The sequence below is a fragment of the Enterobacter sp. Ag1 genome (assembly GCA_000277545.1).
Classification (GTDB): Bacteria; Pseudomonadota; Gammaproteobacteria; order Enterobacterales; family Enterobacteriaceae; genus Cedecea.
The window spans coordinates 57,672-113,962 of the sequence record AKXM01000026.1; the positions used below are offsets into that span (position 1 = coordinate 57,672).

At 55.7% G+C, this 56,291-nt stretch carries 57 protein-coding genes (2 of these 57 cut by a window edge); 17 read left to right on the forward strand and 40 right to left on the reverse strand.

The window, feature by feature from the left end:
• The 11 genes from fdhF to hycA all read right to left on the reverse strand — a co-directional run.
• Positions 1-477, reverse strand: partial view of a formate dehydrogenase subunit alpha gene (gene fdhF, locus A936_RS10880; protein ID WP_008457676.1) — the 5' portion only. Its footprint begins 1,674 nt before the window's first position; the window shows 477 of its 2,151 coding nt (coding positions 1-477); the start codon lies at positions 475-477; its stop codon lies off the left edge, out of view.
• 37 nt (positions 478-514) lie between these two features.
• Positions 515-1,060 carry an electron transport protein HydN gene (gene hydN, locus A936_RS10885; RefSeq protein WP_008457677.1) on the reverse strand — a complete coding sequence of 182 codons (546 nt, stop codon included), beginning with the start codon at positions 1,058-1,060 and terminating at the stop codon, positions 515-517.
• Positions 1,061-1,349: 289 nt separating this feature from the next.
• Positions 1,350-1,832, reverse strand: coding sequence for a hydrogenase maturation peptidase HycI (gene hycI, locus A936_RS10890; RefSeq protein ID WP_008457678.1), 483 nt, complete (start codon positions 1,830-1,832; stop codon positions 1,350-1,352).
• A complete protein-coding gene (locus tag A936_RS10895) occupies positions 1,825-2,235 on the reverse strand; it encodes a formate hydrogenlyase maturation HycH family protein (RefSeq protein ID WP_008457679.1) in 411 nt (136 codons plus the stop codon). Before A936_RS10895 ends, hycI begins: the two co-directional genes overlap by 8 nt.
• The gene (locus A936_RS10900) at positions 2,235-2,999 is read right to left on the reverse strand and encodes an NADH-quinone oxidoreductase subunit B family protein (protein ID WP_008457680.1); all 765 of its coding nucleotides are present in this window, start codon (positions 2,997-2,999) and stop codon (positions 2,235-2,237) included. Before A936_RS10900 ends, A936_RS10895 begins: the two co-directional genes overlap by 1 nt.
• Positions 2,999-3,541, reverse strand: a complete 543-nt coding sequence (locus tag A936_RS10905) for a formate hydrogenlyase complex iron-sulfur subunit (protein ID WP_008457681.1) — start codon at positions 3,539-3,541, stop codon at positions 2,999-3,001. The genes A936_RS10900 and A936_RS10905 overlap by 1 nt, the downstream gene beginning before the upstream one ends.
• 98 nt (positions 3,542-3,639) lie before the next feature.
• Positions 3,640-5,349, reverse strand: coding sequence for a hydrogenase large subunit (locus A936_RS10910; RefSeq protein ID WP_008457682.1), 1,710 nt, complete (start codon positions 5,347-5,349; stop codon positions 3,640-3,642).
• 17 nt (positions 5,350-5,366) lie between these two features.
• The gene (locus A936_RS10915) at positions 5,367-6,293 is read right to left on the reverse strand and encodes a respiratory chain complex I subunit 1 family protein (protein ID WP_008457683.1); all 927 of its coding nucleotides are present in this window, start codon (positions 6,291-6,293) and stop codon (positions 5,367-5,369) included.
• Positions 6,294-6,302: 9 nt separating this feature from the next.
• A complete protein-coding gene (gene hycC, locus A936_RS10920) occupies positions 6,303-8,111 on the reverse strand; it encodes a formate hydrogenlyase subunit 3 (protein WP_008457684.1) in 1,809 nt (602 codons plus the stop codon).
• Positions 8,108-8,713, reverse strand: coding sequence for a 4Fe-4S dicluster domain-containing protein (locus A936_RS10925; protein WP_008457685.1), 606 nt, complete (start codon positions 8,711-8,713; stop codon positions 8,108-8,110). Before A936_RS10925 ends, hycC begins: the two co-directional genes overlap by 4 nt.
• Positions 8,714-8,801: 88 nt before the next feature.
• Positions 8,802-9,257: a formate hydrogenlyase regulator HycA gene (gene hycA, locus A936_RS10930; protein WP_008457686.1), complete on the reverse strand. Its 456-nt coding sequence runs from the start codon at positions 9,255-9,257 to the stop codon at positions 8,802-8,804.
• 268 nt (positions 9,258-9,525) lie between these two features.
• Here hycA and hypA point away from each other — a divergent pair, with 268 nt between their 5' ends.
• The 8 genes from hypA to A936_RS10970 all read left to right on the forward strand — a co-directional run bounded on the left by hypA (position 9,526) and on the right by A936_RS10970 (position 16,828).
• A complete protein-coding gene (gene hypA / locus A936_RS10935) occupies positions 9,526-9,888 on the forward strand; it encodes a hydrogenase maturation nickel metallochaperone HypA (RefSeq protein ID WP_008457687.1) in 363 nt (120 codons plus the stop codon).
• Entirely contained in the window at positions 9,881-10,744 is an 864-nt protein-coding gene (gene hypB / locus A936_RS10940; protein WP_008457688.1) for a hydrogenase nickel incorporation protein HypB, read from the forward strand. Before hypA ends, hypB begins: the two co-directional genes overlap by 8 nt.
• Complete coding sequence (locus tag A936_RS10945; RefSeq protein ID WP_008457689.1) at positions 10,735-10,995, forward strand: HypC/HybG/HupF family hydrogenase formation chaperone; 261 nt, start codon at positions 10,735-10,737, stop codon at positions 10,993-10,995. The genes hypB and A936_RS10945 overlap by 10 nt, the downstream gene beginning before the upstream one ends.
• Positions 10,995-12,116, forward strand: a complete 1,122-nt coding sequence (gene hypD, locus A936_RS10950) for a hydrogenase formation protein HypD (protein WP_008457690.1) — start codon at positions 10,995-10,997, stop codon at positions 12,114-12,116. Before A936_RS10945 ends, hypD begins: the two co-directional genes overlap by 1 nt.
• Entirely contained in the window at positions 12,113-13,123 is a 1,011-nt protein-coding gene (gene hypE / locus A936_RS10955; RefSeq protein WP_008457691.1) for a hydrogenase expression/formation protein HypE, read from the forward strand. The genes hypD and hypE overlap by 4 nt, the downstream gene beginning before the upstream one ends.
• Positions 13,124-13,232: 109 nt before the next feature.
• A complete protein-coding gene (gene flhA / locus A936_RS10960) occupies positions 13,233-15,317 on the forward strand; it encodes a formate hydrogenlyase transcriptional activator FlhA (protein WP_008457692.1) in 2,085 nt (694 codons plus the stop codon).
• Between the two features lie 46 nt (positions 15,318-15,363).
• Positions 15,364-15,711 carry an HNH nuclease YajD gene (yajD, locus tag A936_RS10965; protein ID WP_008457693.1) on the forward strand — a complete coding sequence of 116 codons (348 nt, stop codon included), beginning with the start codon at positions 15,364-15,366 and terminating at the stop codon, positions 15,709-15,711.
• Positions 15,712-15,859: 148 nt separating this feature from the next.
• On the forward strand, positions 15,860-16,828 hold the full coding sequence (locus A936_RS10970) for a chemotaxis protein (RefSeq protein ID WP_008457694.1): 969 nt from the start codon (positions 15,860-15,862) through the stop codon (positions 16,826-16,828).
• 36 nt (positions 16,829-16,864) lie between these two features.
• On the opposite strand, the gene rhaM is transcribed toward A936_RS10970, so the two are convergent.
• The 5 genes from rhaM to rhaB form a co-directional block, all read right to left on the reverse strand.
• Positions 16,865-17,179 (reverse strand): L-rhamnose mutarotase, encoded by a 315-nt coding sequence (rhaM, locus tag A936_RS10975; protein ID WP_008457697.1) that lies wholly within the window; start codon positions 17,177-17,179, stop codon positions 16,865-16,867.
• On the reverse strand, positions 17,176-18,324 hold the full coding sequence (gene fucO / locus A936_RS10980) for a lactaldehyde reductase (RefSeq protein ID WP_008457699.1): 1,149 nt from the start codon (positions 18,322-18,324) through the stop codon (positions 17,176-17,178). Before fucO ends, rhaM begins: the two co-directional genes overlap by 4 nt.
• 10 nt (positions 18,325-18,334) lie before the next feature.
• Entirely contained in the window at positions 18,335-19,159 is an 825-nt protein-coding gene (rhaD, locus tag A936_RS10985; protein WP_008457701.1) for a rhamnulose-1-phosphate aldolase, read from the reverse strand.
• 108 nt (positions 19,160-19,267) lie between these two features.
• Entirely contained in the window at positions 19,268-20,530 is a 1,263-nt protein-coding gene (locus A936_RS10990; RefSeq protein WP_008457704.1) for an L-rhamnose isomerase, read from the reverse strand.
• Positions 20,527-21,999, reverse strand: coding sequence for a rhamnulokinase (gene rhaB / locus A936_RS10995; protein WP_008457705.1), 1,473 nt, complete (start codon positions 21,997-21,999; stop codon positions 20,527-20,529). Before rhaB ends, A936_RS10990 begins: the two co-directional genes overlap by 4 nt.
• Before the next feature lie 310 nt (positions 22,000-22,309).
• On the opposite strand from rhaB, the gene rhaS reads away from it, so the two are divergent.
• Together rhaS and rhaR are read left to right on the forward strand one after the other, a co-directional pair.
• On the forward strand, positions 22,310-23,146 hold the full coding sequence (rhaS, locus tag A936_RS11000) for an HTH-type transcriptional activator RhaS (protein WP_008457708.1): 837 nt from the start codon (positions 22,310-22,312) through the stop codon (positions 23,144-23,146).
• Positions 23,147-23,219: 73 nt separating this feature from the next.
• On the forward strand, positions 23,220-24,062 hold the full coding sequence (rhaR, locus tag A936_RS11005; RefSeq protein WP_008457710.1) for an HTH-type transcriptional activator RhaR: 843 nt from the start codon (positions 23,220-23,222) through the stop codon (positions 24,060-24,062).
• Between the two features lie 3 nt (positions 24,063-24,065).
• On the opposite strand, the gene rhaT is transcribed toward rhaR, so the two are convergent.
• Positions 24,066-25,103, reverse strand: coding sequence for an L-rhamnose/proton symporter RhaT (gene rhaT, locus A936_RS11010; RefSeq protein WP_008457712.1), 1,038 nt, complete (start codon positions 25,101-25,103; stop codon positions 24,066-24,068).
• 406 nt (positions 25,104-25,509) lie between these two features.
• Here rhaT and sodA point away from each other — a divergent pair, with 406 nt between their 5' ends.
• A complete protein-coding gene (gene sodA, locus A936_RS11015) occupies positions 25,510-26,130 on the forward strand; it encodes a superoxide dismutase [Mn] (RefSeq protein WP_008457716.1) in 621 nt (206 codons plus the stop codon).
• A 73-nt stretch (positions 26,131-26,203) separates the two neighbouring features.
• Positions 26,204-26,881 carry a 6-hydroxyaminopurine reductase gene (gene yiiM, locus A936_RS11020; protein WP_008457718.1) on the forward strand — a complete coding sequence of 226 codons (678 nt, stop codon included), beginning with the start codon at positions 26,204-26,206 and terminating at the stop codon, positions 26,879-26,881.
• Between the two features lie 87 nt (positions 26,882-26,968).
• Here yiiM and phoU read toward each other — a convergent pair whose 3' ends face one another.
• The 5 genes from phoU to pstS all read right to left on the reverse strand — a co-directional run bounded on the left by phoU (position 26,969) and on the right by pstS (position 31,483).
• Positions 26,969-27,694: a phosphate signaling complex protein PhoU gene (gene phoU / locus A936_RS11025; protein ID WP_008457720.1), complete on the reverse strand. Its 726-nt coding sequence runs from the start codon at positions 27,692-27,694 to the stop codon at positions 26,969-26,971.
• A 13-nt stretch (positions 27,695-27,707) separates the two neighbouring features.
• Positions 27,708-28,481: a phosphate ABC transporter ATP-binding protein PstB gene (pstB, locus tag A936_RS11030; protein WP_008457722.1), complete on the reverse strand. Its 774-nt coding sequence runs from the start codon at positions 28,479-28,481 to the stop codon at positions 27,708-27,710.
• A 47-nt stretch (positions 28,482-28,528) separates the two neighbouring features.
• On the reverse strand, positions 28,529-29,419 hold the full coding sequence (gene pstA / locus A936_RS11035) for a phosphate ABC transporter permease PstA (RefSeq protein WP_008457724.1): 891 nt from the start codon (positions 29,417-29,419) through the stop codon (positions 28,529-28,531).
• Positions 29,416-30,378: a phosphate ABC transporter permease PstC gene (gene pstC, locus A936_RS11040; protein WP_008457726.1), complete on the reverse strand. Its 963-nt coding sequence runs from the start codon at positions 30,376-30,378 to the stop codon at positions 29,416-29,418. The genes pstA and pstC overlap by 4 nt, the downstream gene beginning before the upstream one ends.
• A 64-nt stretch (positions 30,379-30,442) precedes the next feature.
• On the reverse strand, positions 30,443-31,483 hold the full coding sequence (pstS, locus tag A936_RS11045; RefSeq protein ID WP_008457728.1) for a phosphate ABC transporter substrate-binding protein PstS: 1,041 nt from the start codon (positions 31,481-31,483) through the stop codon (positions 30,443-30,445).
• A 192-nt stretch (positions 31,484-31,675) separates the two neighbouring features.
• Here pstS and A936_RS23475 point away from each other — a divergent pair, with 192 nt between their 5' ends.
• The gene (locus A936_RS23475) at positions 31,676-32,059 is read left to right on the forward strand and encodes a hypothetical protein (protein ID WP_157141406.1); all 384 of its coding nucleotides are present in this window, start codon (positions 31,676-31,678) and stop codon (positions 32,057-32,059) included.
• Between the two features lie 63 nt (positions 32,060-32,122).
• On the opposite strand, the gene A936_RS11055 is transcribed toward A936_RS23475, so the two are convergent.
• The 16 genes from A936_RS11055 to asnC form a co-directional block, all read right to left on the reverse strand.
• The gene (locus A936_RS11055; protein WP_008457733.1) at positions 32,123-32,530 is read right to left on the reverse strand and encodes a cupin domain-containing protein; all 408 of its coding nucleotides are present in this window, start codon (positions 32,528-32,530) and stop codon (positions 32,123-32,125) included.
• Positions 32,531-32,699: 169 nt separating this feature from the next.
• Positions 32,700-34,529: a glutamine--fructose-6-phosphate transaminase (isomerizing) gene (glmS, locus tag A936_RS11060; protein ID WP_008457735.1), complete on the reverse strand. Its 1,830-nt coding sequence runs from the start codon at positions 34,527-34,529 to the stop codon at positions 32,700-32,702.
• 279 nt (positions 34,530-34,808) lie between these two features.
• The gene (gene glmU / locus A936_RS11065) at positions 34,809-36,179 is read right to left on the reverse strand and encodes a bifunctional UDP-N-acetylglucosamine diphosphorylase/glucosamine-1-phosphate N-acetyltransferase GlmU (protein WP_008457737.1); all 1,371 of its coding nucleotides are present in this window, start codon (positions 36,177-36,179) and stop codon (positions 34,809-34,811) included.
• Between the two features lie 295 nt (positions 36,180-36,474).
• Positions 36,475-36,894 (reverse strand): F0F1 ATP synthase subunit epsilon, encoded by a 420-nt coding sequence (locus tag A936_RS11070; RefSeq protein ID WP_008457739.1) that lies wholly within the window; start codon positions 36,892-36,894, stop codon positions 36,475-36,477.
• Positions 36,895-36,913: 19 nt separating this feature from the next.
• Positions 36,914-38,296 (reverse strand): F0F1 ATP synthase subunit beta, encoded by a 1,383-nt coding sequence (gene atpD / locus A936_RS11075; RefSeq protein ID WP_008457741.1) that lies wholly within the window; start codon positions 38,294-38,296, stop codon positions 36,914-36,916.
• A 158-nt stretch (positions 38,297-38,454) separates the two neighbouring features.
• Positions 38,455-39,318, reverse strand: a complete 864-nt coding sequence (gene atpG, locus A936_RS11080; RefSeq protein ID WP_008457744.1) for a F0F1 ATP synthase subunit gamma — start codon at positions 39,316-39,318, stop codon at positions 38,455-38,457.
• A 50-nt stretch (positions 39,319-39,368) separates the two neighbouring features.
• Positions 39,369-40,910 (reverse strand): F0F1 ATP synthase subunit alpha, encoded by a 1,542-nt coding sequence (gene atpA, locus A936_RS11085; RefSeq protein WP_008457747.1) that lies wholly within the window; start codon positions 40,908-40,910, stop codon positions 39,369-39,371.
• 12 nt (positions 40,911-40,922) lie between these two features.
• Complete coding sequence (gene atpH / locus A936_RS11090; RefSeq protein WP_008457749.1) at positions 40,923-41,456, reverse strand: F0F1 ATP synthase subunit delta; 534 nt, start codon at positions 41,454-41,456, stop codon at positions 40,923-40,925.
• Between the two features lie 14 nt (positions 41,457-41,470).
• A complete protein-coding gene (gene atpF / locus A936_RS11095) occupies positions 41,471-41,941 on the reverse strand; it encodes a F0F1 ATP synthase subunit B (RefSeq protein ID WP_008457751.1) in 471 nt (156 codons plus the stop codon).
• Positions 41,942-42,002: 61 nt separating this feature from the next.
• Entirely contained in the window at positions 42,003-42,242 is a 240-nt protein-coding gene (gene atpE / locus A936_RS11100; RefSeq protein WP_000429386.1) for a F0F1 ATP synthase subunit C, read from the reverse strand.
• 47 nt (positions 42,243-42,289) lie between these two features.
• A complete protein-coding gene (gene atpB, locus A936_RS11105; protein ID WP_008457754.1) occupies positions 42,290-43,108 on the reverse strand; it encodes a F0F1 ATP synthase subunit A in 819 nt (272 codons plus the stop codon).
• A gap of 8 nt (positions 43,109-43,116) precedes the next feature.
• Entirely contained in the window at positions 43,117-43,497 is a 381-nt protein-coding gene (gene atpI / locus A936_RS11110) for a F0F1 ATP synthase subunit I (RefSeq protein ID WP_008457755.1), read from the reverse strand.
• A 619-nt stretch (positions 43,498-44,116) separates the two neighbouring features.
• A complete protein-coding gene (gene rsmG / locus A936_RS11115; RefSeq protein ID WP_008457757.1) occupies positions 44,117-44,740 on the reverse strand; it encodes a 16S rRNA (guanine(527)-N(7))-methyltransferase RsmG in 624 nt (207 codons plus the stop codon).
• A 56-nt stretch (positions 44,741-44,796) separates the two neighbouring features.
• The gene (mnmG, locus tag A936_RS11120) at positions 44,797-46,686 is read right to left on the reverse strand and encodes a tRNA uridine-5-carboxymethylaminomethyl(34) synthesis enzyme MnmG (protein ID WP_008457760.1); all 1,890 of its coding nucleotides are present in this window, start codon (positions 46,684-46,686) and stop codon (positions 44,797-44,799) included.
• A gap of 370 nt (positions 46,687-47,056) precedes the next feature.
• Entirely contained in the window at positions 47,057-47,506 is a 450-nt protein-coding gene (mioC, locus tag A936_RS11125; protein WP_008457762.1) for an FMN-binding protein MioC, read from the reverse strand.
• Between the two features lie 89 nt (positions 47,507-47,595).
• Positions 47,596-48,054, reverse strand: a complete 459-nt coding sequence (gene asnC / locus A936_RS11130; protein WP_008457765.1) for a transcriptional regulator AsnC — start codon at positions 48,052-48,054, stop codon at positions 47,596-47,598.
• Between the two features lie 155 nt (positions 48,055-48,209).
• On the opposite strand from asnC, the gene asnA reads away from it, so the two are divergent.
• Entirely contained in the window at positions 48,210-49,202 is a 993-nt protein-coding gene (asnA, locus tag A936_RS11135; RefSeq protein ID WP_008457767.1) for an aspartate--ammonia ligase, read from the forward strand.
• A gap of 3 nt (positions 49,203-49,205) precedes the next feature.
• On the opposite strand, the gene viaA is transcribed toward asnA, so the two are convergent.
• Together viaA and ravA are read right to left on the reverse strand one after the other, a co-directional pair.
• On the reverse strand, positions 49,206-50,657 hold the full coding sequence (gene viaA / locus A936_RS11140; RefSeq protein ID WP_008457768.1) for an ATPase RavA stimulator ViaA: 1,452 nt from the start codon (positions 50,655-50,657) through the stop codon (positions 49,206-49,208).
• Positions 50,654-52,147 carry an ATPase RavA gene (ravA, locus tag A936_RS11145; RefSeq protein WP_008457770.1) on the reverse strand — a complete coding sequence of 498 codons (1,494 nt, stop codon included), beginning with the start codon at positions 52,145-52,147 and terminating at the stop codon, positions 50,654-50,656. The genes viaA and ravA overlap by 4 nt, the downstream gene beginning before the upstream one ends.
• 224 nt (positions 52,148-52,371) lie before the next feature.
• On the opposite strand from ravA, the gene kup reads away from it, so the two are divergent.
• From kup to rbsA, 3 genes are all read left to right on the forward strand, one after another.
• Positions 52,372-54,240, forward strand: coding sequence for a low affinity potassium transporter Kup (gene kup / locus A936_RS11150; protein WP_008457772.1), 1,869 nt, complete (start codon positions 52,372-52,374; stop codon positions 54,238-54,240).
• A 215-nt stretch (positions 54,241-54,455) separates the two neighbouring features.
• Entirely contained in the window at positions 54,456-54,875 is a 420-nt protein-coding gene (gene rbsD, locus A936_RS11155; RefSeq protein WP_008457773.1) for a D-ribose pyranase, read from the forward strand.
• A gap of 10 nt (positions 54,876-54,885) precedes the next feature.
• Positions 54,886-56,291: the 5' portion of a ribose ABC transporter ATP-binding protein RbsA gene (gene rbsA, locus A936_RS11160; RefSeq protein ID WP_008457774.1), read on the forward strand. It continues 109 nt past the right edge of the window; only the first 1,406 of its 1,515 coding nucleotides appear in the window; its start codon is at positions 54,886-54,888; its stop codon lies beyond the right edge, outside the window.

Below are 56,291 nucleotides of genomic sequence, written 5' to 3' on the forward strand. Positions count from 1 at the left end.
GTTGCTCATCGCCCCGTTCCCCAGCGTTGCCTGCAGCCCGGCCACGCTTGGGCCGTGGCACACGCGGGCGCAGCAGTCGACGTTGTTGGTGTTCAGCACCGCGCGGGCGAATTTCTGCATCACAAAGTTGGTTTCGTTCCCCGTTCCGCGCGAAGAACCGGTGGTCATAATGGCGCGAGGGCCGAACTGCTCTTTGATCGCCTTCAGGCGCGCAGCGGTATAGCTAATCGCTTCTTCCCAGCTTACCGGCTGCAGTTTGCCGCCCTTCTCGTAGCGGATCATCGGCTGCGTCAGGCGTGGCGTCAGCAGTTTGGTGTCGTTAAGAAAATCCCAGCCGTAGTAGCCTTTCAGGCAGAGTTCGTTTTGGTTAGTCACGCCCCCGGCCGCTTCGGCGCGAATAATTTTGTTGTTCTCAACGACCAGTTTCAGTTTGCAGCCGGCCCCGCAGTAAGGGCAGACGCTGGTAATTTTTTTCATCAGTAACAGACCTGTTAAAAGTTGAAATGCAAAGGGATTAGAACGTCAGCGCCGCAGGGGCATCTAACGCGGCACGGCGACGTTTTTCCGCGCTCATTTGTTCCAGCCGGTTACGGTCCACGCACAGGATGGCGTTGGTCGGGCAGGCTTCCAGGCAGGCCGGGCCAGCCTCGCGGTGGTAGCAAAGGTCACATTTGTTGGCCTCAGCTTTTTCCGCCATCACGTTTAGCCCGGCACCGCTGTTGCGGATCACTGGCCGCACGACGACCTCCATCGCGCCATAAGGGCAGGCAACGACGCAGGTTTTGCAGCCGATGCAGCGTTCCTGCATGACGTGGACAAAGCCCTGGTCCCGGCTGATGGCGCCGTTAGGGCAGACGTTGGCACAGGGCGCGTCCTCGCACTGGCGACACATGGTGGCGGTAGACACATTCACGCCTTTGATGACGTGAATACGCGGTAAGAAGGTTTGGGGGGTCAGCGCCGAACAGTCCTGGTTCTCCTGGTGAGAGACCACGCACGCCACCTCACAAGTGCGGCAGCCGATGCATTTGCTCGAATCGGCAATGATGAAGCGGTTCATCATGAACTCCTGCAATAAGTGTGTTATTGCGTGGGGTTATTCATAAAGCGTGCCAGGTTTGCAGGCCGCGTGGTTAGCGGGTTTGACGAGAGGTAAGAGGGATATTCGACACTTTTGACGGTGTCATTTTGGTAACAGTAGTCATTAATGACCCTCACCCCGGCCCTCTCCCTGGAAGGGAGAGGGGGAAAAGAATCAGGCTCTTTCTCGCATGTAAGCAGGGGAAAAGAAGTACTGCCGTTCTGATCCCCTCTCCCCCATGGGGAGAGGGTTAGGGTGAGGGGAAAGACTAGAAAGGCGTTTCGCTCTCTGAAATAGTGAGGGGCTCATACCCGCCCAAACCCGTCCACGTCGCCAGACGCTGATAAACCTGCTCCACCGCCGCTTTCACCGCCTCCGTCATCGGATAGTAGAAGCCGACGATATCCGGCTGAATGCCGAGGAACACCACTTCCCCCACGTCCTCTTTCAGCTGATCGACCAGATAATTAAGCGGCATATTGTGGGTGGTCATCATAAACATCTCGGCAATGTCGTCCGGGTCAATGACGCGGATCTCGCCGGGGTTGAGCATCATGTCGGTGGCATCCACAATCAGCAGCAATTCCGGATGCAGTTCGCGGATGGCAACCACGTCGTTTTCAGGCGCACTGCCGCCGTCGATCACCACCCAGTCACCCTGCGGAGAAGCCTGACACTTCTCGGCCAGCAGCGGGCCAGCCCCGTCGTCGCCCATCATGCTGTTGCCTACGCAAAGCAGTACCTTAGTCATAGCGTCTCCTTACCATCAGGTAGATGGCGGGTTCTTGTTGAATGGCCTGCAGCATGTCGAGCAGCGCCTGACTCCAGGCCTGCTGTGCCGGGGTCTGCGTCGGCTTAGCGGCATCCAGCGCCCGGGCCAGCATCACCACGTGATTCTGGTCGATAACAATCTCGCCGTAGCGCGGCACGCCGTTCATTTTGCGCCGGGCTTCGCCGTCAGCTTCAAGCGTGGCAATCCACGCCTGATAGGCTTCCAGCGGGCAAACCAGGCTCTCTTTCAGGCAGTCGATTACCCCCAAATGGTGGCCAATCGCCAGGCTGTAGTAGACCACCTGCTGAGCGTCAGCCGGGGTGTTGTCGTTCTCATCGACAAACTTGCGGCTGAGCTGACAGAACACCACCGACTCGCTCATTACACGCGCTCCTGATGAACCAGTTGCTCAAGGTTAGTGACGATTTCCGTCAGGCGTGGGTCGTTTTCCGCGCTCAGCCACTGCTGAACGGCATCGCCCCCGGTTGTCAGGTTAGTCATGTAGCTGTCGGCAATCTGGCGGCCATAGCGGTAACCGGCCAGGCGACGAGCGGCGCGGTCAATGCGCACGCGCAGCGGCTGAACCATATCCGGGTGGAGGATTTTTGCCGGCTCAACGTCCAGCTCGCTTGCCGGGCGCGCATGGATTTTTTGTTCCAGCAGGCCAAGCGCCATCGCAAACCCGTACAGCGTAGCGGCGGGCGTTGGCGGGCAGCCGGGAATGTACACATCGACCGGCACGATTTTGTCGGTCCCACCCCAGACGCAGTAAAGGTCGTGGAAGATCCCGCCGCTGTTGCCGCAGGCGCCGTAGGAGATGCAAATTTTAGGATCGGGCGCCGACTCCCAGGCACGCAGCGCCGGGGAACGCATCGCGCGGGTTACCGCCCCGGTAAACAGCAGAATATCGGCATGGCGCGGGGAAGGAACCACTTTGATCCCAAAGCGTTCTGCATCGAAAAGTGGCGAAAGCGTAGCAAAAATCTCGATTTCGCAACCGTTACAGCCGCCACAGTCCACACGGTAAACGTAGGCTGAGCGTTTGATGTTTTTCAGCAGCGACGCCTTCATGCTGGCGATAGATTCGTCCACCGTCATCGGCACCGGAATGCCGTTGTGGTCGCGCGGCCCCAGTAGGTTACTCATTAGCTGGCCTCTCTCATCTGACGGCTAAAGTCGATCCGGTCGGACGACACCAGGCTTTGCTGGCGCTTGCAGTCCGGGCAGGTTTCAAATGCCCCACGGCGGCTTTCCGCACGGGAATCGCCGTTGTGCTCAAGCAGCGCAATGGCGTAGTCGATTTCTTTTTGCACGGCAAACGGGCGGCCACATTCGCGACAGTTACACAGCGGGAAGCAGGCCTGCTGCAGGAAGTCGGCTTTGTTCCACACCGCCAGCTCGTACTGCTGTGAGAGTTTGATGGCGGCCGTCGGGCAAACCTCTTCACAGCGCCCGCAGAAGATGCAGCGCCCGAGGTTAAAGCTCCACTGCAGTTGCCCGGCGGCAAGATCGGTCTCAACGCTCAGGGCGTTGGACGGGCAGGCGTTCACGCAGGCCGCACAGCCGATACATTGCTGCGGATTGTGCTCCGGTTTGCCGCGAAAATTCGGATCGACGGCAATGGGCTGGAGCGGGTAAGACTCGGTTGCCACGCCGCCCTTGATGGCTTTTTTGATGAAGTTAAACATGCGTTTTCCTTGTTTGCCTGGCCTGAATGATTGACCCTCACCCCGGCCCTCTCCCTGAAAGGGAGAGGGGGGTTTCCCTCAAAAGCCAGGCATCAAAATCATTTCAGCGGCGAATTAGTGCGCTCAATGCTGTAGCGCTCCAGCTCTTTGTACGGCACCACCTGGGTTTTCTTCTTGCGCACGTCCACCACCGTCATGCGGTCGGTGCAGGAGTAGCAAGGATCAAGGCTGCCGATAATCAGTGGGGCGTCGGACACCGTGTTGCCGCGCAGCATGTAGCGCAGGGTTGGCCAGTTGGCGTACGTCGCCGCACGGCAGCGCCAGCGGTACAGCTTCTGGTTGTCGCCGGTCATGCTCCAGTGAATGTCGTCCCCGCGCGGCGCTTCCGAGAAGCCAAGCGCAAAGCGGTTTGGAATGTAGGTAAAGCCTTCCACGGCGAGCGGGCCGCCCGGCAGGTTATCCAGACCGAAATCAATCATGTTCAGCGCGGTAAAGACTTCGTTGATCCGCACTTTCAGGCGGGAAAGCACGTCGCAGCCGTCGAGGCTGTGTACTTCCATCGGCAGCAGGCCGTAAGCGACAAATGGGTGATCGGCGCGGGTATCACGGGCGTGGCCACTGGCACGTACCATTGGGCCGACATTGCTGAAATCACGGGCGATTTGTGGGTCAAGGCGGCCAATGCCGACGGTGCGCTGCTCAATGTTCGGCGTGCTCAGCAGGATATCCACCAGATCTTGCACTTCCCGGCGCATCTGCTGGGCGAGCTGGCGGGTCTGGATCATGTCGTCTTTCAGCAGATCGCGGCGGATGCCGCCGATCAGGTTCAGGCCGTAGGTTTTCCGCGCCCCGGTCAGGATCTCCGCCATCTTCATCGACATTTCACGCACGCGGAAGAACTGCATAAAACCGGAGTCGAAGCCGACAAAGTGGCAGGCCAGGCCGAGATTCAGCAGGTGGCTGTGTAAACGCTCAACCTCCAGCAGAATGGCGCGAATCATCTGCGCGCGCTCCGGCACCACAATCCCCATCGCGTTTTCCACCGAGGTGGTATAGGCGGTGCTGTGGGCGAAGCCGCAGATGCCGCACACGCGATCGGACAGGAAGGTAACTTCGTTATAGCCCATGCGGGTTTCCGCCAGCTTTTCCATGCCGCGATGGACGTAGAACAGCCGGTAGTCGGCGTCGATAATGTTTTCACCATCAACGAACAGGCGGAAGTGGCCGGGTTCATCAGAAGTGACGTGCAGCGGGCCAATCGGCACCACGTTGTTCTTTTTCGTGCCCAGCTCGTTAATGAACTCGTAGGTCTCTTTGTCGGTGGTCGGCGCCGGGCGCTGGCGGTAATCCATGCTGTCTTTACGCAGCGGATAAAGATCGTCAGGCCAGTCGTCCGGCAGCACCAGGCGGCGCTCATCGGGCAGGCCAACCGGCTGCAGGCCGTACATATCGCGGACTTCACGCTCGCCCCAAACGGCGGCAGGAACGCGAGGCGTGACGGACGGGAACTCTGGTTTGTCGGCATCCACTTCCACACGCACGGTGATCCAGCACTTCACGCCGCTTTCCATCGACAGCACGTAATACACCGCGTAGCTGCCGCACAGCTGGCGCTCATCGTTGCCAAACAGCACCGAAAGCCAGCCGCCCTGCTGGTAGTAAAGCCACTCCACCACCTCCGGCAGCATGTTGAGCTTCACGGTGACGGTGATTTGGTCTTTGGTCTGCCAGGCTTCGTCGATCACCGCATGCGGGAATTGCTGATGCAGCGCGGCGAGATAGTGTTGACCAATTTTTTCTTCAGACATCGATAGGTTCTCTTAAATCACGCCGCCAGCAAGGAGACGAAGGCTAAAAAGGCAAAGCCAAAACCGGCCCAGGTAATGCGCGAGGTTTCAAGCATTCGCAGGCGCGCCATGCTGTTTTCGAACAGCGCGATAATCAGCACGCCCGCCACCAGCTTCACAACGGCCAGCACCAGGGCAAGGACAAGCCCGCCCCAGCTAAAGGCGCTCATTTGCCCCCAGGGCAGGAACACGCCGACAAACATTTGCAGCACAACCAGTTGCTTCAGCGAAATGCCCCACTTCAGCACCGCAAAGCCCGCGCCGCTGTATTCGGACAACGGCCCTTCCTGCAGCTCCTGCTCGGCTTCGGCGAGGTCAAACGGCAGCTTGCCCATTTCAATAAAGGTGGCGAAGGCGCAGGCCGCGAAGGCCAGAACCAGCGTCAGGCTTTGCGCCGTCGGCCAGGCGTGAATAGCCCCGGCGATATTGCTGATGTGCGTGCTGCCGGCAACCTGCGCGGCAACCCACAAACCAAGCAGCAGAATCGGCTCGACCAGCACACCAAGCATGGCTTCACGGCTGGCACCAATCCCGGTGAACGGGCTGCCGGTGTCCAGCCCGGCGATGGCGAAGAAGAAGCGGGCGATGGCGAACAGATAAATTAAGGTTATCAGGTCGCCTAATGACGGCAGCGGCGAGGCAATTGTCACCACCGGCAGCGCGGTGGCGATGGTGAGCATCACGCCCACCATAACGAACGGCATCAGGCGGAAAACCCAGCCAGAGGCGGCGGGGGCCACGCTCTGGCGGCCCAGCAGCTTGAACAGATCCCGGTATTCCTGCAGCACGCCGGGACCACGGCGATTATGCAGGCGGGCGCGCGTCACGCGGGTAATCCCTGCCAGCAGAGGCGCGGCAAAAAACAGCGCCAGCGCCTGGATAAGAGCGAATAAAAACGTAGTCATATCAGTTCCTCAGGCAACCATCGCCACCAGTAAGACCGCCAGCTCAACCATCGCCAGGCGGCGGAACGTGCCGGACAGGCGCTCGCACTGCCAGCCAGGGATCCACTTCACCGGGTTCAGGGTTTGGCGCAGCTTAAGCAAAGGCGCAAACGCCGCTTTTACCGGCTGGGCAAAGCCCGTCGCGGTGATCACCATCGCCTGTTCGTGGTCGTAGCCGCAGACCCACGCCGAGCCGCGAGAGCGGTTTGGCAAGCGGTCGCCGCGGAAAACGATCATCAAAATAAACGGCAGCAGCGGAGAGGCAATCAGCAACAGCGTTATCATCGGCTGAGACACGGCGGTATGCGCCGGTTGAAGCGGCAGCGGCACGGCGTGCTGAAGCAGAGGCAGCAGCCACGGGGCAGCAACCCCGGCAACTACGCAGCATGCGGCAAGCAGGGCGACTGAGACGTTCATTAGCCACGGCGCAGAGGTCGCGTTTTCCGCTTCTTTAGTACGCGGCGCACCCAGGAAGGTGACGCCATAGACTTTCGCCATGCACATGACCGCCAGTGCGCCGGTGATTGCCAGCCCCACGGCCAGCAGCGGCCCGATAAAACGGCCCACAAACAGCGGCAGGCTGCCAAGGCGGAAGAACGACTGATAGATAACCCACTCCCCGGCAAAGCCGTTCAGCGGCGGCAGCGCGGCCATCGCCATCAGCCCAACCAGCATCGCCAGCGAAATAACCGGCATGCGTTTGCCGATCCCGCCCAGCTTCTCGATGTCGCGGTGTCCGGTGCGGAACCAGACGGCACCTGCGCCGAGGAACAGCGTGGTTTTGAACAGGCTATGGTTGAACAAATGATAAAGGCCGCCGGTCATGCCCAGCGCCACCAGCACCGGCTCATGCAGTGCGATACCGATCAGGCCGCAGCCCAGGCCCAGCAAAATAATGCCGATGTTTTCAAGGGAGTGATAAGCCAGCAGGCGGTTGATGTTGTGCTCCATCAGCGCGTAAAGCCCGCCGATAAACGCGGTGATCATGCCGACCACCACGACCAGCACACCCCACCACAGCGGCAGCGTATTACCGATCAGCGAGAAGCTCATAATGCCGTAGAGGCCAATCTTCAACACCACGGCGGAGAACAGCGCGGCGGCAGGCGCGGAGGCATTCGCATGCGCCTGCGGCACCCAGCCGTGCAGCGGAATAATCCCGGCAAGCAGCCCAAAGCCGAGTAGCGCGAGGATCAGTACCGGGGCCGGCAGCGGCGCGCCGTCAAGGAGATGACGCAGATCGCCATAACCCAGCGTGCCGTAGCGCTGCCACAGCAGCCAGCAGGCCATTGCCAGCAGCACGGTACCCAGACGACCAAGGGCAAACCACAGCTGCCCGGACTGCTGGCAGCCGGTGAGGAAATAACCCGCCAGGGAGATGATTTCCGCCATCGCTACCAGCGTGACAAAGTTGTCGGCTACCAGCGCCGCAACGCTTGCCGCCAGGATTAAGTTAATCAGCAGGCCGTCGGCTTTTATCGCCGGATGGCGATGCCAGGCGCAGTTATAGACGGAAATAAACAGGCCGCTTAAGGCCACCGTTACCAGCCAGACGCCGTTGAAAGCGTTGAGCTGCAGGTGCCAGTGCCAGATTTGAGCATCGCCGCTGAAGCCCAGCAGCGCCTGAACGCCCGCGATCAGCAAAAGCACGGCGCTGATTGCGCCGCCAACGCCGCCGATAAAGCCGCTAACGGGCTTTGAAAATGCCAGAGCGCCGGCTAACACAGCGCTGGTGACAAACCCCAAAAGCGCCCAGTGAATCAGTAAAAAAGCATTCATTTTCTCGCCTCTGGCTGGGTAAACAGGGTCAGGTCGCCAAGCGTCGCGCCAAGCGTCAGTTCACGTTTGCGCTTGCTGGCCTGGGCGATGTCTTGGTTGTCGATCAGCCGCAGCGCCTTGGTCGGACAGGTGCGAACGCAGGCCGGGCCGCTTTCGTCGAAGCTGCACAGGTCGCATTTGACCGCGATAGCACGAACGCCGGGAACCCAGTCCAGCAGCGGGCTAACGCGAGCCGGGGCCGGAGGCGCAGGTGGCGCTTTCGGGCTGTTCACGTTGGCGGGAATATGCAGCGGGCGGCTGCCGGAAAATTCAATGGCGCCGAACGGGCAGGCGATGCCGCAAAGTTTGCAGCTTACGCACAGGCTTTCATTCAGCTGCACGGCGCCGTCCACGCGGGTTATCGCGTTGACCGGGCAAACCCCGGCGCAGGGGGCGTCTTCACAGTGGTGGCACATCTGCGGCGCAGATTCATTCAGGTTGCGCATGACTTTCAGGCGCGGCATGGACTGCAGGCCGTGCAGGCGGTGCGTCTCGGCGCAGGCCGCTTCACAGGTATGGCAGCCCATACACAATTTTGAGTCAGCGATTACAAAACGGTTCACCAGTTCTTCCTCAGGTGACAATCGTCATTTTTGACGAAAACATGCCGAAAAGCTGCCGGTTCGACAGTTCTCGACACCCCAGATATCTTCATGCCACGGCGGACTTTTGCAGCAGCGCCATGGATAACGGGGTGTTTTGCTGCACGGCCAGATAAAGGCTGTCGTACACCGGGCGGATCAGCTCGAGGTAGTGTTCCAGCACTTTCTCGCGATCGCGGTTGCTGACGGCGTTATCAATCAGTCCGTCATCGTCGATAGTCGCCTTGGCAATCAGCACGTTATCGCTGCCGTCGCGCAATTCGATGCTGTACTCGATGGTGTGGCTGTTAAAGCCTTCGGCGAGATTGATTTGAATGACGAAGTGGTCAAATAAGAAGAAGCGCAGGCTTTCGTCCGGGTTGCAGCCCACGGCGTGATGCAGCTTCGCTTTGGATAAGGTGATCCCCTGAATCAGGGTGTTGCCGTACAGATGCCACTGCGAAAGCAGCCGCTGGTGCTTGTCGGCGATGTACTCGGCTTTTTCGCTCAGTTCCCAAATGTTCATGTTTTGTTCGCTCTGTTAGTGCTTGTCCCTCCGTAAGGCACTTTTCGTGCCATGTTTTTAATTTATTGTTTTTAAATGGATTTAACCGATAAAAGTGTCTTTGGCGAGCAGAATGACATGTCATTTCGTCATCTTTGACTTTGGCTGACGGCACTTTTTTCCCCTCACCCCGGCCCTCGCCCCTTCGGGGAGAGGGCCGGGGTGAGGGGAAAAGAAAAAGCCTGGCACCGTCCTTGCATTACCTGCCCCAGTTACCCCCGGAGGCCCCATGCACGAAATCACCCTTTGCCAGCGCGCAGTCGAACTTATCGAAAACCACGCCCGCCAGAACAATGCCCGTCGCGTGACCGGCGTCTGGCTGGAGGTCGGCGCCTTCTCGTGCGTGGAAACCAGCGCCCTGGAGTTTTGCTTTGATCTGGTCTGCCGCGGCACCCTGGCGGAAGGCAGCGAGCTGCATATCCACCAGCAGGAAGCCGAATGCTGGTGCCATGACTGCCAGCAGTTCGTCACTCTGCTGACCCAGCGCGTGAAGTGCTGCCCCAACTGTAACGGCAGCAACCTGCGCATCGTGGCGGATGACGGCATGCAGATTAAGCGTCTGGAAATCGATCAGGAGATAGCTCATGTGTAGCACTTGCGGTTGCGGTGAAGGCAACCTGTACATTGAAGGGGACGAACGTAATCCCCACTCTGGCTTTCGCAGTGCCCCGTTTGCCCCGGCGGCACGCCCGCTGCAGCAGATCACCGGCGTCAAGTTTGCCCCTACGGCTGACGAACAGGGCGACCTGCATTACGGTCACGGCGCGGCAGGCACCCACGCGCCGGGGATGACTCAGCGTAAGATGCTGGAGATCGAGCTGGACGTGCTCGACAAAAATAACCAGCTCGCCGCCCATAACCGCGACCGCTTTGCCAGCCACAATCAGCTGGTGCTGAACCTGGTCTCAAGCCCCGGCTCCGGTAAAACCACCCTGCTCACCGAGACGCTGAAGCGCCTGAATGCCAAAGTGCCGTGCGCGGTTATCGAAGGCGATCAGCAAACGGTGAACGACGCCGCGCGCATCCGCGAAACCGGCACGCCAGCCATTCAGGTGAATACCGGGAAAGGTTGCCACCTTGATGCCCAGATGATTCGCGATGCCATGCTGCGCCTACCGCTAGAACGCGACGGCGTGCTGTTTATCGAAAACGTCGGCAACCTGGTTTGCCCGGCGAGCTTTGATTTAGGCGAGCGCCATAAGGTCGCGGTGCTGTCGGTGACGGAAGGCGAAGATAAGCCGCTGAAATACCCGCATATGTTCGCCGCGGCGTCACTGATGCTGCTGAACAAGATCGACCTGCTGCCCTACCTGCAGTTCGACGTCAGCAAGTGCTTAGCTTTTGCCCGCGAGGTCAACCCGGACATCAAAATTATTCTGGTTTCCGCGACCAGCGGCGAAGGGATGGACGAGTGGCTTAGCTGGCTGGAGGCGGAGCGATGTGCATAGGCATCCCGGGGCAAATTGTTGCGCGCCTGGCCGACGGCAGCGCGAAAGTGGACGTCTGCGGCGTGCAGCGCGACGTGAATTTAACGCTGGTGGGCGACGCCGCCGTGGGGCAATGGGTTTTGGTTCACGTCGGTTTCGCCATGAGCATGATTGATGAAGCCGAGGCGCGGGACACGCTGGATGCCCTGCAAAACATGTTCGAGGTTGAGCCGGACGTTGGCGCGCTGCTTTATGGCGAGGAGCGTCGCTGATGCGCTACGTCGATGAATACCGCGATCCAGATCGCGTGATGCAGCTGATTGAAACGCTGAAATCCCGCGCCACGCTGCTGAACTACACGGCGAGCCACCCGCTGCGCATCATGGAAGTTTGCGGCGGCCATACCCACGCTATTTTTAAATTCGGCCTCGATCAGCTGCTGCCGGAAAATATCGAGTTTATTCACGGACCCGGCTGCCCGGTTTGCGTGCTGCCGATGGGGCGAATCGACACCTGCATTGAGATAGCCAGCCACCCGGAAGTGATTTTCTGTACCTTTGGGGATGCGATGCGCGTGCCGGGTAAAAACGGCTCGCTGATGCAGGCGAAGGCGCGAGGCGCGGACGTCAGGGTGATTTACTCGCCCATGGACGCGCTGACGCTGGCTCGCCAGAACCCGGAGCGCAAAGTGGTGTTCTTTGGCCTCGGCTTTGAAACCACCATGCCCGCCACGGCAATCACGCTTCAACAGGCAAAGTCGCAGGGCATCGATAATTTCTATTTCTTCTGCCAGCACATCACGCTGATCCCGACGCTGCGCAGCCTGCTTTCCCAGCCCGACAACGGCATCGGCGCTTTCCTGGCGCCGGGGCATGTCAGCATGGTGATTGGCACCGAAGCCTATGACTTTATTGCCTCTGAGCACCAGCGCCCGCTGGTGGTGGCCGGCTTTGAGCCGCTCGATCTGCTGCAGGGCGTGCTGATGCTGGTCGAGCAAAAAATCAGGCAGCGCAGCCTGGTAGAAAACCAGTACCGCCGGGTCGTGCCGGAAGAAGGCAATTTGCTTGCGCAGAAGGCGATAAGCGACGTATTTACGGTGCGTGGCGAAGCGGAATGGCGCGGCCTTGGCGTAATCGGTGATTCCGGCGTGCAGCTCACCGAAGCCTACCGTCAGTTTGATGCCGAAGACCATTTCCAGCCCAAACCTCAGCGGGTTTACGACGACCCGAAAGCCCGCTGCGGCGACGTACTTACCGGGCGCTGCAAGCCGCAGCAATGCCCGCTGTTTGGCCGCGACTGTAATCCTCAAAACGCCTTCGGCGCCTTGATGGTCTCCTCCGAAGGAGCCTGCGCGGCGTGGTATCAGTACCGTTCTCAGGAGTGTGAAGTATGAAAACCGTTGAACTGGCCCACGGCAGCGGCGGCCAGGCGATGCAGCAGTTGATCGCCAGCCTGTTTATGCGGGCTTTTGATAATCCGTGGCTGGCCGAGCAGGAAGATCAGGCGAGGCTTTCGCTGGCAGAGCTGACCGCCTGCGGCGACCGGCTGGCGTTTTCTACCGACAGCTACGTTATCGATCCGCTGTTTTTCCCCGGCGGGGATATCGGCAAGCTGGCCGTGTGCGGCACGGCCAACGACGTCGCGGTGAGCGGGGCTACACCGCGCTGGCTGTCGTGCGGTTTTATCCTTGAAGAAGGCCTGCCGTTTGAAACGCTGGAGCGCGTGGTCACCAGTATGGCGAATGCCGCGCGCTCGGCAAATATCGCCATTGTCACCGGCGACACCAAAGTCGTACCGCGCGGCGCGGCGGACAAGCTGTTTATCAATACCGCCGGGATAGGCGCTATTCCTGCGGGCGTTAACTGGGGCGCGGCTCAGCTCAAAGCAGGGGATCGGCTGATTGTGAGCGGCACGCTCGGCGACCACGGCGCAACCATCCTCAACCTGCGCGAGAAGCTGGGGCTGGACGGCGACCTACAAAGCGATTGCGCGGTGCTGGCGCCGATGATCGCCCCGCTGCTGCAGATTCCCGGCGTAAAAGCGCTGCGGGACGCCACGCGCGGCGGGGTAAATGCCGTTCTGCACGAGTTTGCCGACACCAGCGGCTGCGGAATGGAAATCAGCGAAAACAAGCTGCCGCTGAACCCGGCGGTGCGCGGCGTCTGTGAACTGCTGGGGCTGGATGCGTTAAATTTTGCTAATGAAGGCAAGCTGGTTATCGCCGCGTCTCCCGAGTCTGCCCCGGCCGTTATTCAGGCGTTACAGCAGCACTCCTGCGGCAAACAGGCGGCTGTCGTGGGTGAGGTTGTAGAGCGAAAAGGCGTGCGCGTCGCGGGGCTTTATGGCGTAAAACGCACGCTCGATCTGCCGCATTTTGAACCCTTACCGCGCATTTGTTGACCTGCACCAGTATGCATTCACGCAACGCTGACTAAACTTAAACAATATTTATATTAATTATATTTTTTAGCCCTGCGCCCGCCGCAGGGCATTTCAATGGAAAGCAAAAATGTCATACACGCCGATGAGCGATCTCGGGCAGCAGGGGTTGTTTGATATCACCCGCATGCTGCTCCAGCAGCCCGATCTCAACGAACTCGCCAGCAGCCTGACGCAGCTGGTGAAACAGGGCGCGCTGGCCGATCGCGTTAACATTCTGCTTTACCATCCCCAGCATCAGCGGGTGAGTTTTTATGGCAAGGATAAACACGGCAAGGAACTGCACTACGAAGATGAAATGGCTCTGGCCAGCGGCCCGGTGCGCCGCATATTGTCGCGCCCGGAGGCGCTGATTTGCAGCCAGCAAGAGTTCGATGAAACCTGGCCGCAAATGGCAAGCCTGGATCTGTATGCTCCTTTTGGCCGCTACTGCCTTTTACCGCTGGCCTCCGAAGGCAAAATTTTCGGCGGCTGCGAATTTATCCGCAACCGGGCGGACGCCTGGACGGAAAAAGAGCTGAACCGGCTTTATACCCTGGCGCAAATTGTCGGCCTGGTGACCGAGCAAATTCAGACCCGGCTCAATTCGAGCCACGATCACCAGTTATTGTGCCGGGAGCGCGACGATTTTCGCATTCTGGTGGCCGTCACCAACGCGGTATTGTCGAAGCTGGACCTGGACGAACTGATCAGCGAGATTGCCCGGGAAATTCACTATCACTTCGCCATTGATTCCATCAGCATCGTGCTGAAAAGCAGCCGCAAGTCGCGACTCACGCTCTACTCCACTCACTTTGTGGATGAAGCTTCGCCGATTCACGATCAAAGCGACGTGCTTGAGGAAGGCACGCTGTCAGAACGCGTCTTTAAAAGTGGCGAAATGCTGCTGCTCAATCTTTGCCCTGGCGACAAACTGGCGCCGTATGAGCGGATGCTGCTGGAGATGTGGGACAACAAACCGCAGACGCTTTGCCTGCTGCCGCTGAAGTTCGGTCCCAATATGCTGGGCGTCCTGAAGCTCGCCAAATGCAGCGAGCAGGGCTTTACGCCAGCCAACCTCAAGCTGCTGCGCCAGATTGCGGAACGTATTGCCATCGCGGTGGATAACGCCCTCGCCTACCAGGAAATCAACCGCCTGAAAGAGAATCTGGTGGATGAAAACCTCTACCTCACCGAGCAAATTAATAACGTCGACAGCGATTTTGGCGAAATTATCGGGCGCGGCGAGGCGATGTCTATCGTGCTTAAGCAGGTGGAGATGGTGGCCAGCAGCGACAGCACCGTGCTGATCCTCGGCGAGACCGGCACCGGTAAAGAGCTGATTGCCCGGGCGATCCATAACCTGAGCGAGCGCAACAGCCGCCGGATGGTGAAGATCAACTGCGCCGCGATGCCCGCCGGGCTGCTGGAGAGCGACCTGTTCGGCCACGAGCGCGGGGCGTTTACCGGGGCGAACAATCAGCGCATTGGCCGCTTTGAGCTGGCGGATAAAAGCTCGCTGTTCCTCGACGAAGTGGGCGATATGCCGCTTGAGCTGCAGCCCAAGCTGCTGCGCGTGCTGCAGGAACAGGAGTTTGAGCGCCTCGGCAGCAATAAGGTTCAGGAAGTGGACGTGCGCCTGATCGCCGCTACTAACCGCAACCTGAAAGAGATGGTTGCCGACCGGGAGTTCCGCAGCGATCTTTATTACCGGCTGAACGTGTTTCCTATCACGCTGCCGCCGCTGCGCGAACGCCCGGAGGATATCCCGCTGCTGGTGAAATCCTTCACTTTCAAAATCGCCCGCCGCCTGAACCGCAACATCGACAGTATTCCGGCAGAAACGCTGCGCGCCCTGAGCCGCATGGAGTGGCCAGGCAACGTGCGGGAGCTGGAAAACGTGATTGAGCGGGCGGTGCTGTTAACCCGGGGCAGCGTGCTGCACCTTTCCCTGCCCGAAATGGATCACCGCCCTCCTCTGGAACGCCATCTTTCTCCGTGTGTGGAAGAAGAGAGGCGTGAAGATGAGGACGAGTGCGAGCGCATCCTGCGCGTGCTGAAAGAAGCTAACGGCGTGGTGGCCGGGCCTCGCGGCGCTGCCCAGCGATTAGGGCTGAAGCGCACCACGTTACTTTCCCGGATGAAGCGCCTGGGGATTGATAAAGACGCGCTTTAGCCGGAAACTGGGCATAACCCTACATTTTTTGTCTGGAACCTGAATCATGGCAATTATCCCCAAGAACTATACGCGGCTGGAAAGCGGCTACCGCGAAAAGGCGCTGAAGCTTTTCCCGTGGGTGTGCGGGCGCTGCTCCCGCGAGTTTGTCTATTCTAATCTGCGTGAACTGACCGTTCACCATATGGATCACGATCACACCAACAACCCGGAAGATGGCAGCAATTGGGAGCTTTTATGCCTGTATTGCCACGATCATGAACATTCTAAATACACCGAGGCCGACCAGTACGGCTCCACGGTGATTGCCGGAGAGGACGCGCAAAAGGATGTAGGCGAAGCAACCTATAATCCGTTTGCCGACCTCAAGGCGATGCTGAACAAGAAAAAGTAAGCGCCCTCCGCTTAGAGGGATATCACGCCCCTCTAAGCGAAATCATTTCGCCTTTTCCCTTCATTTTTTCCAGACGCTGCCGATAACTTAGACAAGCATTCACTCCGTACGGTTGGGTTCTGAGGCCGGGTTATCACTTGAGGTTAAAATGGATAGTTTTCAGAAAGATATTGATGAAAGGGCCAACCTGGCGTTATCCAACAAGTTCGAGCTGCTGCTGTTCCGCTTAGGCACCAGCCAGCACGACAGCAAGTCCGAGCTGTACGGCATCAACGTTTTTAAGCTGCGTGAAATTGTGCCGATGCCGAAGATTAACCGTGCCGCAGGCATGGAATCACCGCTGCTGGGCATGGCTAATATTCGCGACCAGATTATCCCGGTTATCGATCTGCCTGCGGTCACCGGCTGCACGCCGACCACCGGCCTGAATTTATTACTGATCACCGAATATGCCCGCAGCACCCAGGCGTTTGCCGTGGAGTCCGTGGAGAACATTATTCGCCTCGACTGGAGCCAGGTGCACGCCGCCGAGGCCGGGGTCAGCAGCCGCAATATCACCAGCATCGCCAATATTGACGACCCGCTAACCGGCAAAGACCTGGCGCTGGTGCTGGACGTGGAGCAGATCCTCTATGACATTATCCCATCCGGGAGAGATGTGAATATTGCCGCGATAGAAGAGAAAACTTATACCCTGAAGCCCGGCGCGGTGGCTATCGTTGCCGAAGATTCCAAAGTCGCGCGTTCGATGCTGGAGCAGGGCCTGAAGGGGATGGGCATTCCGGCCATCATGCACGCGACCGGCCTGGAAGCCTGGGAAAAAATCAAACTTATTGCTGCCGATGCCAAAGCATCCGGCACGCCTATTACCGACAAAATCGGCCTGGTGCTGACCGATATCGAGATGCCGGAGATGGACGGTTTTACCCTGACCCGCAACATTAAGACCGAACCTTCGCTGAAGCACATTCCGGTGGTGATCCACTCCTCACTTTCCGGCAGCGCCAACGAAGATCACGTCCGTAAAGTCGGCGCCAACGGCTATGTCGCCAAGTTTGACGTCGCCGAGCTGTCTTCCGTCATCCACAAAGCGTTGGAAGACGCCTCCACTCGCTAAGAGATAAGAAAAGGCCCGGAAACCGGGCCTTGTTTTTTATTCGAGCCAGAACACTTCTTTTAGCGCCTGGCTGACCGGGCTGCCGTCCGGGTTGCTGGGCATGATGTCGCGCATATGCTGCCACCAGCGCTGACAAACGTCGGTGTCGGCCACCGCATTCCAGCGCGCTTCGGACTCAATTTCTACCGTGGCAAACAGCAGATGGCGCTGTTCATCCAGATAGATCGCATAGCGATGAGCGCCGTGCTGTTTAAGCACCTCTTCCAGCTCGGGCCAAATCGGCGAATGGCGGCGCTGATACTCTTCGTGGGCGTCAGGATTAACCCGCATCACAAAAGCTTTCCTGATCACAGCGCCTCCAGATAAAGCTGGCGGATCTCTTCGCGCGAGGCGGGTCTTGGGTTACACGGCGCGCACGGGTCGGCCAGCGCTTTGTCCAGCCAGCCTTCAATATCGGCAGGCTGAACGCCAAGCTCACGAAAGCCGGACGGGATGCCAACCCTGGCGGATAACGCGCGAATCGCTTCGATGGCTTTATGGCTTGCCTGCTCGTCGGTCAGCCCCTGAGTATCGCTCCCCATCGCCTGCGCCAGGCGAGCAAAGCGAGGCACCGCGTTTGGCCGGTTAAAGGCTTCAACAACCGGCAGCAAAATCGCATTACATACGCCGTGCGGCAGGTTGTGCGTCGCGCCCGGCTGGTGCGCCATCGCATGTACCAGCCCCAACCCTGCGCTGTTAAACGCCATCCCCGCGAGGTATTGGCCGTAGGCCATCATTTCACGCGCTTCCAGGTTCTGCCCGTCGTCTACGGCTTTCGGCAACCAAGTGTTTATCAGGCGAATGGCCTCCAGCGCGTTGGCATCCGTTAACGGATGTGCGCTGACGGAAACATAGGCTTCAACGGCGTGGGTAAGCGCATCCATCCCAGTTGCAGCGGTAACGGAGGACGGAATATTCACCATGACTCTGGCATCATCCACGGCAATATCCGGGATGAGATTGGTGTCGATGATCACCTCTTTCACCTGACGTTCGCTGTCGGTGATCACCGCATTACTGGTCATCTCTGCCGCCGTGCCCGCCGTGGTGTTAATCGCCACCAGAGGAACTCCGCCATTTTTTACTTTCCCGACACCGGAATAATGCACGGAAAGCCCCGGGTTTGCGGTCAGGATTTTCACCGCTTTCGCCGTATCAATCGGGCTGCCGCCGCCGAAAGCAATGAGGTAGTCGCAGTCGGCCAGGTTAAATCTTGTGATGCCTTTTTGCACCAGCGCTTCGGTCGGGTTGGGGAACACTTCATCGAACAGTTCGTAAGGCAGGTTATGCTCATCCAGCGCCGCAAACAGGCTATCTAATAGCCCCATTTTCACCAGTTGTCCGTCGGTTACCACTAACGCTTTGCCCCAGCGTTTTTCGGCGATGAGCTCCACCATATCGCCAATGGCGCCCGCTCCGTGCAGGCTGATTTTGGGTAGTGCCAGCATAAAACTCATCTTTTGCTCCTCAATCCTTAAGTGCTTCTGCAAGTGGCGTGACGCCGAAACGCTCGCCAAGCGCCACCAGTTCCGTGCGAGTGATAGTCTGCTTCATGCCGCCCATCGAATAGATTTTCACCAGGATTTCAGCCGACTTCTCAGCGGTGTCTATCAGGCCAAAGGCTTCGTCGAGCGTAGGCCCGGTGCCAAAAATGCCATGATGTGGCCACAGCACCAGGCTGTGAGCGCGCATTTGCTCTGCGGTGGCGGTGCCAATGTCGTCAGTGCCCGGCACCTTCCACGGCACAATGCCGATACCCTCCGGGAAGACCACCAGGCATTCGGTACTGCCTTCCCAAAGCTGGCGCGTGAAGGCCGCATTTTCCAATGGCAGGACGTAGCTTAGCGCAATCAGGTTGGTGGCGTGGCAATGCATGATCACCCGATCTTTCCCCCCGGAGATGAGCTTGCGTACCCCGTGGGACTGGAAATGTGCTGCGAGTTCTGAAGTTGGCATCCCGCCGTTGGTCAGCCCCCAGTGGATGCTGTAGGACTGGCCATCGTTGCTGACCTGCAGCAGCGCCAGATTGTCCGCCGGATCGAGCTGAACGTTACGGAAAAACTTGCCTGAACCGGTCACCAAAAACCAGCATCCCGCCAGCATTTCTGCAGGCTGGCTTAGCGCGACGCGGTGCGGTGCATGGCTGAATTGGTCGCGGTAATATTCGACGTCTTCGGCATCCAGCCGCAGGCTAATATTGCCGCCGTTGCGCTCGTCCCAGCCCTTTAGCCACATATCGCCGGTGGCCTTCACCATGTCCTGAATAAACCATGAGTTGAGGATGTTCTGCATTGTTTCGTGTTCCTTAAGACGCTCCCTCTCCCCAAAGGGGAAAGGGAATTGTTCAGTAAGAATGTCGGTTTCACCCTCTCCCTTTTAGGGAAAGGGCCGGGGTGAGGGTTAATTCACGCGCTGCGCTAAAATTTGCTGTTCATACTGGCGAACAGTGCTCAGCCAGGAGGCATCCGCTGGAGTGTCGTGGCGCAGGCAGTACATCTCCCAGACGGCCTGCCACGGCAGACATTTCTGTTCTTCAAGCAGCGCCAGGCGGGCGGTGTAATCGCCTGCCAACTCCAGTTGGCGAAGCTGGGCTGTGGGCTCAAGCAGCGCCCGCAGCAGGGCTTTCTTCATGTTACGCGTGCCGATAACCCAGGCCGCAACGCGGTTGATTGAGGCATCAAAGAAGTCGAGGCCAATGTGGACGCGGTCAAACAGGTTGTGACGGATGATTTCGCTGGCGATCGCCTGGGTTTCGTCGTCCAGCAGCACAACGTGGTCGCTGTCCCAACGCACCGGGCGGCTGACGTGCAGCAGCAGGCGCGGGATGTAGAGCATGGCGCTGGAGATTTTGTCGGAGATGACTTCGGTGGGATGGAAGTGGCCAGCATCGAGGCACAGGGCCGTCTGGCGACTGGTGGCATAGCCGAAGTAAAACTCATTGGAACCGACGGTGTAGCTTTCCGCGCCGATACCGAACAGTTTGCTTTCTACCGCATCAATGTGATGTGCCGGGTTAAGTTTTTCAGCCATGGCTTCATCCAGCGCCTCTACGAGACGCCTGCGCGGGCCCAGACGGTCGACGGTGATATCTTTCATGCCGTCCGGGATCCAGATATTCATCACCGATGGCGTTCCCAGCTGTTCGCCGAAGTAAGCCGATATTTTGCGGCAGGCTTTAACGTGATCGATCCAGAACTGGCGGGTTTCATCCCTGGCGTGTGACAGCGTAAAACCGTCCGCACTTAGCGGATGAGAGAAGCAGGAAGGGTTAAAATCCAGCCCCATGCCATGGTTTTTAGCCCATTCAACCCAGTTTTTGAAATGCTCAGGCTTGATGCAGTCGCGAGAGACAGGCTCGTCGGACTCGAGATAAATCGCATGCAAATTCAATCGCTTTGGCCCAGGGATCAGGCTCAGGGCACAGTCCAGATCGGCGCGCAGTTCAGCCGGGTTACGCGCTTTACCTGGGTAGTTTCCCGTGGCCTGGATGCCGCCGCTTAGCTCGCCTTCGGGGCTTTCAAACCCGGCGACGTCATCACCCTGCCAGCAGTGCATGGAGACGGGCAGGCGATCGAGCTGGCGTAAAACCTCCTCCGCATCAACGCCTGCTGCGGCAAAACGCTGTTTCGCCAGGGCCCAGGCTTCTTCGATTTGAGTCGTCATGCGTAAAGCTCCTTACGTGTCTGAATGTTTTGCCGTAGCTGCCCGACGTAGCGGCGAATGTCACTGTCCGGGTTCGGCATGAAGGAAATGAGATTGCTGTTTTGGCGCACGAGGTGGCGAAAGGCGTCTACGTCTGGAATCACGTCCAGCGCCATCAGCTGACAGCCAATGTTTCCCAGCGTTGAAGCCTCCACCGGCCCGGCAACAACGGGGATCCCACAGGCATCGGCACAAAGCTGGTTGAGGAAATGATTCTGGCTGCCGCCGCCGACAATATGCAGGCAGCCAAAAGGCTCGCCTCGCAACGCTTCCAGCTCGCGCAGTACCTCGGCATAGAGCAAGGCCAGGCTGTCAAAAATACAGCGCGCAAGCTCTGCATCGCTTTCCGGCACCGGCTGGTTCGCCTCACGGCAGGCAGCCTGAATTTCAAGGCTCATGTTGGCCGGATTGATAAAGCGATCGTCGTTGGGGTTGATGGTGAAGCGGCAGCCGGGCAGATGCTGCGCCAGGGCAATAAGATCGGGGATATCCATTCCCGCGCTTTCGCGGGAAACGCGCTGCAGCAGCCACAGCCCCATGATGTTTTTCAGGACGCGATAACGCCCTTCTGCCCCACCTTCGTTAGTTATATTGGCCGCCAGCGCCGCCTCGCTGACGCAGGGCGTTTTGCTTTCAAAACCCATTAATGACCAGGTCCCGGAGGAGAGATAAGCGGCGTTTTCCCCGACCAGAGGAGCGGCAATTACCGCGCTGGCCGTATCGTGGGTAGCGACGCTGACTACCGGGATGTTGTTGCCTTCACGGCATTCCCACTCGCCGCTCATCACGCCGGGATGCGTGGGTGTGCCAAACCAACGCTCCGGCACCCCTGCCCAGGCAAGCAGCTGGCTGTCCCAGCTATCCGTCTGGATGTTTATCATCTGAGTCGTGGTGGCGTTGGTGTATTCCCAGTTCATCACCCCGGTAAGCCGAAAACTGAAATAATCTGGGATCAGCAGCGCGCGAGCGGTTCGCTTTACCCAGTCCGGGTGCTGCTCTACCAGTGCACGAAGCTGATATAACGTGTTGAAAGGTAAAAATTGAATACCGCTGCGGCGGTAGATTACTTCGCGCCCAAGCTCGCTGATAGCCCGAGCCATTACGCCGTCCGTCCGGCTATCGCGATAGGACACGGGCAGGCCCACGCGGCGGCCATTTTCATCGAGCAGAACGAAATCCACGCCCCAGGTGTCGATGCCAATGCTGTCGATTCGCACGCCTTCATCGCAGGCTTTTTGTAGCCCAAGGCGTATTTCAGCTTCGAGGCTGTCAAGATCCCAACAGTCATGGCCGTCAATGCGAATCAGGCTGTTGGTAAAGCGGTGAATTTCCCGCAGGGAGATCTGCCGGGCAGTTTGATCATAGCCCGCCAGCATCACGCGACCGCTGGAGGCACCGAGATCGACGGCAACGCTGTGGCGAAAAGTCATGATGGGAGTCCTCATTGGCGTCATTGCCCATCAGTCTAAAAATGCCGCTCTGCCCCTGCCTTCATCCCAATGACAGCGTGCGTTCCCGCCTGGCAAAGAGGCAAAGATGAACGAGAGAGAGTTCACATATTTACTTTGCCCGCCTCGAAAGGCCGCGCTTCACGCCTGTGACCGCACACACATTTCCCGATAAAGCCCGTTTCATCTTCAAAAAAGAACGTTTTATGCACGATTTTGTGTCGAAAATTTAAGGTGATGCCGGGCGCGGTTCTCTACTATCGACCCATCGTTAGCACAGTGAGAAGCAATCATGACGGTATTACACAGCGTGGATTTTTTTCCAGATGCCGGGATATCGGTGGCCATTGAACCCCGCCAGCCTCAGCCGGACTTCCCTGAGCACATCCATGATTTCAATGAAATCATTATTGTTGAACACGGCACCGGCTCCCATATTTTCAACGGGCAACCTTATACGCTGAGCGGCGGCTCCATCTGCTTTGTTCGCGATCACGATCATCATCAGTTTGAGCACACCGAAAACCTCTGCCTGACCAATATTCTATATCGTGAGCCGGAAGCCTTTTGCTTTCTATCCGGGCTGCACAAACTCCTGCCGCAGGAACAAGACGGCTATTATCCGGCACACTGGCGGGTCAATCAGGGCGTATTGCGTCAGGTGAAAGGGTTTATCGAGCAGTTTGAGGCACTGAGTTCGGAAAACACGGCGCCTGCCCTCGCCAGGCGAGAACTTCTCTTTATGCAGCTGCTGGTGTTGCTGAGCCAGGCGAATCAGGCAGACAATCGGGGCGGGGCCGACGAGCGCTTAAACCAGCTTCTTCTCTGGCTGGAAGATCACTCTTCGGAAGAGGTTTGCTGGGAGCAGCTGGCAGCCTCTTTTACGCTCTCGCTGAGAACCCTGCATCGCCTGTTAAATCAGAAAACCGGGCTCACGCCTCAGCGCTACCTCAACCGACTCCGTTTGATGAAAGCGCGTTATTTACTGCGACATAGCGAGGAAAGCGTGACGAATATCGCCTTTCAGTGCGGCTTTGGCGACAGTAACCATTTCTCCACGCTTTTTAAGCGAGAGTTTTCTTACTCTCCCAGGGTGGTACGCCAGGGCCGGGATACTCCAATTGTATAACGTGGCTGACGTCACCGTATTTTAGGCGAAAAAAAGCAATGATTTCAGCCCATTCAGTCACGGAGCGACGTCTGTGCCAGGCCAGTTAGTGCTTAAAAAAGCGGATTTTTTTGCCTCCGATACGCAGCCGGTCACGGTGGCCGATCGCTATCCTCAAAACGTTTTTGCCGAGCATACCCATGAATTTTGTGAGCTGGTGGTGGTCTGGCGCGGCAACGGGCTGCACATTCTTAACGGCAGGCCCTGGCGCATCACCTGTGGCGACTTGTTCTACATTCGTGCGGAAGATAAGCACAGCTACGAATCAGTGCACGATCTGGTCCTGCATAACATTATTTACTGCCCGGAAAGGCTGGCGTTAAACGTTAACTGGGGGGATCTGCTGTCTAACCCTCCCCACGGCAGCGACAGCGATCCTCGCTGGCGGCTGGGTAGCCAGGGCATGGCGCAGGTACGTCAGATCATCGGGCAGCTCGAGCATGAAAGCCCGAAAACGGACCTCCTGTCACGCTGCCTGTCGGAGAGCTTGTTTTTACAACTGCTGATAACCCTGCGCCGCCATCGCTACCGGGTGGCCGATGCCGCCAGCCTGCGTGAGGGTGAAACGCTGGATCTGCTGATGGCCGCACTGGGAAACAGCCTTGAAGAGCCGTTTGATTTCGGGCTGTTTTGCCACCACCATCAGGTGACAGAGCGGCAGATGCGCTCCCTGTTTCGCCAGCAAACGGGCATGACGCTAAACCAGTATCTGCGCCAGCTCGGTATTTGCCAGGCGCAGTATCTGCTGCGCCACAGCGAGCTGTTAATCAGCGAGATTGCCGCCCAGTGCGGCTTCGAGGACAGTAACTATTTTTCCGTGGTGTTCACCAAAGAGACGGGCGTGACGCCAAGGTTATGGCGCCAGCGTTTTCGTTGAGCCTCATCCGTTCGCCATGCCCAGGCCAACGATATTGGCAGCAAGAATGATCGTCAGGCAGCCCATCGCCAGTACGCCAACCGGCCTGCGCCCCGCGGACTTCCACTCCTTCATGATTAACCCTACCAGCCCGCCGCAGAGCACGTAGAAGCTCATATGCAGCATCCAGCTCATGTAGTCATACTGTGCCGGAATTTTAGCGTGCCCCCAGGCGTAGAAGAAGAATTGCAGGTACCACATCAGGCCGCCAAGTGCCGATAAAATCAGGTTGGTAACAATCAGCGATTTTGCCAGCGAGAAATCGGCTTTTACCGACAAGTTTTTTACTTTTACCAGTCGGATAAAGCAAAAGCCCAGATTAATAACGGCGCCGCCCCCCATGATCACCACATAGCTTGGCAGGGCAATATAAAGCGGATCGACGCCCAGATTCGACGCCGCCTGATGCATAGGTTTCGCTGCATCCATCGCAAATGACATACCGGCGGAGAAAATGCCGCACATCATCGCCAGCAGCAGCCCTTTTTTCAGGTTAAATTCTTCTGCTTTAATCCCCATCTGACGTTCTTTTAGCAGCCCGGCCCAGGTCACAATAGCCACGCCGATAAGCGCCACCAGCACGCCAAGGAGCGTCATGCGTCCGCCTGGCGTATCCGTCAGCATGGCAAATTTGCCATTGATGATCGGGGTCAGTAATGTGCCGACAATCAGCGTGATGCCGATAGCGACGCCAATCCCCATCGACATCCCCAGATAGCGCATCGTCAGGCCATAATTGATATTACCGATGCCCCACATGGCACCAAACAAAAACACCGGCAGCAGCGTGGCCACGCTGAACGACCCGTAATAACCCCAGAAATCGGGTAGCAGTACGGCACTCACCGCCCACGGCAGGATAAGCCAGGAGACAATCCCGCCGACGGACCACATGGTTTCCCATGACCAGTGCCGCACTTTTTTAAACGGGGCATAAAAACAGGCGGCGCTGGCGGCGCCGATCAGATGCCACAGGATCCCCATCGTGATTGCATTGCTCATGATTAACCCTCGCTGTTTTTGGGCCGTCGCCTCTGCGACAGCCTGCAATGTCAACGAGTCTAAAGAGTGAGCTGCGGGCTAACCTTCAGGGCAATGCCGCGCGCCCGATGAAGCTGGCAAAATTCAGCGAGTGCCGCCGATGGCGATCACAATTTGTACTCCTCTCGGGTTCTTCTCATGCCGTTACGTCACGACCGGGTAACAATTCGCCGTTACTCTGGGAAAATGGCTTTTTACCCGCTGCGTTATAGCCGTAAGCCGTGGTTTCATGAAGAAAAGTTATAACCACACGCTAAGTACGGCATTGATAAACATTTTCAATATCATTTAATTAACTATAATGAACCGACTGATTACGCGGCGTTAACAGCATTACAGCCGCTCTACGTTAATGGAGACGATGAATATGAGCTATACACTGCCATCCCTGCCTTACGCTTACGACGCGCTGGAACCGCATTTCGACAAAGAAACCATGGAAATCCACCACAGCAAACACCACCAGGCTTATGTCAACAACGCGAACGCCGCGCTGGAATCCCTGCCTGAGTTTGCCAGCCTGTCTGCTGAAGAACTGATCGCTAAACTGGATCAGCTGCCTGCGGATAAGAAAACCGTACTGCGTAACAACGCCGGTGGCCACGCTAACCACAGCTTCTTCTGGAAAGGCCTGAAAAAAGGCACCGAGCTGAAAGGTGACCTGAAAGCGGCTATCGAGCGCGATTTCGGCAGCGTTGACGCGTTCAAAGCTGAGTTCGAAAAAGCAGCCGCTACCCGTTTCGGCTCCGGCTGGGCGTGGCTGGTACTGAAAGGCGACAAACTGGCTGTAGTCTCTACTGCAAACCAGGACAGCCCGCTGATGGGCGAAGCTATCTCCGGCGCTTCCGGCTTCCCGATTGTGGGCCTGGACGTTTGGGAACACGCTTACTACCTGAAATTCCAGAACCGTCGCCCGGACTACGCGAAAGAGTTCTGGAACGTGGTTAACTGGGACGAAGCAGCAGCACGTTTCGCCGCTAAAAAATAAGGTTGCAATACGACCTTAGAGAAGCGAGCCTGATGGCTCGCTTTTTTTATGTCTATTTCGCAGGGAGTCGCTTATGCATCGCTATCCGCTTCAGGTTTACGTTGGTCAGATCCGTGCTTACGAAGGGAGTCGGCCCAGCGCCATCGCCAAGGTGCAGGTGGACGGCGAACTTCGCCTGACCGAGCTTGGGCTGGAGGGCGACGAGCAGGCGGAGAAAGTGATTCACGGCGGGCCAGACAGGGCGCTGTGCCACTATCCGCGCGAGCATTATCAGCACTGGGCGCAACTCTTCCCGGATAAAATCGATTTGTTTAACGCCCCGGCCTTCGGCGAAAACCTGTCCACGGAAGGGATGACGGAAAAGAACGTCTGTATGGGGGATATTTATCGCTGGGGTGAAGCGCTGATTCAGGTGACTCAGCCTCGTTCGCCCTGCTTTAAGCTGAACTACCATTTTGGCGTAGAGGATATGGCAACGCGGATGCAGGAAGCGGGCTACTGCGGCTGGCTTTATCGCGTGATTCTGGCGGGGAATGTTTCCGCCGATGCACCGCTGGAACTGGCCTCTCGCGTTAGCGACGTGACGGTGGCAGAAGCTATCGCCATTGCCTGGCATATGCCGTTTGATGATTCACAGTATCATCGGCTTTTGTCAGCGGCTGGGTTGTCGGTAAGCTGGAGCAGAACGATGCAGAAGCGCAGAATTTCAGGGAAGATCGAGGATAATTCTCGGCGTTTGTTCGGGAAGTAACGGCCCCTCACCCCAGCCCTCTCCCAAAGGGGAGAGGGGGGAAAGAAGCGTCGACCCCTCTCCTAAAAGGAGAGGGAACGGAAATGCTTACTCTTTCGGATCTTTACCCGCCAGCAGCTTGTCCAGCTCATCCCCGCCCACGTGACGGAAATCCTGCCCCTTCACGAAGTAGAAGATGTATTCGCAGATGTTCTGGCAGCGGTCACCGATACGCTCGATGGAGCGGGCGCAGAACAGCGCGGTCAGCACGCTTGGAATGGTACGGGAGTCTTCCATCATGTAGGTCATCAGCTGACGCACGATGCCTTCATATTCCTGGTCAACTTTCTTGTCTTCGCGGTAAATACGCACCGCTTCGTCCAGATCCATACGCGCGAAAGCGTCCAGCACGTCGTGCAGCATCTGCACGGTGTGGCGCCCCAGCGATTCCAGGCTGACCAACAGCGGCTGGTGCTGCTGGGAGAACTTCTCCAGCGCGGTGCGGCAAATTTTGTCCGCTACGTCGCCAATACGTTCCAGCTCGGCGATGGTTTTGATGATCGCCATCACCAGGCGCAGGTCGCTGGCGGTAGGCTGGCGTTTGGCGATGATACGCACGCAGGCTTCATCGATCGCCACTTCCATCATGTTGACCTTCTGGTCACCGGCGATAACGCGCTTCGCCAGCTCGCTGTCCTGGTTGTGCATCGCGGTGATCGCGTCGGAGAGCTGTTGTTCCACCAGCCCGCCCATCGTCATCACCTGAGTACGGATGTACTCCAGCTCGGCGTTGAACTGGCCAGAAATGTGTTTGTTTAAGTTGAGGTTATCCATCGCGCTCTCCAAATCAACCGTAGCGGCCAGTAATGTAATCTTCGGTTTGTTTCTTCGCTGGCGTAGTAAACAGCGTATCGGTTTCGCTGAATTCGATCAGCTCGCCGAGGTACATAAACGCCGTGTGGTCAGAACAACGCGCCGCCTGCTGCATGTTGTGGGTCACGATCACTACGGTATAGTCTTCTTTCAGCTCGGTGATCAGCTCTTCAATACGCCCGGTGGAGATCGGGTCAAGCGCGGAACACGGCTCATCCAGCAGCAGAACTTCCGGGCGAATCGCGATGCCGCGAGCGATGCACAGACGCTGCTGCTGACCACCGGAGAGGCTATAGCCGCTCTGGTGCAGTTTATCTTTAGTTTCGTTCCACAGCGCGGCTTTGGTCAATGCCCACTGCACGCGTTCATCCATGTCGCTGCGGGACAGCTTTTCAAACAGACGCACGCCAAAAGCGATGTTGTCGTAAATAGACATCGGGAACGGCGTCGGCTTCTGGAAGACCATGCCGACTTTGGCACGCAGCAGGGCGATGTCCTGGCTCTGGGTGAGAATATTTTCCCCATCCAGCAGGATTTCACCTTCTGCACGCTGCTCAGGGTAGAGCGAGTACATTTTGTTAAAGGTACGCAGCAGGGTGGATTTACCACAGCCTGAGGGCCCAATGAAGGCGGTAACCTGGTTCTTCGCGATATCCAGATTGATGTTCTTCAGGGCGTGGAACTTACCGTAATAGAAGTTCAGATCGCGAACCTGGATTTTGCCTGGGGCTAAATCAACCTTACTCATCTGTGTCTTAATCTCCGTCCGGCGCCGCGAGGGCCGCGCCGTAAAATTTAACCGTGTTTACTCTTCGAGAAAATCACGCGCGCCAGAATGTTCAGCAGCAGCACGCAGAGGGTAATGATCAGCACCCCTGCCCAGGCCAGCTGTTGCCACTCGGCAAACGGGCTCATCGCAAATTTGAAAATGGTCACCGGCAGGTTGGCGATAGGCTGCATCATGTCCGTGCTCCAGAACTGGTTGGAGAGGGAGGTGAAGAGCAGCGGAGCGGTTTCGCCAGCGATACGGGCAATCGCCAGCAGCACGCCGGTGATAATCCCGGAGACGGACGCCTTAAGCGTAATCGCGGAGATCATCTTCCATTTTGGTGTTCCCAGTGCGTAAGCTGCTTCGCGCAGGCTGTCCGGCACCAGTTTCAGCATGTTTTCAGTGGTACGAATGACGATAGGCACCTGCAGCAGCGCCAGCGCAATCACGCCCGCCCAGCCGGAGAAGTGTTCCATTTTCGCCACCACGATGGTGTAAACGAACAGACCGACCACAATCGATGGGGCGGACAGAAGAATGTCGTTAATAAAACGAATCACTTCGGCCAGGGCGGATTTACGGCCATATTCGGCCAGATAAATCCCGGCCATGATACCCAGCGGCGTACCGATAACGGTCGCCCACAGGATCAGCAGGCCGCTGCCCGCCAGGGCGTTAGCCAGGCCACCGCCCGCGGTATTAGGCGGAGGCGTCATTTCGGTAAACAGCGCCAGCGACATGCCGTCGATGCCGCGGGTTACCGTGGAAAACAGGATCCACACCAGCCAAAACAGACCGAACACCATGGTCGCCATAGAGAGCGTCAGGGCGATACGGTTCTTCATGCGGCGACGCGCCTGCATTTTGCGGCGCGACTCAGCCAGTGCCGCGCTGCTTTGCATTTCCATCGTGGTCATGAGCGAGCCCCTTCGTTTTTCGCCAGGCGCATAATCATGAACTTAGAGATAGCCAGTACGATAAAGGTAATCACAAACAGAATTAGGCCAAGCTCCATCAGCGCGGCGGTATGCAGGCCGGATTCTGCTTCGGCAAATTCGTTCGCCAGCGCAGAGGTAATACTGTTGCCCGGCATATACAGTGAGGCGCTGTCGAGCTGGTAGGTATTACCGATGATAAAGGTCACCGCCATGGTTTCACCCAGCGCACGGCCAAGGCCAAGCATCACGCCGCCGATAACGCCGTTTTTGGTGAACGGCAAAACAATGCGCCAGATAACTTCCCAGGTGGTACAGCCGATGCCGTAGGCCGATTCTTTCATCATCACTGGCGTTTGTTCGAAGACATCGCGCATCACGGAGGCAATGTAAGGGATGATCATAATGGCGAGGATCACGCCGGCGGCAAGAATGCCGATACCAAACGCAGGGCCAGAGAACAGCGCGCCAACGATAGGCACGGCAGAGAGCACGTTGCCTACGGGTTCCTGGAAGTAAGTCGCGAACAGGGGAGCAAAGATAAACAGGCCCCACATGCCGTACACGATACTTGGAATGGCCGCCAGCAGTTCAATGGCGATACCCAGCGGGCGCTTCAGCCAGCCAGGCGCAAGTTCTGTCAGGAACAGCGCGATACCAAAGCTCACCGGAACCGCAATCAGCAGTGCGATAAACGAGGTTACGAGGGTTCCGTAGATCGGCACCAGTGCGCCGAAGACTTCATTAGGGGCATCCCACTCTTTGGACCAGAGGAAAGAGAAGCCAAACTTCTCAATGCTCGGCAGCGAGGAGATAAACAGCGAGATGATAATCCCACCCAGCAGAAATAGCACAATCAGCGCAGCCAGTCTTACCAGCGCACTGAAAATTACATCGCCTTGTTTGCCAGGGGCTTTAAACGTCGGCTTAGTCACAGCCATAGCGTACTCTTCGTAGTTGCTGAATAAACCGGGGTAACATACCTGTTACCCCAGATTTTTGCACTTAGTACAGCGCCTTACCGGAACTGTCTTTTACATTGGTCTTCCATGCAGCGCGAACTTGTTCAACCACAGAGGCTGGCAGCGTTGCGTAATCCAGGGCGTTAGCTTCTTTCGCGCCAGATTTGTATGCCCAGTCAAAGAACTTCAGCACTTCTGCGCCCTGCTCAGGGTTTTTCTGCTCTTTGTGGACCAGGATGAAGGTGGTGGAGGTGATTGGCCACGCTTCGTCACCTTTCTGGTTGGTCAGATCCTGTGCGAAGGATTTGCTCCAGTCAGCGCCTTTAGCCGCGTTAGCAAAGTTTGCTTCGGTCGGGCTAACTGGCTTACCGTCAGCGGACAGCAGCTTGGTGTAAGTCAGGTTGTTCTGCTTAGCATAAGCGTATTCAACGTAGCCAATGGAGCCTGGCAGACGCTGTACGAAGGCTGCGATGCCGTCGTTGCCTTTGCCGCCCAGACCGGTTGGCCAGTTAACGGTAGAGCCTGCGCCAATTTTAGATTTCCACTCTTCGTTCACTTTAGACAGGTAGCTGGTGAACACGAAGGAAGTACCGGAGCCGTCAGCACGACGAACAACCGCGATGTTCTGATCCGGCAGTTTGTGGCCTGGGTTCAGCTTAGCAATCGCCGGGTCGTTCCATTTTTTGATGGTGCCCAGGTAGATGTCACCCAGGGTTTTGCCGTCCAGGACCAGCTCGCCAGACTTGAAGCCAGGCAGGTTAACCGCCAGCACTACGCCACCGATTACGGTAGGGAACTGGAACAGGCCTTCTTGCTGTAATTTGTCATCCGCCAGAGGGGCGTCAGAAGCGCCGAAGTCAACGGTGTTAGCAATGATTTGCTTCACGCCGCCGGAGGAACCGATACCCTGGTAGTTCACCTTGTTACCAGTTTCTTTCTGGTAGGTATCTGCCCACTTGGCATACACCGGCGCAGGGAAGGTTGCACCAGCGCCAGTCAGGCTTGCAGCTGCAAACGCAGTAGAAGCGCTCAGAGATAAGGTCGCGGCGACAACAGTTGCGACAGTGGTACGCATAACGTTCATAATGTCTCCTGCCAGATGTTCGTAAATTGTTGTTTAATTGAATACAGGGTAGAAAATAGGACAGTTTGGTGACAGTTAAATGTACGAATTATGACAGTTTTATGACAATCCGCTCAGCGCCATAAAAAAACACACAACCCCATGTTTTTTAAAGCATCATTAAATTCAGTTTATTTAAAAAGGTGTTTAAAAATGAAAGCCTATCTGTCTGTATTATGTACGATATCACTCATTATGACAGCCTCTACCGTTTACGCTGATGCCGTTGAAGCACGTAATACGGATAGTTTCAGCTCAACGCTCGCCACCTTTTCAGGAAGTAATACCCTCGTCCCTACATCGATTAAGGAAAGCACAATTGTCGAGATGAAGGATCGCCTGGAAAAGTTGCAGTCAAATTACGACGGTAGCGTCAGGAAAATAGATGAGCAGGAAACCAGGCTGGATGAGATGAAAAACAAACTGTCTCAAATGGAAAGTAAAGCCAATGAGCAGCAATCCAAAATGGACAGCCTGAAGCGGGATAACGAGCAGCTTTCCCGCAAGATTGATGAGCTCGCCCAGAAAATTAAATAACAAAAAAGCCCTCAACTGCGTAGAGGGCTTCTCTATGACTCCGCGACAATTTATCCGGCGACGCTAGAGCACGTCTCTGTCCAGCTCGGGCATCATCACCACGCTCTCCTGCTCGTTAGGATCGGTCCGCGAAATAATCACCACCGCAGGCTCATCGGTATTGTTGTAAGGCAGGTGCGGGGTATCCATCGGGATATAAAGAAAACTGCCGGCGGGAAGCTCAAGAAAATGCTCCAGCGCATCGCCATAAAGCACCGACGAAGTTCCGCTCAGGGCATAAATTGCGGTTTCATGGTGTTCGTGCTTGTGGGCTTTAGCCTGCGAACGAGGAGGAATGGTCGCCAGCTGCATATGAATATGCTGCGAATCGACGGCCTCCTTTGAAACACCTACCTGATAAGAAAGCCCCTGCTTGCCTATAAATACTGGCTGCGGCTTGACCAGCCGACAGTGAGGTTTGTTTGCCGACATTTGTTGTTTCCCGCTCAGAAATAAAAACACCCTACAAACTCGCCGTTCGCAGGGTGGATGCGAAAGCTAACCCGGTATCTCGCCCGAGGTTAGCTTCGTTTATAGCATTATTGATCTGGTGAGAAACGGCTTTTCCATCCGCTAATCGCGACTGATTAGTGACAAAAAATTACTCAACCGTTACCGATTTCGCCAGGTTACGCGGCTGGTCCACGTCAGTGCCTTTGATCAGTGCCACGTGGTAGGACAGCAATTGCAGCGGCACGGTGTAGAAGATAGGCGCAATCACCTCTTCCACATGCGGCATCTCGATGATGTGCATGTTGTCGCTGCTGGTAAAGCCGGCGTCACGGTCGGCGAACACATACAGCTGGCCACCGCGGGCGCGAACCTCTTCGATGTTGGATTTCAGTTTTTCCAACAGCTCGTTGTTCGGAGCCACAACGATAACCGGCATATCGGCATCGATCAGCGCCAGCGGGCCGTGCTTCAGCTCGCCTGCCGCATAGGCTTCAGCGTGAATATAGGAGATCTCTTTCAGCTTCAGCGCACCCTCCATGGCGATCGGGTACTGATCGCCACGGCCAAGGAACAGCGCATGATGTTTGTCAGAGAAATCTTCCGCCAGCTGCTCAATGCGTTTGTCCTGGGACAGCATTTGCTCGATACGGCTTGGCAGCGCCTGCAGGCCATGTACGATATCTTGCTCAACCTGTGCGCCAGCGCCTTTCAGGCGGCTCAGCTTAGCCACCAGCATCAACAGTACGGTCAGTTGAGTGGTAAACGCTTTGGTTGAGGCCACGCCGATTTCCGTTCCGGCATTGGTCATCAGCGCCAGGTCGGATTCACGCACCAGAGAAGAGCCTGCCACGTTACAAATCGCCAGCGAACCGAGATAGCCCAGCTCTTTGGAAAGGCGCAGCGCCGCGAGGGTGTCCGCCGTTTCGCCAGACTGGGAAAGGGTGATCATCAGGCTGTTGCGGCGCACCGCAGATTTGCGGTAGCGGAATTCAGAGGCGATTTCGACATCGCAAGGCACGCCGGCCAGCGCTTCAAACCAGTAGCGGGAAACCATGCCTGAGTTATAGGACGTACCGCAGGCTACGATTTGAATATGCTCAACTTGAGAGAGCATTTCATTGGCTTTTGGCCCCAACTCCGTCAAATCCACTTCACCGTGGCTGATGCGCCCGGCCAGGGTGTTTTTGATGGCGTTCGGCTGCTCGTAGATCTCTTTCTGCATGTAATGACGGTAAATGCCTTTGTCGCCCGCGTCATACTGCAGATTGGATTCGATGTCCGGGCGCTGAACCTGCTCGCCTTTAGTATCAAAAACGGTCACCGCGCGACGGGTCACTTCTGCGATATCGCCTTCTTCGAGGAAGATAAAGCGGCGGGTTACCGGCAACAGCGCCAGCTGATCGGAGGCGATAAAGTTTTCACCCATGCCCAGGCCGATGACCATCGGGCTACCGGAACGCGCGGCCAGCAGCACATCCGGGTTACGGGTATCCATGATTACGGTGCCATAAGCGCCGCGAAGCTGAGGAATAGTGCGAAGGACAGCGTCGCGCAGCGTGCCACCCTGCTCCAGTTCCCAATGCACCAGATGAGCAATAACTTCGGTATCCGTCTGGGAGACAAACGTGTAGCCGCGAGACTGCAGCGCTTCACGCAGCGGCTCGTGGTTTTCGATAATACCGTTGTGTACGACCACAATGTGGTCGGAAACATGTGGGTGAGCATTAATTTCTGAAGGTTCGCCGTGCGTTGCCCAACGGGTATGGGCAATCCCGGTGCCGCCATGCAGAGCGGTTTCTTCCGCAGCTTCTGCGAGCTTCTGTACTTTACCCAGACGACGCAGACGGGTCATGTGACCTTTGTCGTCAACAACCGCCAGGCCCGCAGAGTCGTACCCGCGGTATTCCAGACGACGAAGCCCTTCGAGAAGGATTTCAGCGATATCACGTTGCGCCACTGCGCCAACAATTCCACACATAATTTTTAAGTCCTGATAATGGCGTTAGCCATGTGTTGTCGCTGACCTGTTTATTCCGGTTTTCCGGAGCCCCGAGCCTTGTAGAAAGTGGGGTTATTTTTATGGTTACTGCCTTTGGGCGGGGCGTTTTCAAGAACGACCCTCACCCCAGCCCTCTCCCTGGAAGGGAGAGGGCGGAAATCTGTGTTTTGTTCAGCTCCCTGGCCCTTAGAGAGGAAGGGAAAGCTGTCTCAGTCCAGTTGCCTCTCCCTTTGGGGAGAGGGTTAGGGTGAGGGGAAATTACTTTTTCTTAACCGGACGCTGCCAGCCCTGAATGTGTTTCTGTTTTACGCGGCTCATCACCAGTTCATTTTCAGCAATGTCGCGCGTCACTGTCGTCCCGGCGCCAATGGTGACACCGCTGGCCACGGTGATCGGGGCCACCAGTTGAGTATCAGAGCCAACAAACACGTCATCACCAATGATCGTTTTATGTTTGTTCGCGCCATCGTAATTGCAGGTAATTGTGCCTGCACCGATGTTCACGTTGTCGCCAATTTCGGCATCACCGAGGTAGCTCAAATGGCCCGCTTTAGAACCTTTCCCCAGACGAGCTTTCTTCATTTCAACGAAGTTGCCCACGTGAGCGCCTTCCGCTAGTTCCGCGCCAGGGCGCAGGCGGGCAAATGGCCCGATGGTGCAGGCGGCTTCAAGCGTCGCATCTTCAATAACCGTATACGGACTGATTTCGCAGTCATCACCGATGACGGCATTTTTAATCACGCAGCCGGTCCCAATCTTCACGCGGTTACCCAGCGTAACGCGGCCTTCCACAATGACATTAGTATCTATTTCAACATCGCGCCCGTGCGTGAATTCACCGCGTAGATCGAACCGAGCCGGATCGCGGAGCATAACGCCCGCCAGCAGCAGCTTATCGGCCTGCTCCGTCTGGTAAACGCGCTCCAGGCGAGAAAGCTGCAGGCGGTTATTCACGCCTTCGACTTCACTCAGGCGATCCGGATGAACGGCGGCAATTTCACGCCCTTCACCATGAGCCAGAGCAATAATGTCCGTGATGTAAAACTCGCCCTGGGCGTTGTTGTTATCCAGCTTGCCGAGCCAGCGCTTCAGATCTGCGCCGTTAGCCACCAGAATCCCGGTGTTGATTTCATTGATTTTGCGCTGCTCTTCGCTGGCGTCTTTATGCTCAACGATGCCAACGACCTTGCCATTTTCCCGCGCAATGCGGCCGTAGCCGGTCGGATCATCAAGCTTAACGGTCAGCAAACCAATGCCGCCTTGCGGTTTAGCTTCACGCAGGCGCCGTAAAGTCTCGACGGAGATAAGCGGCACATCGCCGTACAGCATCAGAATGTCTTCGTCATCGGCAAAGAACGGCGCCGCCATCTGCATCGCGTGGCCGGTTCCCAGCTGCTCCGCCTGCAGCACCCAGTTAAGCGAGCCGTCGTTCAGGGTTTGCTTTAGCAGATCCCCGCCGTGGCCATACACCAGGTTCACCCGCTGGGCGCCTAATTTATTAGCGGCATCAATGACATGCTGAACCATTGGCTTCCCAGCCAGCGTGTGCAGCACCTTTGGAAGATCTGAGTACATGCGGGTTCCTTTGCCGGCGGCAAGGATAACCACGCTCATTGCGCTGTTTGACATACGTGTCCTGAATCTGTTTAGTGTGTGAAGTAAAGCGATTTAGCCTTGAAAATTCTACATATTTTGCACCAAAAAATACGTTGCTGCTAATTTCACCGCCTTGAGATTATCTGCGTCTTTTATAGCAGTAATCGCGGCAGAATCCATGAGAATTAAGGCCGAAATAGGGGCTAAACACCCCGAGAAAACCGCTATCTAGCTGGTTTTATGGTTATTTTGAGCATGGAATAAAGCTGAGAAATAAAAAATGCCAGTCAGGTTTCCCGGACTGGCATTTGTCTTTTCAAGCAGGTAGTTACATCGCTTTTTTGGTTAACTCGATAACGCGCAGTTTGGCGATCGCTTTAGCCAGTTCAGCAGAAGCCTGAGCGTAATCCACGTCACCATGGGAGCTGTGCATGTGCTCTTCAGCTTTGCGTTTCGCTTCCAGGGCACGCGCTTCGTCGAGATCCTGACCGCGAATTGCGGTGTCAGCCAGGACGGTTACGTTACCCGGCTGCACTTCCAGAACACCGCCGGACAGGTAGATAAACTCTTCATGTCCGTGCTGTTTAACGATGCGAATCATACCAGGCTTAATGGCGGTGAGCAGCGGGGCGTGACCTGGGTAGATACCCAGCTCACCTTCGCTACCCGTTACCTGGATCTTTTCGACCAGACCGGAGAACATTTGCTGCTCCGCGCTGACGACGTCCAGGTGGTAAGTCATAGCCATGTCACCCTCCGATTAGGCGTTAAAGTTTTTTCGCTTTCTCAACGGCTTCGTCGATGGAGCCAACCATGTAGAACGCCTGCTCTGGCAGATGGTCGTATTCGCCGTCCATGATGCCTTTAAAGCCACGGATGGTATCTTTCAGCGAAACGTATTTGCCTGGAGAACCGGTAAAGACTTCTGCTACGAAGAATGGCTGAGACAGGAAGCGCTGGATCTTACGCGCACGTGCTACAACCAGTTTGTCTTCTTCGGACAGTTCGTCCATACCCAGAATCGCGATGATGTCTTTCAGTTCCTGGTAACGCTGCAGGATAGACTGAACGCCACGCGCGGTATCGTAGTGCTCCTGACCAACAACCAGTGGATCCAGCTGGCGGCTGGTGGAGTCCAGCGGGTCAACTGCCGGGTAAATACCCAGAGATGCGATCTGACGGCTCAGCGTAACGGTTGAGTCCAGGTGCGCAAAGGTGGTCGCCGGAGACGGGTCAGTCAAGTCATCCGCAGGAACGTAAACGGCCTGTACGGAGGTGATAGAACCGGTCTTGGTGGAGGTAATACGCTCCTGAAGAACACCCATCTCTTCTGCCAGAGTTGGCTGATAACCTACCGCAGAAGGCATACGACCCAGCAGTGCAGATACTTCTGTACCGGCCAGGGTATAACGGTAGATGTTATCAACGAACAGCAGAACGTCGCGGCCTTCGTCACGGAATTTTTCCGCGATGGTCAGACCGGTCAGCGCTACGCGCAGACGGTTACCTGGTGGCTCGTTCATCTGGCCGTAAACCAGTGCTACTTTATCCAGAACGTTGGAGTCGGTCATTTCGTGGTAGAAGTCGTTACCCTCACGAGTACGTTCACCCACGCCCGCAAACACGGAATAACCGGAGTGCTCGATCGCGATGTTACGGATCAGCTCCATCATGTTTACGGTTTTACCTACGCCCGCACCACCGAACAGACCAACTTTACCGCCCTTAGCGAACGGACAAATCAGGTCGATAACTTTGATGCCGGTTTCCAGCAGTTCCTGAGAGCTGGACAGCTCTTCGTAGGAAGGTGCTGCACGGTGAATAGCCCAACGGTCTTCTTCGCCGATGTCGCCTTTCATGTCGATTGGCTGACCCAGCACGTTCATGATACGGCCCAGGGTCGCTTTACCTACCGGGACTTCGATCGGGTGCTCGAGGTCATTGACTTGCAGACCGCGACGCAGACCGTCGGAGGAACCCATTGCGATGGTACGCACGATACCGCCGCCGAGCTGCTGCTGAACTTCCAGCACCAGCTTCTCATTGTTGTTCTGTACCTCAAGCGCGTCATAAACGCGCGGTACGCCGTCCTGAGGGAACTCGACGTCCACCACGGCGCCGATTACCTGGACAATCTTTCCAGTAGCCATCTTGAATCCTCTACGTAATTCGTTTACCCGTCATATTTCAATTTGCAGATGCGTTGACTGCCTTCCCTCACCTCCGTCACTTACTGAAGTAAGCTCTTGAGGATTTGCTCAGTTGGCGTCTTTCTGCAAACCGAACTATTTAGGGTAATAAACCTGGTTTAAACCGCGGACGCACCACCGACGATTTCGGTAAGTTCCTGAGTAATGCTGGCCTGACGAGCTTTGTTGTATACCAACCGCAGCTCTTTAATCAGGCTGCCGCCGTTATCGGTTGCGGCTTTCATCGCCACCATACGTGCGGCCTGCTCGCTGGCCAGGTTTTCTACGACGCCCTGATAAACCTGAGACTCAACATAACGACGCAGCAGGGTGTCCAGCAGCGCTTTCGGGTCCGGTTCGTACAGGTAGTCCCAGGATTTACGCTTCAGATCCTCATCTTCTGATGCCGGTAACGGCAGCAGCTGAGTGATGGTCGGAACCTGAGACATGGTGTTAACAAATTTGTTGCTGACAACGTACAGCTTGTCCAGACGACCTTCGTCGTAGGCTTGCAGCATCACTTTCACCGGGCCGATCAGTTCAGACAGGGAAGGGGTATCTCCCATGCCGGTAACCTGAGCAACCACGTTGCCGCCAACGGAGTTGAAGAAAGAAACGCCTTTAGAGCCGATCATCGCGAGTTCGCTCTGAACGCCCTTATCGGACCACTCTTTCATATCCGCCAGCACTTTTTTGAACAAGTTAATGTTCAAACCGCCGCACAAACCACGATCGGTCGACACCACCAGGTAGCCCACGCGCTTAACGTCGCGTTCTTCCAGGTATGGGTGCTTATATTCCAGATTACCGTTCGCAAGGTGACCAATCACTTTGCGCATGGTATCTGCATAAGGACGGCTGGCCGCCATGCGATCCTGCGATTTACGCATTTTGGAAGCGGCGACCATCTCCATCGCTTTGGTGATCTTCTGCGTGTTCTGGACGCTTGCGATCTTACTACGTATCTCTTTTGCGCCGGCCATGAGCTTCTCCTCAATGCCTTGCGGCTTGCCCTAGAGCAAGCCGCCAGACGTTACCAGGACTGGGTTGCTTTAAAGGAGTCGAGGATGCCTTTCAGCTTGCCTTCGATCTCGTCGTTATAGCCACCGGTCTGGTTAATTTCTTGCATCAGCGGAGCGTGATCACGGTCAGCGTAAGCCAGCAGAGCGGCTTCGAAGCTACCGATTTTCGCCAGTTCCACGTCTTCGAGGTAACCGCGTTCAGCCGCGAACAGCACCAGACCCTGTTGTGCAACAGACATTGGGGCATACTGTTTCTGTTTCAGCAGCTCGGTCACTTTCTGACCGTGGCTCAGCTGTTTACGGGTGGCTTCATCCAGATCGGATGCGAACTGAGAGAACGCAGCCAGTTCACGATACTGTGCCAGCGCGGTACGAATACCACCGGACAGTTTCTTGATGATCTTGGTCTGAGCAGCACCACCAACACGAGATACCGAAATACCTGGGTTAACTGCCGGACGAATACCGGAGTTAAACAGGTTGGTTTCCAGGAAGATCTGACCATCGGTAATCGAAATTACGTTGGTTGGAACGAACGCAGAAACGTCACCCGCCTGGGTTTCGATGATCGGCAGAGCGGTCAGGGAGCCGGTTTTACCTTTAACTTCACCTTTGGTGAAAGCTTCCACGTATTCCGCGTTAACGCGGGATGCGCGCTCCAGCAGACGGGAGTGGAGGTAGAACACGTCGCCCGGGAACGCTTCACGACCTGGTGGACGACGAAGCAGCAGGGAAACCTGACGATAAGCAACAGCCTGTTTAGACAGGTCATCGTATACGATCAGCGCATCTTCACCGCGGTCACGGAAGTATTCGCCCATTGCGCAACCAGCATATGGTGCCAGGTATTGCAGTGCAGCGGATTCAGAAGCAGTTGCCACAACAACGATGGTGTTGGACAGTGCGCCGTGCTCTTCCAGTTTACGAACCACGTTAGAAATGGTGGACGCTTTCTGGCCGATAGCCACGTACACACATTTAATACCGGAGTCACGCTGGTTGATGATGGCATCGATTGCCATCGCGGTTTTACCGGTCTGACGGTCACCGATGATCAGCTCACGCTGGCCACGGCCGATTGGAATCATCGCATCGACGGATTTATAACCGGTCTGCACCGGCTGGTCGACGGACTGACGTTCGATTACGCCTGGCGCGATAACTTCGATTGGCGAGAAGCCATCGTTATCAACCGGACCTTTACCGTCGATTGGTGCACCCAGGGTGTTCACCACGCGGCCCAACAGGCCACGGCCAACCGGAACTTCCAGAATACGGCCAGTACACTTAACCTTCATGCCTTCGGCGAGGTCAGCGTATGGGCCCATCACTACAGCACCTACGGAGTCGCGCTCCAGGTTCAGTGCGATAGCGTAACGGTTACCCGGCAGGGAAATCATCTCACCCTGCATACAATCGGCCAGGCCGTGAACGCGGATAATACCGTCACTTACAGAAACAATTGTACCTTCGTTATGAGCTTCGCTCACAACATTGAACTGAGCAATGCGCTGCTTGATCAGTTCGCTGATTTCGGTGGAATTCAGTTGCATGCTCCAGTCCCCTTAAGACTGCAAGACGTCTGCAAGGCGTTCAAGACGGCCGCGTACGCTACCGTCAATGACCATATCACCCGACTGGATGATAACGCCCGCCATAACAGACTTATCGATTTTGCAATTCAGCTTAACTTTGCGTGACAGACGTTTTTCCATTGCGGACGTAATGTTTGCAAGCTGTTCATGGCTAAGTTCAGCCGCGGAGGTTACCTGAACCTCTGCAATCGCTTCACTCAGCGCGCGTAAATGCGCGAACTGCTCAAGAACATCCGGGAGCGCTTTTAAACGGCCGTTATCAGCCATCACCTTAATCAGGTTCTGGCCGTTGGCGTCCAGCTGCTCGCCGCAAATGGCGATGAACGAATCTGCGAGCGTTTCTGGTGCCAGGGCACCGGAAAGAAGCTCTTCCATTTGTTCGTTTTTCGTTACCTCGGCAGCAAACGCCAGCATGTTCTGCCAGCGGTCTACGCTCTGGTTTTCGACGGCAAAGTCAAAAGCTGCTTTGGCGTAGGGGCGAGCTACAGTAACAAATTCAGACATCAGCCCCTCCCTCCTTACAGTTCAGCGACCAGTTTATCGACGATGTCGCTGTTAGCAGCTTCATCTACGGAACGTTCGATTATCTTCTCGGCACCGGCAATTGCCAGCAGAGCGACCTGCTTACGCAGCTCTTCACGAGCGCGTTTACGCTCAGCGTCGATTTCTGCCTGAGCCTGCCCAACGATTTTGTTACGTTCCTGCTCTGCCTCAGTTTTCGCTTCATCAAGGATCTGGGCACGGCGTTTGTTCGCCTGCTCAATGATCACCTGAGCTTCCGCTTTGGCTTTTTTCAGCTGGTCGGTCGCGTTGGCCTGTGCAAGGTCAAGGTCCTTTTGAGCACGTTCTGCAGAAGCAAGACCGTCAGCAATTTCTTTCTGACGCTTCTCGATGGCTGCCATTAATGGCGGCCATACGTACTTCATGCAGAACAGAACAAACAGGACAAACGCGATGGCCTGGCCGAGGATTGTTGCGTTAATGTTCACAGCACAATGCCTCTTTGTTAGTTAACGTTCTGATATTACTAGATGACTCAAACATCGCTCACTAGGCGACGGCGAACATCACGTACAGACCCAGACCAACAGCGATCATTGGGATTGCATCCACCAGACCCATAACGATAAAGAACTGAGTACGCAGCAGTGGAATCAGATCTGGTTGGCGTGCAGCGCCTTCCAGGAATTTGCCCCCGAGGATGCCGATACCGATCGCAGCACCGATTGCCGCCAGACCCATCATCACAGCGGCAGCCATGTACAGCAGATCCATATTCAGGTTTTCCATGACAGTCTCCAAGTTTGTTTCAGTTAAACGCAGTAGTGGTAAGTAAATTAATGTTCTTCAGACGCCATCGACAGATAGACGATCGTCAGAACCATGAAGATGAAGGCTTGCAGCGTAATAATCAGGATGTGGAAAATGGCCCACGGCACATTCAGAATCCACTGTGACCACCACGGCAACAGACCTGCAATCAGAATGAAAATCAGCTCACCGGCATACATGTTGCCGAACAGTCGCAGACCCAGTGATACAGGTTTGGACAGCAGGCTTACCCCTTCAAGGATTAAGTTGACAGGAATAAATGCCCAGTGATTGAACGGCTGCAGCGTCAGCTCTTTCGTGAAGCCGCCAATGCCTTTCATTTTGATGCTGTAGAACAGAATGAGGATAAACACGCCTAGCGCCATAGACAGGGTGATATTCACGTCCGCAGACGGCACCACGCGCAGGGCTGGCAGGCCTAAGAAGTGCTCGCCGATAAGCGGCAGCAGATCGATAGGCAACAGATCCATCAAGTTCATCAGGAAGACCCAGACGAAAATCGTCAGGGCGAGTGGAGCGATAACCTTGCTTTTGCCATGGTACATGTCTTTCACGCTGCCATGCACAAAGCCAATAATCAGCTCGATAAAAGTCTGAAATTTACCCGGGACGCCGCTGGTTGCGGTTTTCGCCACTTTACGGAACAACACCAAGAACACCAGCCCCAGAAATACTGAGAAGAACATGGAGTCGATGTTGAGCGTCCAGAAGGTAGCCGGGGGGTTATGCGGATCCACCAGCGAGAAAGTACGCAGGTCCAACTGAAGGTTATTCAGGTGGTGACCTATATACTCCTGCGGTGTAGAGATTTCTCCTGCAGACATGATGCCTCTTACCCTTTGTTGTTAATTACAGCTGGTGCGAGTATCTGCACAACCAGCACCGAAACCCACGTCACTATTAGCGGCAATACCACCGCCTTAAAGTACGCCAGCGCCACCACTAAAATGATGAAGGTCGCAATCACCTTTAGCACTTCGCCGAAAGCGAATGTCCAGGCCACTCGGCCTTTTGCGGGTGTATGCGCCTGATGACGCCAGGCAAAAATCATAAACAGCGCGTTTGGCAACCAAACCGCCAGGCCTCCACCGAGAGCGGAAGCGCCCCAAGAAGGAGCTTTAAGGCAAAACAGCAGTCCAATTGCTACCACAGCCAGAAGTTGGATGAACAGAAGCTTGCGGGCTACATTCTTACTCAAGAGCGACACAGACATGACGTTTCCTAACTCCTGCTACCTATGAGGTATGTCGCGTGTCGTATAAAACTGTCTTTGCGACGCTGAGTCAAGCCTCAAAAAGCGAGCAAATTATACGGTGCGGCCCAGTGATTTCAAACAATAAGTAGCGAAAAGGTGAACAAATGTTTAATTAATTTTCCGCAGAGCCGTTTTCTGACTTTTGGTGAATCGCATCGGCTTCCTCAAAAAGTGCAAATAAGCCGAAATCCCTGACAGCAAAGCGTGCACACGATCACAAATTAAACATCTTATCGGCAGACATTATTTTGCCGCTTAAGAAAGCACTAATTACAGATGACTGATAATTAAGCTGATTAATGTGCACTCTGTTTAAAACAAGCTGAAACATCATAAAAACCTTTCATTGACATTCCAGTTAAACTTTTAACATCCGACAAAGGCCGTTTTTCGGCATAATTTTAGCCGGATGATATTTTCGAATAAAATTATTACCCTGGTAATTAATCACTTTTAAGTTAAAAACAGGATAAATCCGAGTTAAAGATTGGTTAAATGTAACCAACCATTACATCGATCGCCCCGTCTTTTTTCAACCTCAGTGAAACATCTCTATCGCGTCGTTTTTTGATAAATATTAAGTTTTGTTTGCCTTAATCAGCACCAAATGCCTCTCCCCTTCCAGGCTCGGCACGTTGAGTTTGACGATATTTTCAACGGTGAATCCGGCAGGCAGTTGGGTAATTTCTTCATCCGGACGCACCCCTTTCAGCGCATAGAACTTCCCGTGCGCAGCAGGCAGATGGTGACACCAGTTCACCATGTCGCTTAGCGAGGCAAAAGCCCGGCTGATAACGCCGTCAAACGGAGGTTCCGCCGGAAAATCCTCCACGCGACTTTGTACCGGAGTAATGTTTTCCAGCTTCAGCTCGTGCTGGACCTGACGCAGGAATCGCACACGCTTGCCGAGGCTGTCCAACAGGGTGAAATGCGAATCAGGGCGCACGATTGCCAGCGGTATCCCAGGCAGACCAGGGCCCGTGCCAACGTCGATAAACCGGCTGCCCTGCAAATGCGGTTCGACCACAATGCTATCCAGAATATGCCGCACCAGCATTTCATCAGGATTACGCACCGAAGTGAGGTTATAGGCCTTGTTCCATTTGTCGAGCAGCGAAACATAGCCCACCAGTTGCTGCTGCTGATTTTCAGGGAGAGTGATGCCCGCTTCTTTCAGCAGGCGAGATAATTTAGTCAGCACGTCATAAACCCATCAAAAAAAGAGGCCAGGATTGCCTGGCCTGTTGTCGTCTGTTTTTAAGCGCTGCGTCGCAGCAGCCCTTGTTTTTTAAGCCAGACAAGCAAAATAGAGATTGCCGCAGGGGTAATACCCGAGATGCGCGATGCCTGTCCAATGGAAACCGGTTTGTGATCGTTAAGTTTGGCGATCACTTCGTTAGACAGCCCGCTCACCTGACTATAGTCGAGCGTGGCTGGCAACACAGTATTCTCATTGCGCTGCTGTTTTTCAATCTCATCCTGCTGGCGCGCGATGTAGCCTTCGTATTTAACCTGGATCTCGACCTGTTCGGCAGCCTGAGGATCTTGAAGTCCTGGCGCAAAGGTCGACAGCTGGGTCATCGCAGCGTAGGTCATTTCTGGGCGACGCAGCAGATCTTCGCCGTTAGCTTCTTTGGAAAGCGGGGCACTGAGCTGCGCGTTCACCTCTGCTACCTGCTCAGAGTTCGGGTGCAGCCAGATATCTTTCAGGCGCTGGCGCTCACGTTCGATCATTTCCAGCTTATCGTTGAAACGAGCCCAGCGAGCATCATCGACCAGACCCAGCTCACGACCGGCTTCGGTGAGACGCAGATCGGCGTTGTCTTCACGCAGCATCAGGCGATATTCAGCCCTGGAAGTAAACATACGGTACGGTTCTTTGGTCCCCAGAGTGCACAGGTCATCAACCAGCACGCCAAGGTAAGCCTGATCGCGACGCGGTGCCCAACCCTCTTTCTCGGCAGAGAAGCGTGCGGCATTGAGACCGGCAAGCAGGCCCTGAGCAGCGGCCTCTTCGTAACCGGTGGTGCCGTTGATCTGACCAGCAAAGAATAGCCCCTGGATAAACTTGCTTTCCAGCGTTGGTTTCAGATCGCGCGGATCGAAAAAGTCATACTCAATCGCGTAGCCTGGGCGAACGATCTTCGCATTCTCCATTCCCTTCATCGAACGAACGATTTGCATCTGAACGTCAAACGGCAGGCTGGTGGAGATCCCGTTCGGGTAAATTTCGTTGCTGGTCAGCCCTTCAGGCTCCAGGAAGATTTGGTGCGCGTTGCGATCGGCAAAACGCATCACTTTGTCTTCGATAGACGGGCAGTAACGAGGACCAATGCCTTCGATAATCCCTGCATACATTGGACTGCGGTCGAGGTTATTACGAATGACCTCGTGAGTTTGCTCATTGGTATGCGTGATGTAGCAAGGTACCTGCTCCGGGTGCTGGTTCACGTTCCCCATGAAGGAGAAGACCGGCATCGGGTTATCTCCGTGCTGCGGAGCAAGTACGCTGAAATCAATGGTGCGGGCGTCAATGCGCGGAGGTGTCCCGGTTTTCAGGCGACTGACGCGCAAAGGCAGTTCACGTAAGCGACGTGAGAGCGGGATCGACGGAGGATCGCCTGCACGGCCGCCGCTGTAGTTATCCAGCCCGATGTGGATCTTACCATCCAGGAAGGTGCCTACCGTCAGCACAACCGCTTTCGCGCGGAATTTAAGCCCCATCTGGGTGACCGCACCGACGACACGATCGTTCTCAACGATAAGATCTTCAACCGCCTGCTGGAAAATCATCAGGTTTGGCTGGTTCTCCAGCGCGGTGCGCACGGCCTGCCGGTAAAGCACACGGTCTGCCTGAGCGCGAGTGGCGCGGACTGCCGGGCCTTTGCTGGCGTTTAGTATTCTAAACTGAATACCTGCATGATCGATCGCGGTAGCCATCAGGCCACCGAGAGCATCCACTTCCTTAACCAAATGTCCCTTGCCAATACCGCCAATAGCCGGGTTACAGGACATCTGTCCCAGCGTGTCGATATTGTGTGTCAGAAGCAGGGTCTGCTGACCCATACGAGCTGCGGCCATTGCCGCCTCTGTGCCTGCATGACCCCCGCCGATGATAATGACGTCAAAAGGATCTGGATAAAACATGGTAACTGCCTCGGTTTCGCGAATGAGGGTTTGTGACTTCCCGGGCTGGGGATTCTACTCAACTTTAGTCTTTCGAGAAAGCATCGGGATCTTCGGTTATTAAAAGAAGATCTTTTTTATTTAAAGATCTCTTTATTGTGATCTCTTATTAGGATCGACCACCTCTGTGGATAAGCCATTTATCCATTTTAGGATCAACAACCTGGAAAGGATCGTTTGCTGTGTACTACCGGTGATCCCAGACCGTATAAGCTGGGATCAGAATTGAGGTTTATGCACAACTCAAAAAGTGAACAGCGGTTGTTATTGGGATAACTACGGGTTAATCCAAGCTTTTAACCAGAGTTATCCACATCTGATCGCGCAATCTTTACACTTCAGGGAGTAAATTAATCCAGGAACCAACCCAAATTTCGGCTGGATCCTCAGGAATGTCGTGATCGAGGATGTTAATTTTGAGCAAGGATCCTATGCGGGTTGCACCACATTCGGTCAAAAGCAGATCGATCTTCTCTATAGCACCGCAAAACGTGTCGTATTCACGGCTGCCGATCCCGATCGCGCCATAGCTTACGTCGCTCAGATCCGGGCGCTGTTCATTTATAGCGTCATAGAAAGGCTGCAGGTTGTCCGGCAGATCGCCAGCACCATGTGTGGAAGAGACCACCAGCCAGATACCGCTGGCTTTAAGATCTTCTAAAAGAGGGCCATGCAGCATTTCAGTGCCGTGTCCCGCTTCTTCAAGCTTCTCTGCCAGATGTTCTGCTACATATTCGGCACTACCCAGAGTACTGCCGCTAATCAGAGTGATATCAGCCATTGTGTCCCGCCTTTTCAAATCGTCGCGTATTGTACGCTGTGAAAGAGCGGGGATCTACCTGTGGATAATATGGGTATTAAAATTAACGATCAGGGCCGGATAGTGCGCATGATCGGGTTCTGCAGCGAGATCAGCGTTTCAGTGGACTGAATTTCATCGATTGTTTGGATCTTGTTGATAAGTACCTGCTGGAGGGCATCAATGGATCGGCACATCACCTTAATAAAGATGCTGTAGTGGCCGGTGGTGTAGTAAGCCTCGGTCACCTCATCCAGGTTTTCCAGCTTGGTCAGAGCGGAGGGATAATCTTTGGCGCTTTTCAGAATGATGCCAATAAAGCAGCAGACATCGTAGCCGAGCTGCTTCGGGCTGATGTCGATACGCGCCCCGGTAATGATCCCCGCCTGCTTCATCTTTTCGACGCGGACGTGAATGGTGCCCGGGCTGACGCCAAACTGTTTGGCCAGTTCTGCATATGCGGTGCGGGCATTGGCCATTAATGCTTCGAGTATGCCGCGATCGAGATTGTCGATCTGATAATTATCCATCACTTTTTCCTATGATAAATGCCGATTTTCCATTTTTTATAGCCCTAAATTCGTTGATTAAAAAGAGGCTGGCCTTTTTTATTGTTGATTATTGAATACGGTGACGTTTCTGTTGCTTAATCGATGACAGAAACACCACAACAAAGAGAAAAGCCATGAAAACCGCCTGGATTGCTAAACAACGTCAGATCAGTTTTGTGAAAACCCATTTTTCCCGTCAGCTGGAAGAGAAGCTGGGCCTGATAGAAGTACAGGCGCCGATCCTCAGCCGCGTAGGGGATGGCACACAGGACAACCTTTCTGGCAGCGAGAAAGCAGTGCAGGTGAAGGTGAAAACCTTGCCGCAGGCGCAGTTTGAAGTGGTGCATTCGCTGGCCAAATGGAAAAGAAAAACGCTCGGCCAGCACGACTTCAGCGCGGGCGAAGGGCTTTACACGCACATGAAAGCTCTTCGCCCCGATGAAGACCGTTTATCCCCGATTCACTCGGTCTATGTCGATCAGTGGGACTGGGAACGCGTGATGGGTGACGGCGAACGCCACACCGGCACGCTAAAACAAACCGTAGAGAGCATCTGGGCGGCAATTAAGTCTACCGAGGCTGAAGTGAGTGAGCGGTTTGGCCTGGCCGCCTTGCTGCCGGAGAAAATCCATTTTGTTCACAGCGAAACGTTATTGCAGCGCTTCCCTGGTCTGGACGCAAAAGGCCGCGAGCGGGCTATCGCTAAAGAACTTGGCGCGGTCTTCTTAATCGGTATCGGGGGCAAGCTGTCGGACGGGAAACGTCACGACGTCCGCGCCCCGGATTATGATGACTGGTCAACCGGCGGGGAAGCAGGTTTACCGGGGCTGAACGGCGATATCCTGGTCTGGAACCCGGTGCTGGAAGATGCGCTGGAGCTTTCTTCTATGGGGATCCGCGTGGATGCGGACACCCTGAAGCGCCAACTGGCGATCACCGGAGATGAAGACAGGCTCCAGCTCGAATGGCACCAGTCGCTGGTGAAAGGTGAAATGCCGCAAACCATCGGCGGCGGCATTGGCCAGTCCCGCCTGACGATGCTGCTGCTTCAGCTGCCGCATATTGGCCAGGTTCAGTGCGGCATCTGGTCGCCAGAAGTGCAGGCTAAGGTTAGCGACCTGCTGTGAGTCTTAGCGCCGCCAGCGACGCAGCAGGCGGCTTCTCATCCCGGTGTCAAAGCGCCAGATATGGTCAAAGATGCGCATGATGCCGGGTTTTCCATGCCCCGACATGGCGACCGCGTGAAAGCGGTTCTGATACTGCCGCTGCAGCGCCTTCACGCTGCTGACGACATCATCCGGCAGCCGCTGGGCGATAAAGTCTGAGATCACCACCGCATCGGCATCGTGCCAGTCTCCGGTTTGCATTTTTTCCAGGATCGAGCGGAAACAGCTGGCAAGATCCGTCCCGCCGCTGAAGTGCTGGCTTAAAAAACGGATCGCCTGATCGATGCCGTCCCGCCCGCTGACCTCATAGCGCACCACTTCGCTGGAAAACAGCATAATAAAGCAGCGCCGGTTGTCGGCGAGGGCAATGCGCATCAGCGCCAGGCAAAAAGCCTTTGCGCATTGCTCGTTGAATCCGCCCATGGAGCCGGAAGTGTCCACGCAGACAATAAATGGCCCGCGAGGTTGTTCGTCAAAATCCTGATGGGCGACCGGGCGTTCGATGATTTTTTCACGCCATGCGTCACCGTGCAGACGGTAAGTGAGCAGTTGCTTCTCCACCAGGCGGCGGTAGAACTCAAATTCCAGTTCGGTAATCCCCAGGGTTGCCAGTTCGGGCGGCAGCAGGCGCAGGATATCGTCGCTGCGCTGTAGGCCGTCAACCTGTTCGGGCACGGTGGCAGGTTCCCGAACCAGCATACGCCAGGGCTCCGTGGGGGAATCTTTCCGCGGGACCGATTTTGCCTCGCGGGAGCGGCCCAGCTGTTCGGCAAGCTGCATCAGCTCGGGCTGGCCGGTGAGAAACTCGCCGTATTGCACAATCAGCTGATAGTCCCCGCGCTTGAGCGCGCCGCCGCTCATGTCCCACAGCTTGCCCGCTGCTTTATCGTTTTCGGCAAGTGCGGGGTCCAGTTGCCCGCTAAGTGCCAGCCGCTCCTGAATCTCCGCCAGCAGCTTGTCGCGCTCGTCTTCTAACAGCTGCTGGTTAAGCGACGTGGCCTGTACAACTAGGCTCAACCGCCAGCGCTGCAGAAACAGCGTATGCTGCGCCGGGGTGAAGTGCGGGTTATCAGCCACCAGCGTTTTGGCCTGTTCATAGAACGGCGAGCCGAGCTTATGCAGCAGCTGAATAATTTCCGGCAGCCGCATGATGAGCTGCCCGGTGGTGAGTAACTGACTCTGCTGGTAGCAAAGGACTTCCTGCGCCAGCTCATCCGGGACGTGTCCGTCCTTCAGTCGGCCTTTGAGCTGGTCTCGCCAGCGAGGTAAGTCTTCACTAACTGCTTTTTTCAAACGCGGGAATTTTTCGAAAAACACCGCCAGCTGCGGGGCAGCCAGCAGGGTAATAATGATCTCTTCTATCAGTTCGCCTTCACCAATAGTCAGGATCATATCCAGCGTTTCAACGCTTATCATTGCCGGGCCTGTTTCAGCTGTGCCGCAACGTCCTGCAGGCTGGCTTCAATTTTTCCCAGCCAGTCGCTTTCAATAAACAGGCATTTTTGCTGATCGTTAAAGCGCTCGTGCTGCTGGTGTAACGCGGCGTCGAGATCGTCAAACTGCTTTTTGATCTCATCCGGTACGCCCTGTTGCTGGTGGCCCGGCAGCGCCAGCCGTGTGGCCTGAAGGCTAACATCGCGAATGGTCAGGTGCAGGCTGTTGTCCACTTCAAGGTTAAGCAACTGCGCAAAACCAATGCCGTTCAACTTGCCGCGGATCTCGCCTCCTTTATTAAGCCACTGCGCCAGCGCCTCACGCGCCAGGGTGATATGAATCACTTCGATATCGTGCAGTTTCAGCGGCTTTTGCAGTAAAAGCGTTAGCGTTTCGCCGGTTATCTCATCCGGGAGCTGGTATTGCGGCTTGCGGCTGAACATACCGGTCTGCTTGAGCACGGTGAAAGCGTCCCGATCGCTGCTTTGCTGCTGAAGCTGGAGGCGGCGCTGGACGATACCGCTGAGCTTGCTCAGAATGGCCTGCTGCTGCCACGCGTGGCCGGTCATCAATACTTCAATCTGCTGCTGCATCAAATTCATGGTTGCCGTGTCGTGCCACAGACAGTCTTTGAGCAGGATAAGATCGATAGGCGCCACGGCATCGCGGCCGTTAAAGAAGGCGCTGGCCTGCAGCAGACGAATGGCTTTTTTCCAGCGGCGATCGGATACATAAGGTGCCCCCGGCGTGGCCTCAAGCAGCTGCCTCAGGGTGAAGATCAGTTCAAAAACGTCGTCCGGCAGCGCGACGCCGCCAATTTGCTGCTGCCAGGTGAAATATTCTTCATCGGTAACCTGCAGGTTTTCGGTGACCGGATTAAAGTTTTCGTCGTGCTGGCTGATGAGCATTGAGCGGAAATTCGCTTTGTCCTGTACTTTGTCGAGCCACAGGCGGATTAGCATCCGGTCATACAGCGCTTCCAGGCTACTGTCCGCTTCGGGCAATTCGTTGGAGGCGGCCACCAGCAGGCGCATGGGGATTTTGTCTTCGCTGGCGCCATTGCGGAAGCGGCGTTCATTAATGGCGGTCAGCAGGGTGTTTAGAATTGCCGGGCCGGCTTTCCAGATCTCATCCAGAAACACGATTTCGGCTTCCGGCAGGTAGCCGGCGGTCAGGCGCTCATAGCGGCCTTCATCTTTCAGCGCCTGAATAGAAAGCGGGCCAAAAACTTCTTCTGGCGTTGAGAAGCGAGTCATTAGATATTCAAAGGCGCGCGCTTCGCGAAAGGCGAATTTCAGGCGGCGGGCGATCAGGCTTTTTGCAATGCCTGGCGGACCAAGTAAAAAGACGCTTTCGCCGCTCAGCGCCGCCAGCAAACAGAGACGAACGGCGTGCTGACGTTCAAAAAGTCCCTTTTCCAGCGCCTGGCTGAGACGAGAAATTCTTTCAGCCAGCAAATGTGATTGAGCCATAATTAGCTTTGCATCCTTACGCGGTTAACCCTGTGGAGAAACGCGAGTATAGCGTTTATTTTTAGCCAGTTAATGTGCTGATTATGCCGCATGCAACGTTTGAGCTGAGATAAGTCAAATGCATTTAGGAGTACGATTTACACAATTATCGTGCATACTGTGCGCCGTTTTGTGGGCCAAGGGACTAAGCACACGTTTTCGGGATTCCAACAAAAGATTAGTCTATGAGCGCTGATAATAAACAATCGTTGCCGGCCGTTACGCTGGCTGCTATCGGGGTTGTGTACGGTGATATAGGTACCAGCCCGCTTTATACCCTTCGTGAATGTCTGTCCGGGCAGTTTGGGTTTGGCGTTGAACGCGACGCCGTGTTTGGCTTTTTGTCGTTAATTTTTTGGCTGTTGGTACTGGTCGTCTCCATCAAATATCTCACCTTCGTGATGCGGGCGGATAACGCCGGGGAAGGCGGGATCTTAACGCTAATGTCGCTTGCCGGGCGTAATACGACGGCGCGAATGACCTCTGTACTGGTGATCATGGGGTTGATTGGCGGCAGCTTCTTCTACGGCGAGGTGGTTATCACACCGGCGATATCGGTGATGTCGGCCATAGAGGGTCTTGAGATAGCCGCGCCGCAGCTCGATCAGTACATTGTTCCCCTTTCTATTATTGTTCTGACGCTGCTGTTTATGATTCAGAAGCACGGCACCGGGATGGTGGGCAAGCTGTTTGCTCCGGTGATGCTGCTGTGGTTCCTGACGCTCGCTGTTCTGGGCGCGCGCAGTATCATCGGCAACCCGGAAGTTCTGCAGGCGCTTAACCCGGCCTGGGCGGTGAATTTCTTCGTGCAGTACAAAGCCGTGTCGTTCGTTGCTCTCGGCGCTGTTGTGCTGGCTATAACCGGGGTTGAAGCGCTATATGCCGATATGGGGCACTTTGGTAAGCTCCCGATTCGCATCGCATGGTTTATCGCGGTTCTGCCTTCATTAGTTCTGAACTATTTTGGCCAGGGCGCGCTGCTATTAAAGAACCCGGAAGCGATTAAAAACCCGTTCTTCCTGCTGGCTCCTGACTGGGCGCTGATCCCGCTCCTGGTTCTGGCGACGCTGGCAACGGTTATTGCCTCTCAGGCCGTGATTTCCGGCGTATTCTCGCTGACTCGTCAGGCGGTTCGCCTGGGTTATCTCTCGCCAATGCGTATCATCCATACCTCGGAAATGGAGTCCGGGCAGATTTACATTCCGGCGATTAACTGGATTCTGTATATCGCCGTGGTGATCGTCATCGTTAGCTTCGAACATTCAAGTAACCTGGCGGCGGCATACGGGATCGCAGTAACCGGCACGATGGTGCTGACCTCGATTCTCTGCTGCACCGTCGCGCGCAAAAACTGGCACTGGAATAAAATTGCCGTGCTCCTGATGTGCGTAGGCTTCCTGTTTATCGACGTGCCGCTGTTCTCTGCTAACCTCGAGAAAATCGTCTCTGGCGGCTGGCTGCCGCTCACGCTGGGGCTTGTCATGTTTACCATCATGACGACGTGGAAGAGCGAGCGTTTCCGCCTGCTGCGCCGTATGCACGAGCACGGTAACTCGCTGGAAGCGATGATTGCGTCCCTTGAGAAGTCTCCGCCGGTTCGCGTGCCGGGCACCGCGGTTTATATGTCTCGCGCGTTGAACGTGATCCCGTTTGCTATGCTGCATAACCTGAAGCACAACAAAGTGCTGCATGAGCGAGTCGTATTGCTGACGCTGCGCACCGAAGATGCCCCATACGTTCACAACGTTAAACGCGTTTCTATTGAGCAGCTGTCACCCACCTTCTGGCGCGTGGTGGCCAGCTACGGCTGGCGTGAAACGCCGAACGTGGAAGAGATTTTCCACCGCTGTGGTTTGGAAGGCCTAAGCTGTCGGATGATGGAAACCTCGTTCTTCATGTCGCATGAGTCGCTGATTATCGGCAAACGTCCGTGGTATCTCCGCCTGCGCGGCAAGCTGTTCCTCGCCCTGCAGCGAAATGCCCTGCGCGCGCCTGACCAGTTTGAGATCCCGCCGAACAGGGTTATCGAGCTGGGCACCCAGGTCGAGATTTAAGTCAGCCAGTCTTTACTGGCCTGATGCCCTCACCCCGACCCTCTCCCACAAGAAGAGGGCGCAAAGACTAAAAAAACGGTACTCAGGTACCGTTTTGCATTTATTAGCGAAACGTTTCGATGTTGATCACACTTCTTTAACCTGGTGGTTGTTTAACCGCCACCTCTTTTCCTACACTCATTATCAGCGAAACGTTTCGCTAGTGGAGCAGGAAAATGAAGAAAGGTACCGTTCTTAACGCTGATATTTCGGCCGTTATCTCCCGTCTGGGGCACACCGATTCACTGGTGATTGCCGATGCCGGGCTGCCAATTCCGCGCCATACCCAGCGCATTGATTTGGCATTAACTCACGGCGTTCCGGGCTTTATGCAGGTCGTGGATGTGGTAACGCAGGAAATGCAGGTTGAGGCGGCAATCATTGCTTCTGAAATCAAACAATATAATCCCGCGCTTCACGAAACGTTGCTCAGCCATATTGAGCAACTGCAAAAACACCAGGGAAACACCATAACTATTCGTTACATCAGCCATGAGCAGTTCAAGCAGCACACCGCGGATGCACATGCGGTTATTCGCAGCGGGGAGTGTTCCCCGTATGCGAATATCATTCTCTGTGCCGGCGTAACCTTCTGAGGAGGTCAGCATGGAACCCTTACTGCAACTTAAAGGGATCGATAAATCGTTCCCAGGGGTGAAAGCCCTGTCTGGCGCGGCGTTGAACGTTTACCCGGGCCGCGCAATGGCGCTGGTGGGTGAGAACGGCGCCGGCAAATCCACGATGATGAAAGTCCTGACCGGGATCTACACCAAAGATGCCGGTTCGCTGCTGTGGCTGGGAAAAGAAACTGCCTTTAGCGGGCCAAAAGCGTCTCAGGAAGCCGGTATCGGGATTATCCACCAGGAACTCAACCTGATCCCGCAGCTCAGCATTGCGGAGAACATCTTCCTTGGCCGCGAGTTTGTCGGGCATTTTGGCAACATTGACTGGAAGAAGATGTACCGTGAAGCCGACAAGCTGCTGGCGAAGCTGAATTTACGCTACACCAGCGAGCGTCTGGTGGGCGAGCTGTCGATTGGCGATCAGCAAATGGTTGAGATTGCCAAGGTGCTGAGCTTTGAGTCCAAAGTCATCATCATGGATGAACCGACCGATGCGCTGACCGACACGGAAACCGAGTCGCTGTTCCGCGTTATCCGTGAGCTGAAGGCTCAGGGCTGCGGCATCGTTTATATCTCCCACCGCATGAAAGAGATTTTTGAGGTGTGCGACGACGTGACAGTGCTGCGTGACGGGCAGTTTATTGCCGAGCGCGAAGTCTCCACGCTTACCGAAGATACCCTGATCGAAATGATGGTTGGCCGCAAGCTGGAAGATCAGTATCCGCATCTGGACAAACAGCCCGGCGATATTCGCCTGCGGGTCGATAACTTATCTGGCCCCGGCGTGAAGGCGGTTTCTTTCACGCTGCGTAAAGGCGAAATCCTCGGCGTTGCCGGGCTGATGGGTGCCGGGCGTACCGAATTGATGAAAGTGCTTTATGGCGCGCTGCCGAGAAGCGGTGGCTATGTGGCGCTGGATGGCCGTGAAGTAGTGACTCGTTCTCCGCAGGATGGGTTGGCTAATGGCATCGTTTATATCTCTGAAGACCGCAAGCGTGATGGGCTGGTTCTGGGGATGTCGGTGAAGGAGAACATGTCGTTGACCGCGCTGCGTTATTTCAGTCGCGGGGCTGGCAGCCTGAAACATAAAGATGAGCAGCAGGCGGTGCAGGATTTTATTCGCCTGTTCAACGTTAAAACGCCTTCCATGGAACAGCCAATTGGCCTGCTGTCCGGCGGTAACCAACAGAAAGTTGCCATCGCGCGTGGCCTGATGACCCGTCCGAAAGTGCTGATCCTCGACGAGCCAACTCGTGGCGTCGACGTTGGGGCGAAAAAAGAAATTTATCAGTTAATTAACCAGTTTAAAGCCGAAGGGTTGAGCATCATCCTTGTGTCGTCCGAGATGCCGGAAGTGCTGGGCATGAGCGACCGCATTATGGTTATTCA

What these genes read in the sequence shown, in the direction of transcription:
- hypD (WP_008457690.1), top strand. Translation starts at nt 10,995, where the DNA reads ATGCGCTACGTCGATGAATACCGCGATCCAGATCGCGTGATGCAGCTG.
- pstB (WP_008457722.1), bottom strand. Translation starts at nt 28,481, where the DNA reads ATGAGTAAGGTTGATTTAGCCCCAGGCAAAATCCAGGTTCGCGATCTG.
- pstC (WP_008457726.1), bottom strand. Translation starts at nt 30,378, where the DNA reads ATGGCTGTGACTAAGCCGACGTTTAAAGCCCCTGGCAAACAAGGCGAT.
- atpA (WP_008457747.1), bottom strand. Translation starts at nt 40,910, where the DNA reads ATGCAACTGAATTCCACCGAAATCAGCGAACTGATCAAGCAGCGCATT.
- A936_RS10895 (WP_008457679.1), bottom strand. Translation starts at nt 2,235, where the DNA reads ATGAGCGAGTCGGTGGTGTTCTGTCAGCTCAGCCGCAAGTTTGTCGAT.
- hypA (WP_008457687.1), top strand. Translation starts at nt 9,526, where the DNA reads ATGCACGAAATCACCCTTTGCCAGCGCGCAGTCGAACTTATCGAAAAC.
- A936_RS11070 (WP_008457739.1), bottom strand. Translation starts at nt 36,894, where the DNA reads ATGGCTATGACTTACCACCTGGACGTCGTCAGCGCGGAGCAGCAAATG.
- A936_RS10945 (WP_008457689.1), top strand. Translation starts at nt 10,735, where the DNA reads ATGTGCATAGGCATCCCGGGGCAAATTGTTGCGCGCCTGGCCGACGGC.
- kup (WP_008457772.1), top strand. Translation starts at nt 52,372, where the DNA reads ATGAGCGCTGATAATAAACAATCGTTGCCGGCCGTTACGCTGGCTGCT.
- viaA (WP_008457768.1), bottom strand. Translation starts at nt 50,657, where the DNA reads ATGATAAGCGTTGAAACGCTGGATATGATCCTGACTATTGGTGAAGGC.
- rbsD (WP_008457773.1), top strand. Translation starts at nt 54,456, where the DNA reads ATGAAGAAAGGTACCGTTCTTAACGCTGATATTTCGGCCGTTATCTCC.
- mioC (WP_008457762.1), bottom strand. Translation starts at nt 47,506, where the DNA reads ATGGCTGATATCACTCTGATTAGCGGCAGTACTCTGGGTAGTGCCGAA.
- rhaS (WP_008457708.1), top strand. Translation starts at nt 22,310, where the DNA reads ATGACGGTATTACACAGCGTGGATTTTTTTCCAGATGCCGGGATATCG.
- mnmG (WP_008457760.1), bottom strand. Translation starts at nt 46,686, where the DNA reads ATGTTTTATCCAGATCCTTTTGACGTCATTATCATCGGCGGGGGTCAT.
- sodA (WP_008457716.1), top strand. Translation starts at nt 25,510, where the DNA reads ATGAGCTATACACTGCCATCCCTGCCTTACGCTTACGACGCGCTGGAA.
- phoU (WP_008457720.1), bottom strand. Translation starts at nt 27,694, where the DNA reads ATGGATAACCTCAACTTAAACAAACACATTTCTGGCCAGTTCAACGCC.
- glmS (WP_008457735.1), bottom strand. Translation starts at nt 34,529, where the DNA reads ATGTGTGGAATTGTTGGCGCAGTGGCGCAACGTGATATCGCTGAAATC.
- asnC (WP_008457765.1), bottom strand. Translation starts at nt 48,054, where the DNA reads ATGGATAATTATCAGATCGACAATCTCGATCGCGGCATACTCGAAGCA.
- atpE (WP_000429386.1), bottom strand. Translation starts at nt 42,242, where the DNA reads ATGGAAAACCTGAATATGGATCTGCTGTACATGGCTGCCGCTGTGATG.
- atpD (WP_008457741.1), bottom strand. Translation starts at nt 38,296, where the DNA reads ATGGCTACTGGAAAGATTGTCCAGGTAATCGGCGCCGTGGTGGACGTC.
- A936_RS10910 (WP_008457682.1), bottom strand. Translation starts at nt 5,349, where the DNA reads ATGTCTGAAGAAAAAATTGGTCAACACTATCTCGCCGCGCTGCATCAG.
- atpI (WP_008457755.1), bottom strand. Translation starts at nt 43,497, where the DNA reads ATGTCTGTGTCGCTCTTGAGTAAGAATGTAGCCCGCAAGCTTCTGTTC.
- yiiM (WP_008457718.1), top strand. Translation starts at nt 26,204, where the DNA reads ATGCATCGCTATCCGCTTCAGGTTTACGTTGGTCAGATCCGTGCTTAC.
- A936_RS23475 (WP_157141406.1), top strand. Translation starts at nt 31,676, where the DNA reads ATGAAAGCCTATCTGTCTGTATTATGTACGATATCACTCATTATGACA.
- pstA (WP_008457724.1), bottom strand. Translation starts at nt 29,419, where the DNA reads ATGACCACGATGGAAATGCAAAGCAGCGCGGCACTGGCTGAGTCGCGC.
- atpH (WP_008457749.1), bottom strand. Translation starts at nt 41,456, where the DNA reads ATGTCTGAATTTGTTACTGTAGCTCGCCCCTACGCCAAAGCAGCTTTT.
- hycC (WP_008457684.1), bottom strand. Translation starts at nt 8,111, where the DNA reads ATGAATGCTTTTTTACTGATTCACTGGGCGCTTTTGGGGTTTGTCACC.
- A936_RS11055 (WP_008457733.1), bottom strand. Translation starts at nt 32,530, where the DNA reads ATGTCGGCAAACAAACCTCACTGTCGGCTGGTCAAGCCGCAGCCAGTA.
- hypB (WP_008457688.1), top strand. Translation starts at nt 9,881, where the DNA reads ATGTGTAGCACTTGCGGTTGCGGTGAAGGCAACCTGTACATTGAAGGG.
- A936_RS10915 (WP_008457683.1), bottom strand. Translation starts at nt 6,293, where the DNA reads ATGACTACGTTTTTATTCGCTCTTATCCAGGCGCTGGCGCTGTTTTTT.
- pstS (WP_008457728.1), bottom strand. Translation starts at nt 31,483, where the DNA reads ATGAACGTTATGCGTACCACTGTCGCAACTGTTGTCGCCGCGACCTTA.
- hypE (WP_008457691.1), top strand. Translation starts at nt 12,113, where the DNA reads ATGAAAACCGTTGAACTGGCCCACGGCAGCGGCGGCCAGGCGATGCAG.
- rhaT (WP_008457712.1), bottom strand. Translation starts at nt 25,103, where the DNA reads ATGAGCAATGCAATCACGATGGGGATCCTGTGGCATCTGATCGGCGCC.
- rhaB (WP_008457705.1), bottom strand. Translation starts at nt 21,999, where the DNA reads ATGACTTTTCGCCACAGCGTTGCCGTCGATCTCGGTGCCTCCAGCGGT.
- atpB (WP_008457754.1), bottom strand. Translation starts at nt 43,108, where the DNA reads ATGTCTGCAGGAGAAATCTCTACACCGCAGGAGTATATAGGTCACCAC.
- flhA (WP_008457692.1), top strand. Translation starts at nt 13,233, where the DNA reads ATGTCATACACGCCGATGAGCGATCTCGGGCAGCAGGGGTTGTTTGAT.
- A936_RS10970 (WP_008457694.1), top strand. Translation starts at nt 15,860, where the DNA reads ATGGATAGTTTTCAGAAAGATATTGATGAAAGGGCCAACCTGGCGTTA.
- ravA (WP_008457770.1), bottom strand. Translation starts at nt 52,147, where the DNA reads ATGGCTCAATCACATTTGCTGGCTGAAAGAATTTCTCGTCTCAGCCAG.
- hycI (WP_008457678.1), bottom strand. Translation starts at nt 1,832, where the DNA reads ATGACTAAGGTACTGCTTTGCGTAGGCAACAGCATGATGGGCGACGAC.
- hydN (WP_008457677.1), bottom strand. Translation starts at nt 1,060, where the DNA reads ATGAACCGCTTCATCATTGCCGATTCGAGCAAATGCATCGGCTGCCGC.
- rhaD (WP_008457701.1), bottom strand. Translation starts at nt 19,159, where the DNA reads ATGCAGAACATCCTCAACTCATGGTTTATTCAGGACATGGTGAAGGCC.
- A936_RS10905 (WP_008457681.1), bottom strand. Translation starts at nt 3,541, where the DNA reads ATGTTTAACTTCATCAAAAAAGCCATCAAGGGCGGCGTGGCAACCGAG.
- glmU (WP_008457737.1), bottom strand. Translation starts at nt 36,179, where the DNA reads ATGTCAAACAGCGCAATGAGCGTGGTTATCCTTGCCGCCGGCAAAGGA.
- fucO (WP_008457699.1), bottom strand. Translation starts at nt 18,324, where the DNA reads ATGAGTTTTATGCTGGCACTACCCAAAATCAGCCTGCACGGAGCGGGC.
- hycA (WP_008457686.1), bottom strand. Translation starts at nt 9,257, where the DNA reads ATGAACATTTGGGAACTGAGCGAAAAAGCCGAGTACATCGCCGACAAG.
- A936_RS10900 (WP_008457680.1), bottom strand. Translation starts at nt 2,999, where the DNA reads ATGAGTAACCTACTGGGGCCGCGCGACCACAACGGCATTCCGGTGCCG.
- asnA (WP_008457767.1), top strand. Translation starts at nt 48,210, where the DNA reads ATGAAAACCGCCTGGATTGCTAAACAACGTCAGATCAGTTTTGTGAAA.
- yajD (WP_008457693.1), top strand. Translation starts at nt 15,364, where the DNA reads ATGGCAATTATCCCCAAGAACTATACGCGGCTGGAAAGCGGCTACCGC.
- atpG (WP_008457744.1), bottom strand. Translation starts at nt 39,318, where the DNA reads ATGGCCGGCGCAAAAGAGATACGTAGTAAGATCGCAAGCGTCCAGAAC.
- A936_RS10990 (WP_008457704.1), bottom strand. Translation starts at nt 20,530, where the DNA reads ATGACGACTCAAATCGAAGAAGCCTGGGCCCTGGCGAAACAGCGTTTT.